Below are 57671 nucleotides of genomic sequence, written 5' to 3'. Positions count from 1 at the left end.
GCAGCAGCGGTGAACGCATTACTGATTTAGTACACATTGGCATCGGCGGCTCGGATTTGGGGCCGCAAATGGTTGCCCTGGCGTTGCAACCGTATCATCAAAACATACGCGTACACTTCGTTTCCAATGCCGACGATGCCGCAATCGCTCAAGTATTGTCCAAATTAGATGCTCGCCGTACCGTATTCAGCATTGCCAGCAAATCGTTCGGCACGCCCGAAACTTTGCTCAACGCCTATACCGCCCGCGATTGGTTTTTGGCACAAGGCATGAATGAGGTCGACATTGCTCGCCATTTCGTCGCCATTTCCACCAATATGCCTGCCGTAGAAAAATTCGGCATCCCGCCGCAAAATACCTTTGCCATGTTCGACTGGGTCGGCGGGCGCTATTCGGTATGGTCGGCTATCGGTTTGCCGGTGATGGTGGCGGTGGGCGCCGATCATTTCCGAGCCTTTCTCAACGGGGCGCATGCGATGGACGAACATTTCTTCAACACCCCTTATCGCCACAATATTCCCGTATTGCTTGCCCTGCTGGGTGTTTGGTACAACAACTTCTACGGCGCCGAAAGCCATGCCGTTATTCCCTACAGCCACCTGTTACGTCGCCTGCCCGCCCATCTGCAACAGCTTGATATGGAAAGCAACGGCAAACACATTACTTACGCAGGCCAACAAACCGAATACCAAACCGGCCCGATTATCTGGGGTGAAGAAGGCGTTAACTGCCAACACGCATTTTTCCAGCTTATCCACCAAGGCACGCGGCTGATTCCGGTAGATTTCATCGTTCCGGTAACCACGCCCTACCGCATCGGTACGCATAACCGTTTCCTTGTTGCCAACGCCTTTGCCCAAGCCGAGGCATTGATGCGCGGCAAAACAGCAGAAGAAGCCTACGCCGAGCTGGATAAATTGCCCGAATCGGAGCGCAGCGAATTAGCGCTGCATAACGAATTCAAAGGCAACCGCCCAAGCAACGCACTGCTAATCGAACAGCTCGACCCGTTTACTTTAGGCATGTTACTGGCTATGTACGAGCATAAAGTTTTCGTACAAGGCGCCATATGGGATATCAACTCGTTTGACCAATGGGGCGTCGAATACGGCAAAGTGCTGGCTAAAACCATCGAACGCGAGCTGGCCGGCGACGGTACTCCCCACCACGACAGCTCCACCGACGGTTTGATTGCCTATTACCGCAGCAAACAAACCAATTAATTTTAGAAAATTACTTACGCGAAAGCAGCCGAATGCCTGTCTGAAAAAATTCAGACAGGCATTTTTCCAATATAGGATGGAACAGGCGTTGTAAAAAACCCTCTTGCCATGCTTTAATCACAATCTGATTTTTCTTCTGCAAAGCCTCCAAGGAACCACCCCCATGCTTGTATCCGTTGCCGAAATGGCCATTGCCGTACGCCGGCGCAATCCGCTGATTCACAACATTACCAATTATGTTGCGGCCCCTTTTCAAGCCAATGCCCTGAGCGCAATAGGCGCCTCGCCGATTATGGCCGACGCCATCGAAGAAGCAGCAGACATGACCCGTCTGGCCGACGCCCTTGCCGTCAACATCGGCACGCTCAACCACAATACAATCGCCGCCATGCACCTTTCCATGCAGGCCGCCTTTGAAAAAGACATTCCCATCGTGTTCGATCCGGTCGGCATCGGCGCCACACCGTTTCGCAAACAAACTGCATTAGAGCTGCTCGAAAAACATCCCGTCAGCATCATCCGAGCCAATGCCGGTGAAATAGCCGTGCTCGCCGGCGCAGCCCACTCAAGCAAAGGCATCGATGCCGGTAACGAAGTAAGCGCCGCACTTCAAAACGCACGCCAAGTCGCCAAACACTACCGATGCACCGTAGCCATGACTGGCGCAACGGATTACATTACCGACGGCACCCAAACATATCTCTGCCACAACGGCCATCCCATGATGGCTGCGCTGGTTGGTACCGGTTGCACCTCTTCATCCGTCGTTGCTGCCTTTGTCGCCACCCATCCCGACAAACCAACCGTTGCCGCGGCGGCGGCTCTTGCCTATTACGGCTTATGCGGACAAACCGCCGCCGCATCCGCCCAAGGCCCCGGCAGCCTCCAACCCGCCATGCTTGATGCGCTATACAACCTGCCTCAAGAAACCATCAAACAAGGTGCTCAACTTTCACTTGCTTAACATAATTTGGAAATACAGCAGCACTCGATCTTGATACCGCGATCAATCACCATAACAAGCTTAGTTCCAAATTTTTTGCATTTGTTGCAAAGCCTATCGCATCTTTTCACGTTATCAGTAAAAAGTATGCCTGTCTGAAACATTCAAACAGGCATTTTCCTTCCGGCTACATTGCGCTTCATCAGAATCTCATAACAAGCAACATGTTAGATTGCTTTATCTTTATTGGAGCGCCCGTCATGAATCCTTCTACTCACACCCGAATTGCCGGTTTCGAATTTGAAAACTGCATCATGAACGCCGCCGGCGTATATGATTATACCGTTGAAGAGCTAAGCGAGATGCAGCACTCCGCCGCCGCCAGTTTCATTACCAAATCGGCCACCCTCGTCCCTCGCACAGGCAATCCCGAACCGCGCTACAGCAACATGCCTTTGGGCAGCATCAATTCCATGGGTTTGCCGAATTTCGGTCTCGCTTACTATTTAGACTACGTTTCCCAAGCCCAACAGGATTACCCCGAAAAAACCTACTTCGTATCCATTACTGGCTTTAATGCAGCAGAAGATTTAGCCTTATTAAAACAAATCCAACAATCCGACTTCAAAGGCATCGTCGAGCTCAATTTATCTTGCCCCAACATGCCCGGCAAACCGCAAACCGGCTATGATTTCCAAGCCGTAGCCGCCATTCTAGATAAAGTTTTTTCCTTATACACGGCACCATTAGGCGTCAAACTTCCCCCTTACTTCGATTTGGTTCATTTCGACCAAATGGCCGATATTCTCAACCGCTTTCCGCTCGCCTACATCAACTCGGTAAACAGTATCGGCAACGGCTTATGCGTCGATCTAAACAGCGAATCTGTATTAATCAAACCGAAAAACGGTTTTGGCGGTATAGGCGGAGCCTGTCTGAAACCAACCGCGCTCGCCAATGTATTTGCATTCCGCCAACGCCTGCGGCATGATATTCAAATCATCGGCACCGGCGGCGTATTAACCGGAGGCGACGTATTCGAACATATCCTATGCGGTGCAGATATGGTGCAAGTCGGCACGCAGCTGCACCAAGAAGGCCCCGGTATTTTCCAGCGGTTGACCCAAGAATTAAAAGCCATCATGACTGTTAAAGGCTATTCCTCGCTAACCGATTTCAAAGGCCGCTTAAAGCCTTTGTAATTCAAATGATAAACCCGAGAAAAATGAAAATGCCTGTCTGAAAGTTTTTCAGACAGGCATTGCTTAAATAAAATCAGTTTACCAAACAACCTTTACCGGTTTTTTTGCGAACGCAGATAATCCAACGTTTTCAGCTCGGCAATCGCGGCAGCCAAAGCAGCCTGCGCCTTAGCCAACGATTCCTCATCATTAGCTTCGGAAATGCGGGCTTCAGCTGTCTTTTTAGCCTGCTCGGCTCGTGCCCGATCCATTTCAACGCTGCGCACGGCTACGTCAGCCAAGATGGTAATCTTGTTAGGCTGAACCTCCAAAACACCACCCGAAACGGCAACCAAGACTTCTTCCGATTGGCCGGGAACCTGCAAGCGCAACGCCCCCGGGCGAACCAAACTCATAACCGGCTCGTGTCGCGGGTAAATACCGAGCTCACCAGTCTGCGTCGGCACCACCACAAAGCTGGCCTCCCCAGAAAAGATGCTGTCTTCGTTACTGACCACTTCAACTTGCATGACACTCATGCCGGCCTCCTTAGCTTAAGGTTTTCGCTTTTTCAACAGCTTCTTCGATACCGCCCACCATATAGAACGCTTGCTCGGGCAAGTGGTCGTATTCACCGTTCAAAATGGCTTTAAAGCCGGAAATGGTATCACGCAGAGAAACATATTTTCCCGGAGAGCCGGTAAATACTTCCGCCACATGGAAAGGCTGCGACAAGAAACGTTGAATCTTACGCGCGCGCATAACCGTCAGCTTGTCTTCATCGGATAATTCATCCATACCCAAAATAGCGATAATATCACGCAACTCTTTGTATTTTTGCAAAGTAGACTGTACACCACGTGCCACATCATAATGGTCTTGACCCAATACCATCGGGTCTAACTGGCGTGAAGTAGAATCCAGCGGATCCACTGCCGGGTAAATACCTAAAGAAGCAATATCACGGCTCAACACCACAGTTGCATCCAAGTGCGCGAAGGTTGTAGCAGGAGACGGGTCGGTCAAGTCATCCGCAGGCACATATACCGCTTGAATTGAAGTAATCGAACCTGTTTGAGTAGACGTAATCCGCTCTTGCAAACGACCCATTTCCTCCGCCAATGTCGGCTGATAACCCACTGCCGAAGGCATACGGCCTAACAATGCGGAAACTTCAGTACCGGCCAATGTATAACGGTAAATATTGTCTACAAAGAACAATACGTCACGGCCTTTTCCGTTTTCATCTTTTTCGTCACGGAAATATTCCGCCATCGACAAACCGGTCAACGCAACGCGCAAACGGTTGCCCGGAGGTTCGTTCATCTGGCCGTATACCATGGCAACTTTATCCAATACGTTGGAATCCTTCATCTCATGGTAAAAGTCGTTACCTTCACGAGTCCGCTCGCCCACACCGGCAAATACAGACAAACCACTGTGCGCTTTGGCGATGTTGTTAATCAACTCCATCATGTTCACAGTTTTGCCCACACCAGCACCACCAAACAAACCTACTTTACCACCTTTGGCAAACGGGCAAAGCAAGTCAATCACTTTAATACCGGTTTCCAAAATATCGGTTGTGCTGGAAAGCTCGTCAAACTTTGGAGCAGATTGGTGAATGGCTCGAGTATGCTCAGAACCAATCGGGCCTGCCTCGTCAACAGGATTGCCCAACACATCCATAATGCGTCCCAATGTCGCTTTACCAACAGGCACAGTAATCGGTGCACCAGTATTAACCACTTCCAGCCCGCGTTTCAAGCCGTCCGAACTACCCATCGCGATAGTACGCACTACACCGTCACCCAACTGCTGTTGTACTTCCAGTGTTAAATCGTTGTCTACTAGTTTCAGCGCATCATACACACGCGGCATTGCATCGCGCGGAAACTCTACGTCTACTACGGCACCAATAATTTGTACGATTTTGCCTTGGCTCATTATCGTATCCTATTTCAACTGGCAGGCCGTCCGCCTCAAACGGCGGCGGCTCCTGCCACAATTTCTGACAATTCTGTGGTAATCGCAGCTTGGCGGGATTTGTTGTATACCAAGCGCAATTCCTTGATTGCATTACCTGCATTGTCGGTTGCGGCTTTCATCGCTACCATACGGGCAGCTTGCTCCGAAGCCATGTTATCGCACAATGACTGGTAAACCACAGACTCTAAATAACGGCGAACCAAATATTCCAACACCGCGACATCACTAGGCTCATAACGGTAATCCCAGTTGTATTTACCATCACCCATTTCCTCGAAAACGCTTTTACCGATAGGCAGCAGCACTTCCATGCGGGGTTCTTGTCGCATCGTATTTACAAAACAGGAATACACTAAATGGATAACATCCAATTCCCTGTTTTCATAACGTTGAAAAATTTCAGTTAACGGACCCAGCATCATTTCCATTTTCGGCGTATCGCCCAAATTGGTAACGCTGGCAATCACATTAAGGCCAATACGCTGACACGCCGCCAGACCTTTATTGCCTAAACAGACCACTTCCACCTCAATGCCTTGCGATTGATACTCTTGCACTTGCACTAAGAATTTTTTCAGGATATTGGCATTCAAGCCACCGCACAGGCCTTTATCAGTAGTAATCAAGATAAACCCTGCACGCTGTACATCGCGATGCTCTTCCAATAGTTTGATACCGTGTTCCGTATTGGTTTGCGCCAAGTGACTCATCACCAAACGCACCTTTTCAGCATAAGGTCTAGCCAAACGCATCCGCTCTTGAGTCTTCCGCATTTTAGAGGTTGACACCATCTGCATCGCTTTAGTGATCTTTTGGGTATTTTGAACACTACGGATTTTGGTGAGAATCTCTTTTCCTACTGCCATTTCAGACTCCTTTCAGTCCCTTATTCTTACACTTAGTAGGTGTAAGATGATTTAAAGGATTTCATGGCTTGTTCTAACGCTTGCTCACTCTCGTCAGACATCGCACCTGAAGCATTAATGGCATCCAACACGCCCGGATTCTGCGTGCGCACATAACTCAAGAATTCCGCCTCGAAAGCCAATGCCTTCGCAACAGGAACATCTTCGTAAGAACCATTATTAATGGCCCATAAAGTCAATGCCATTTCAGCCGTATTGAGGGTACTGAATTGTTTTTGTTTCATCAATTCGGTTACGACTTCACCATGTTGTAGCTGTTTGCGAGTAGCTTCGTCCAAATCAGAAGCAAACTGGGAGAATGCAGCCAATTCACGGTATTGAGCCAATGCCAAACGAATACCGCCGCCCAATTTTTTAATGACTTTGGTCTGTGCCGCACCACCCACACGCGATACGGAAATACCTGCATTAATGGCTGGTCGAATACCCGAGTTAAACAAGTCTGTTTCCAAGAAGATTTGACCGTCTGTAATCGAAATAACGTTAGTTGGAACGAAAGCAGATACGTCACCCGCTTGGGTCTCGATAATCGGTAGGGCTGTTAACGAACCAGTCTTGCCTTTTACTTCACCGTTAGTGAGTTTTTCCACCTCATCCGCATTGATGCGAGATGCGCGCTCTAACAGACGGGAGTGCAGGTAGAATACATCGCCGGGATAAGCCTCACGACCGGGAGGGCGACGCAACAACAGGGAAATCTGACGATAGGCAACGGCTTGTTTTGACAAATCATCATATACGATCAGAGCATCTTCGCCGCGGTCACGGAAAAACTCACCCATAGTACAGCCGGCATAAGGGGCAATATATTGCAATGCCGCCGCTTCAGAAGCGGTTGCGGCAACAATAATGGTATGCTCCATAGCACCGTATTCTTCGAGCTTACGCACAACGTTGGCAATGGAAGATGCTTTTTGACCAATGGCCACATAGATACAAACAACGCCCGTGCCTTTTTGGTTAACAATAGCATCCAAAGCCACCGCTGTTTTACCGGTCTGGCGGTCACCAATAATCAACTCGCGCTGACCGCGACCTACCGGCACCATAGAGTCAATAGATTTCAACCCTGTCTGCATCGGTTGATCTACAGATTGACGAGCAATCACACCAGGGGCGATTTTCTCAATCGGAGCAGTCAAATTGGTATTAATCGGACCTTTTCCATCAATGGGTTGGCCTAAGGCATTAACCACACGGCCAATTAATTCTCGACCAATCGGCACTTCCAAAATACGGCCGGTGCATTGAACTTCATCACCTTCTTTAATGTGCTCGTACTCGCCCAACACCACGGCACCAACGGAGTCACGCTCCAAGTTCATTGCCAAGCCAAAAGTGTTGTTTGGAAATTCCAGCATTTCGCCTTGCATTACATCTGATAAGCCATGCACGCGAACGATACCATCCGTTACGGAAATCACCGTACCTCTGGTACGTACTTCCTGTTTGGTATTCAGGTTTTCGATTTTGGCTTTCAGCAAATCGCTAATTTCAGCAGGATTAAGCTGCATGAAAACTCTCCTAATTTATCATTGCCGCATACAGTTTTTTCAATTTACCCTGTACGGACAGATCCAGTACTTGATCACCTATCTCTATTTTGAGACCGCCGATTAAATCGGGATCAATCTCAAAAGTTGCCTCCAAACGGGTATTGAAATGTTGCTCAAGCTCTTTAACGATATTGGCCTTCTGGCCTTCTCCGGCAAACTCGTAAGCACTGTAAATAACCGCTTTTTGGGCTTCGTTATGTGATAAAGTCAAATCTTGATATTGGGTATAAATCTCAGGCAAAATCTGCAAACGCTTCTCTTCAGCCACTACGTAGACGAAATTACGAAAAGTCGTACTTTTCATGGCATCCGATTCATTCAGCAAACGTATCAATTCGTCTGCCTTTTGAGCGTTGCTGATTTCAACCTCCTCAATCATTGCCGCAACGTTTGGTTGCAGCACAGACCATGCTAGTTCTTTCAGTCCGCCCAACCAAGACTCAATTTCATTTTTTTCGGTCGCCAGATCAAACAATGCTTTTGCATAAGGTCTGGCAATGGTTGCGAACTCGGCCATAACGTTACAGCTCCTGTTTCAGGTTACTCAACAATTGCGCATGCTGGGTTTCATTCACTTCACGACGCAAAATTGATTCGGCACCTTTAACAGCCAAAGCAGCTACTTGATCCCGCAAAGCTTCGCGGGCCCGGTTAGCTTCTTGCTCAACGTCAGCTTTGGCTTGGGCTGCGATACGGGCAGCCTCTGTGGAAGCTTGGTTTTTCGCCTCTTCCACAATTTGTGCTGCACGCTTCTCGGCATTGGCTACCATTTCGGCAACCTGACTTCGCCCTTCGGCCAAGAGTTCTGCAACTTTCTTTTCTGCCTGCTCAAAATCGCTCTTACCGCGCTCAGCCGCAGCCAAGCCTTCTGCAATTTTGTCGGCGCGCTCATCCAATGCTTTTGCGATTGGAGGCCACACAAACTTCATGGTAAACCACACCAAACCGATAAAAACAATGATCTGCGCAAATAAGGTTGCATTAATATTCACTTTACTTAACCTTCGCATTTAGGGTTAATCAAACAAACGAAATCCGTTTGTATCGAAACAGTTTTCTGTTCTGATTAGCCTTGGAACGGGTTAACGAAGGCGAACAGCAATGCGATGGCCACACCAATCAGGAAAGCGGCATCAATCAGACCTGCAATCAAGAATAATTTGGTTTGCAGCGGACCCATCAATTCAGGCTGACGAGCAGAAGATTCGAGATATTTAGAACCTACCATACCAATGCCAACAGCAGCGCCCAAGGCACCAAAAGCCACGATCAAACCACATGCGATAGCAATCAAACCACCCATCTCAAAAACTCCTTAAAAATAAAGAAAAACTAAAAAACTACGTTAAAGAAACAAAACAGATAAATCAAATTAATTCATTTATTTAATTCATTTAATGTGCATCATGCGCTTGGCCGATATAGACAAAAGCCAATGCCATAAAGATAAATGCCTGCAAAGTAATGACCAGAATATGGAAAATCGCCCAAACCAACCCTGCAATAATATGAAACACAAACATTATCGGATCCAAGAAACCGACGCTGCCGGATGCTGCCCAAGCGCCGCCCAACAAGGCAATTAACAGGAATACCAATTCACCGGCATACATGTTACCAAACAACCGCATACCGTGAGATACCGTCTTGGACAAGAACTCAACAATATTTAAAATAAAATTTGCAGGTGCAAGTTTGGGGCCGAATGGTGCGCTAAACATTTCATGCATCCAGCCGCCGAAGCCTTTGATTTTAATATTGTAGAAAATACAAATAACTAAAACACCGATTGCCAATGCCAAGGTTGTATTCAAATCGGCTGTGGGTACAATACGCAATAGTGCATGGTGTTCACCCGTAGTGGCCTGCCATGCGGAAGGCAGTAAATCAACGGGCAACAAATCCATCGCATTCATCATAAAAATCCACACAAACAAGGTTAGCCCAAGCGGGGCAACCAATTTGCGCGATCTTTCGTTGTGGATAATACTCTTACACATATCATCCACAAATTCAATCAATAGCTCTACTGCCGCTTGAAAACGCCCCGGAACACCCGCAGTGGCTTTTCTGGCGCCCAGCCACAGTAAAAGACTGCCCACTACGCCGGTCAATACTGCGAAAAATACCGTATCAATATTAATAAATGAAAAATCAGCAATGTTTTTCAGGCCTTGGCCTTGAGTTACATCCGACAGACTGGTCAAGCTTTGCAAATGGTGCTTGATATAGTCGGCAGCGGTCATTGATTCACTTGCCATAACGTTGAACTTTCCAAAATATCAAAAAAACTACATGGCTAACGGCTAACAGCCCTAATAAGAAAGGGATAAAAACTAATGTTTGATGCCATATTGCAAATACGGACACCATCATAAGTAAAGCCAGCACTATTCTTAATCCTTCTCCGACAAGAAAACCGTAGCCTGCAAATTGCGGATAAGGGTTGAGAAGCCTTAAGATTAGAACCGTAATCGAAGATGGAATAAAGTAACAAAGCCCACCTGCCAACACCGACCATACAACAGGCGGCCTACCTGAAATACCTGATAGTATCGTTGCCAAGAGTAAAACCGCCGACTGCAATAATAAAATTTTACCCATAGGCACTGCAATATTTTAACGAACCAACTAGAATGAGGCTTTCTACTATAATCAAAGAGCGGCGCCAGCGTCAAGAATTTTGTTAATTTTCGTCAATCGGATTAAGATTCCCTGACCCTTCTCAAATCTTCATATTACGTTTATTGCAAAACTGCCTAAGCCTATATTTCATCTTACTTTATTTAAAATTACAATAGATTACATTGAAATCGCAATAAAATCGTACAACCGGCAATAAAAATGCCACCGACGTACCGCTTGTTGGCCTGATACGGAAATTTTTCACTTGATTAAGCCCCCAAAAGCTGACTGGCCGATTTACACCTTCTTCTACCCAATGCCTGTAAAAATTACATTTTCAGACAGGCATTGAAAATATTTTCAACTTAGCGTTTGTTTTTCTCTTCATGTCAGTCAAACCGAATGCCTAATTTTTGCAGCAATGCGTCTAACGTTTCCGGCGTATCGAAGTGAAGGATAATTTTGCCTTTTTTATGGTTTGCACTGCGTACTTCCGCGTTCACGCCCAACGTTTCCGTCAGCAAATCACTCAACCGCTGGGTATCCGGATCATTTTTTTTCAGGGCGACTGTTTTTTTGCCGTGTTGCAATAATTGGCTGCGACGCTCGACTTCACGCACCGACCAGCCATACTTGACTGCTTTCTGAGCCAATTCTAATTGCTCCACAACCGGCAACGTCAGTAACGCGCGCGCATGCCCCATTTCCAAGCGGCGCTGATATAGCATATCTTGCACCGGCACCGGCAGCGCCAATAAACGCATGCTGTTGGAAATGGCGCTGCGGCTTTTGCCTACGGCTTTGGCAATGGTTTCGTGGGTTAGGCTGAATTCTTCGGCCAAGCGCTTGAGCCCGCGTGCTTCCTCAATGGGATTCAGATTTTCGCGCTGCAGGTTTTCAATCAAACCCATCGCCAATGCAGTTTCATCACTAATGCTTTTAATAACAACGGGAATCTCTGTTAAGCCAGCCAGCTGACTGGCCCGCCAACGGCGCTCACCGGCAATCAACTCATATTGGGAAAGGCTGTATTCACGCACGATTACCGGCTGGATAACGCCTTGGGCTTTAATCGATTCCGCCAATTCCTGCAGGGCTTCGTCATCCATTTGTACGCGCGGCTGGTAACGACCTGGCCTAATATCGCCGACGGCAACCGTGGTCAACCGATCACCGTTATTATCTTCAATATTGCCGGCCAATAAAGAATCCAGACCTCTTCCGCCTAAGCCACCTTTAGGTTTTGCCATATTCATATTTCCTTAAATTTTCCGGTTATTTTAGCCGATATCGTGCAATGACGTTAAATCAATTTCAAGCAATATGGTAAAGCCGGCTTAAGAAAGGTTGAGGTTAGGCCGGTCATTATTACAGCGATGATGCAAACCTTTTTCTATATTGCATGTTTCTATACACGCTTAAAATGCCTGTCTGAAAGGTTTCAGACAGGCATTGTCAAACTGAGCCGCTTAATTTATACCCGATGTCGATTGGCCTGAGCCAGTAATTCCAACAACGTTTCGGTTGCTTCCCAACCGATGCAGGCATCTGTAATGCTTTGACCGAAGGTCTCGGGTTTATCTTGACGACCTTCCACCAAATGGCTTTCCACCATAACACCCATGATATTGTTTTCTCCATCACGCAATTGCTGGGCGACATCCTGAGCCACCTCCATCTGCCGCGTGTAGTCTTTACGACTATTCGCATGGCTGAAATCAACCATCAGCTTGGGTGTAACGCCCGCTTTTTCTAAGGCTTCCGCCGCTGCTTTCACGTTTTCGCTGTCATAATTCGGCTCTTTACCTCCGCGCAGAATAACATGGCAGTCGGGATTACCCGCCGTATGCACGATAGCGCTGTGGCCGGTTTTGGTAACGGATAGAAAGTGGTGCGAATGCGAGGCCGCGCCAATCGCGTCAATGGCGATTTTCAAGTTGCCGTCCGTACCGTTTTTAAAGCCTACCGGGCAGGAAAGGCCAGACGCCAACTCTCGGTGAACTTGACTTTCGGTGGTTCGCGCACCGATAGCACCCCATGAAATCAAGTCCGCATAATATTGGGGCGTAATCATATCGAGAAATTCAGTTGATGCCGGCATGCCAAGATTATTCAGCTCCAGCAATAACTTGCGCGCACGGCGCAAACCAAAATTAATGTCGAACGTACCATCAAGATGAGGATCGTTAATCAAGCCTTTCCAACCGACTGTTGTACGCGGCTTCTCAAAATAAACGCGCATCACGATGACCAGCTCTTTTTCATATTTCTTACGCAATACCAACAAACGTTTGGCATATTCAATAGCTGCTTTAGGATCATGGATAGAACACGGGCCGATAATAACCAACAGACGGTTGTCTTTGCCATGTACCAAATCAGCGATTTCTTGGCGTGTCCGCACAACCAGCTCGGATACTTCATCGGTAATCGGCAATTCGTATAAATGGGCGATAGGCGGCAGTAGTTCATCAATGGCATTGATGCGTACATCATCTGTTTTCTGTAAACGGTTCATGTTCATGCTCGTTTTATTTTAGTTGGAAATGCTGCCTAGATTAACGGCTTTAACAGGCTTTGACAAGCCAGAAATGAATTTTATTGTTATTTAATTGCGTATATTCTCAAATATTGAAAGTTAATAGAATTTAATTGCAAATAAATAATACTTGAATAATATAAAATGCCTGTCTGAAACATTTCAGACAGGCATTTTACTGGCTTTATTTGGCCAACTCGGCATCAATCTGCTGATATAAAGCAGGAAAATCAGGCTCGCTGACAAATGTTTTCAAGATTTCCCCGTTTTTATTGATTAACACGGAGGTCGGATAAACGATGGTTTTGAATGCCTTGCCTACTTTTCCGTCGTTATCGTACAGCACTGCAAACGGCAAACCGCGTGATTGGGCATAATTCTTGACACTCTCCAATGAATCAACACCCGGCGGAGCAATAGGCTGGGCAATGCCATACACTTGAAAATCCTTGCCTTCATAATCGTGTGCCATTTTGATTACTTTCGGCATCTCGCTCACACAACCGGGGCAAGTAGGGAACCAAAAATTAATAAAGGTAACCTTCCCTTTCAGGCTGGCATTATCATGTACTTGCCCCTGCAAATCCGGCAAAGCAAAAACAGGCGCTTGTTTGGCTTTCGGTATCAACAAGTAAACAATCAGGCCGCCTATCAATAAAACGACAGCCAACATTAAAATTTTTTTCATCAATCTCTCACAACCAAACCATCCAACGCAGAGCGCAAAGATTCCGACAAACTGACCGCTTTGCCATTTTGTACCCCCATCAAAGTCACCTCGGCCTCAACCGCCACTTTGCCATTGTTTTGAAAAACCATCATCTGCCGAAATTTAATCTGGCGCGGTAAAACTTCGAACAACCGAGTTTCCGTTTCCAACACATCGCCTTCTTGCGCACTGCGCCGGTAACGGATATCCATGCGAGATACTACCATCTGAATATCGCCCAACAAAGCAGACAAGCCTTTCCGTTCAAAAAACACCCAACGCGCTTCTTCCAGAAACTCCAGATACCGAGCATTATTGACGTGGCCGTAACCATCAAGATGGTAGCTGCGAATAACAATACTCATGCTTAACTTAGCGGAATCGGCTGAAACGATTCACGCACCAAAGGCTCGGCCGACAAATCCGTTACAATGGTAGAAAGCTGGATATCAAACCATTCTTGAAAAATATCGGGATGCAAATCCGGCCAAAGGCTTTCGTCTTCACACCAATCCGCCAACTCTGCGGCAAAGATTTTCTCAAAATGCGATTCGATTTCATTCCATACCTGATCCACATCGTCGCACGGGCTGACCAGATAGGAATTCGCATCCGCCTGCAAATCCTCTAAAGTAAATTCTTCTGTGTCGATACCGACCTCTTTCAGCCAATTCCAGAAAGGGTCGAGCGGAATCAGCAAAAACACACTACGGTTTACTTCATACATAATGTTTTCCTTTACATAAAGGCTGCTTCAGGAAGGCAATGATAATGCGAAACCAACAAAACGTCATTATTTTAAACGAATCAAGATAATCGTTATCCGGTTTCCGATTACGGTTTCCCTGCTCCTGCCCATCCCTCTAACGGCCAATAAAAAAACGCTTCTTTAATAAGACTATTAAAGAAGCGCGAAGTTAGAAATACAGCTTAAAATTATCAAAGCAAACACCCCCTGCTTGCCTGATAATAGATTGCGGCACAACCTTTAGCAAAGCTTTCCCCGGTTGAATCCGCCAGCTTGGGCGGCAGCTTTTTCCCCTTGAGCTGCCCGCCGGCTGAATTTTGTTAGGCGAGTCTTTAAAACAGTTTTAAATTGACTTATTACCGTTTCGCTCGCTTGATTGCGTTTACTGCAATGTGTTTGGCCTATGTTCCTTTTGCACCTTCTGATTGATGTGCCTGTTTTCCCGTAATGTATTTGGCCTTTTTGCTTTCCCTTATTTATGCCGTTTGGCACGTTTTCCGTAATGCTCCGTTTTCCACCCCCTTATATTTATATCTTAATATTTCCCGATTTTGATGTTTTCCAATGCGTTTGGGTATTTGCCCTTTTTATCGATTATTTCAGATTTTAACATTTCCCGTAATGTATTTGGCTTTAATTTCCCTGAAATTGAATTTGCTGCTGCGTGGCAGACAAAAACTATTTAGCATTTCTCATGCCAATCTCTTAAATTTATCCATTATTTATATAACTATTTAATTTAAATAAATAAATATTGATATTGGTTTTTATTTATTATTATTTAAAACCACGACTACCTCGCACAACACGGCTATTCCTTGCCATTTTTTGTCATCTAAGCTCCGACCTTTGATAACAGCCGTGACATTTTTTGTCATATTAGGTTAACGACATCCGTGTATATTTATTTCTAAACAAAATTAAAAATGCCTGTCTGAAAAATTCAGACAGGCATTTTGGTTTAACAAATGCTTGGTTCCAATGGAATCCGGTTTAGTCCACCTGAGCCACGGTAACCGGCAAATTACGAATCGCCGACAACATGGTATCCGACTTGGCACGTTGCTGATTGAATTTGGCCATATTGACTTGTTCCATTTTCGGCGTGGGCAGTGCCACAGTAGTCGGATTGACGTGCTGGCCATTGATGCGGGCTTCATAGTGCAGGTGAGGGCCGGTAGAACGCCCGGTCGTTCCGACGTAACCGATAACATCACCCGCTTTAACCGTATTGCCTATCGGCGCATAGGCACTCATATGGCCATACAGGGTTTCCACGCCATTGGCATGAGTTAGCATAATGGTGTTGCCGTAACCGCCTTTCCAGCCTTTCCATGTCACAATACCGTCAGCCGGCGCATGAATTGGCGTACCTTCGGGCGCGGCGTAGTCGATACCGGTATGCATTCTTACCGTATGCAAAACCGGATGCACGCGCAAGCCGTAAGGCGAGGAAATTCGGGTATAGGCTACGGGCTGCACGTTAAACGTACTGGTATGCTTCAAGGATTTGCCTTGTTCATCATAATAACTGCCGCCTTCGTCGCCCTTGTCATAATAATAAGCTTTATAGACTTTGCCGCCTTTAACCACTTCAGCAGCCAGAATATCTCCGGTTGCCATTTCTTGGCCACGGAAATACATGCTGTTATATAGTAGACGGATTTGATCGCCCGGCCTCAATTCGTCGATATTCAGTTTGTCGCTGAAAATATCGCGCAATGATTCGCGCAACTCAATGCCGACACCGGCTTGCGCCAAGGCGCCTTGTGCAGAAGTTCGCACGATAATCGAACGCAACGACGGCATGGTGCGCATGGAAAGCTCCGATGCGGAAGCCTGCCATTGACCGTTCACTTTCTCGATTGCCACCAGATTGCTTTCGCCGTTGTCATCATCGGCAAAGAACTGTATATCCGTCGCATCACCCTTAGAATCCAAACGGATGCTCACCGTCTGCCCGGGGTTAAGTTTTTTCAGATTGTTGTCGATATTGCTTTTGGCCAATACGCTTTTAATGTTTTTCTCGGAAATGCCGGCACGCGCCAACACGTCGGCCAGGCTATCTCCCGCCTGCACGGTTTCCGCCGTCCAATAGCTGCTTTGCAAATCGTTGTTTTTCACAAATACGGAAGGCAATTCTTGCGTAATACGCTCTGCTTTATACAGGCTACTATTCGGTAACGGTTCTGTGATGGCATAGGTTGTCATCACGGCAGACACGGGTAGCATAATGCCCAGCAATGTCCAGCGGATGGGTTGGTTGATTTTTTTAACGGTTTTATTTTCTGTTGTCACGGTTCTGTCCTGAATGTTCGTGGCGCAAGTCAGCACCGCTTACGCCTTCAAGATGACGCTTCGTAATGAATGATAATTTGTGGTATTTTTCGATTCTAAACCGCCGGAAATAATGGCGGCGATTTTGCTGATTGACAGTACGATTTTCTCTTTTTTACTTATCCTGCTATTTTAGCATAAAACAATCTTGCCTTTCTAAAAGAAAGGCGCCAGATAGCGGCAAAAGTTGTGAAAATCACGTAAAATATCGCTTCTATCTCCCAGCTTTCCTGTTTAAAACATGCATCTTACCATCGCTGTTCCTGCCCTCAATTTAGAGCAAACCGAACCCCTTCCTCCTTTGGAAACGCCCGCTCTCAATACCCTGCTACGCTTCGGCTCCCACACCTCCCTTCCAACTTCTGTTGCCAATTTCTTCGCAGCTTATTTATGGCAGGGCAGTCTGCTGGCACACGCAAAAAAAATACTGGGGCTTCAAGAAAAGCAATATGCCGTATTTGCCAGCCCTGTCTGGCAACAAATGGGGATGCACAACGTCAACATGCTTGGTGGTTCGGATTTAGGCATTACCCTGCAAGAAGCGCAGGCATTCTGCGCCGGTTTGAGTGAATTTTATGCCGACTCGGCCTTGAATTTTCATGCCTACCGCCCTGATTTATGGGTGGTAGCTCTGCCTACCCCGGTTGATTGGCAGGTTCCTTGTATATTAGATGTAATGGGCATGCTTGACGGCACGGTTCGAGCGGAAGGGCAAGATGCAGAGTTATGGCTACAGCTGCAAACCGAAATACAGATGTGGTTGCACTCGCACCCGCTGAATGTTGAACGAACTCAGAACAATCAACCCGCCATCAACGGAATATGGCTGTGGCAAAACTTAAACGGCACCTTAACGGATTCGCCGCTTTTAGCCGCCGATAACGAATGGGCAGAAGCATATCAAGGCCCCAAACTGGATTTGCCGTACGATTACGCAGCTTGGCAAAGCATGCTGGCGGAGCAGCCCGATTCAGACAGGCATCTGATTTTTTTAGACGATTTAATCGGACCCAGCCATACCGGAGATTTATGGGCCTACAAACAAACATTAGAAAATTGGGATAACCGATTCTTTGCGCCTATCTGGCAGGCTTTGCAAAAAGGCAGCCTGCAAAGCCTAACCTTAGCCACCGACGGCGCCGATGGCGGCGAACTTATCGTCAAAGCCCGTTCAGGCAGAGCATTTTGGAAACGTAAGCGCCGTTTTCAAGGAAATTGGCGGGCATAACCCGTTATACTAAAGATAAGCCGCGCAAGACTCATCCGAACCGTTTCCATCCGTTTTTCATAGAAAAATCTTCATGAAGCAAACGGTTAGCCTTTATAATGCAAACCATATAGAAAATCGAACCTATTTTTCAGACAGGCATTGGATACGATGCCTGTCTGAAACCTTGTTAAGAAGCCGATATGAAATTTATTGACGAAGCAAAAATCGAAGTAGCGGCAGGTCGCGGCGGCAATGGTGCCGTCAGCTTCCGCCGAGAAAAATTCGTACCGCGCGGCGGCCCCGACGGTGGCGACGGCGGCAAAGGCGGCAGCGTGTATGCCGTAGCCGACGAAAACATCAACACCTTGGTCGAATACCGTTTCGTCAAACGCTATCAGGCGAAAAACGGCGAGAAAGGCCACGGTTCAGACCGTTACGGCGCAGGCGCCGACGACATCGAGCTGCACATGCCCGTCGGCACCCTCATCCGCGATACCGACACCGACGAAATCGTCGCAGACCTGACCCGCCACGGGCAGAAAGTCTGCCTTGCCAAAGGCGGCAAAGGCGGCTTAGGCAACATCCACTTCAAATCTTCCGTCAATCGGGCGCCCAAGCAAGCCACGCCCGGCGAAGAAGGCGAAGCACGCAGCCTGATGCTGGAATTGAAAGTATTGGCCGACGTAGGCCTCTTGGGCATGCCCAATGCCGGAAAATCCACCCTCATCCGCGCCGTGTCCGCCGCCCGCCCCAAAGTGGCCGATTATCCGTTTACCACCCTGCATCCCAATTTGGGCGTTGTGCGCGTTGATGAAAATCACAGCTTCGTTATGGCCGACATTCCAGGTCTGATTGAAGGTGCAGCCGAAGGCGCGGGCTTAGGCCACCGCTTTCTGAAACACTTATCCCGCACCGGCCTGCTGCTGCATGTGGTCGACTTAGCCCCGTTCGACGAAAACGTCAGCCCCTCTTCCGAAGCGCTTTCCCTTATCAACGAATTGCGCAAATACGACGAAACCTTGTACGGCAAACCGCGCTGGCTCGTGTTAAATAAACTCGACATGCTAAGCCCCGAAGAAGCGCAAACCCGCACTGCAGCGTTTCTGCAAGAAATCGGCTGGGATTACCCCGAGCCGGACGACCAGTTCGGTTTCGACATGCAAACGCCGCGCCTGTTCAAAATCAGCGCGCTAACTCATGAAGGCACGCAAGATTTGGTACATCAAATCAACAGCTATCTGAGCGAGAAAAAACGTTTGGCGGCCGAAGAACAGGCGACGGAACTCCCTGAAGCGGAGAAACCATCGCCGAATCAAACCGATACTTCCGTATTCAAAGCCGAATAAGCACAATGCCTGTCTGAAAACTGTTCAGACAGGCATTGGTGCCACAACAAATAGAGTGCAGGCCCGCACAGCAGCCAAACCTACCATTTAGAAACCACCTTTTTACCCGCATTATTAAAAATAGGATAATTGGCAAAGGGTTGTATCGCAAACCAATCAAACCCTTCCAATCGCCAAACCCATTATTAAAACACTTACCTCTTTCAACCTCGAGTAAAAACATGCTAACCGTATACAACACACTGACCCGTCAAAAAGAAACCTTCACTCCCCTCAACCCGCAAAACGTACGCATGTATGTATGCGGCATGACTGTATACGATTACTGCCACTTAGGCCACGCACGCGTCATGGTCGTATTCGACATGATTGCCCGCTGGCTGCGCGCGCAAGGCTATCCGCTCACTTACGTTCGCAACATCACCGATATCGACGACAAAATCATCGCCCGCGCCGCCGAAAACGGCGAAAGCATCCGCGAACTAACCGCCCGATTCATCAACGCCATGCACGAAGACGCCGACGCATTGGGCGTTATCCGTCCCGATGTCGAACCCAAAGCCACAGAGCATGTGCCGCAAATGATTGAAATGATTGAGCGCCTGATTGCCAACGGCAAAGCCTACCCCGCCGAAAACGGCGACGTTTACTATGCCGTGCGCGAATTTGCCGCCTACGGCCAATTATCCGGCAAATCGCTAGACGACCTTCGTGCGGGCGAACGCGTGGAAGTAGACAGCTTCAAACGCGATCCGCTTGATTTCGTCTTATGGAAAGCCGCCAAACCGAACGAAGCCGATTTCTGGGAAAGCCCTTGGGGCAAAGGCCGCCCGGGCTGGCACATCGAATGCTCGGCAATGGGCGAAGAATTATTCGGCGATACCTTCGACATTCATGGCGGCGGCGCCGACTTGCAATTCCCCCATCATGAAAACGAAATCGCCCAAAGCTGCGGCGCCATCGGACACCATTGCGACCACAACCACAACGGAAAAACCATTGAAAGCCATGTTAAATACTGGCTGCACAACGGCTTTATTCGCGTAGACGGCGAAAAGATGTCCAAATCACTGGGCAATTTCTTCACCATACGCGAAGTGCTGAAACAATACGATCCGGAAGTTGTCCGTTTCTTCATTTTGCGCGCCCACTACCGCAGCCCGCTCAACTATTCCGATGCCCATCTGGACGATGCCAAAGGCTCGCTAACCCGCCTCTACACCGCCCTGAAAAACACACCGCCTGCCGATTTTGAGCTCAACGAAAACACCAACGACTACACCCGCCGTTTCTTCGCCGCTATGAACGACGATTTCGGCACCGTAGAAGCCGTGGCGGTATTGTTCGAGCTGGCCAACGAAATCAACAAAAGCCGTGATGCAGAATTGGCCGGATGCCTGAAAGCGCTCGGTGGCATTATCGGTCTGCTACAACGCGATCCGCAAGAATTCCTGCAAGGCGGCGCGGTTGCCGACGGCCTAAGCAACGAAGAAATCGAAAGCCTGATCGAGCAGCGCAAACAAGCCCGCTCCGCTAAAAACTGGGCTGAATCCGACCGCATCCGCGATCTTCTGACCGCCCAAAACATCATTCTGGAAGACGGTGCCGGCGGCACCACATGGCGCAGAGGGTAAGGAAAATGCCTGTCTGAACGAAATCTGAAGCCTCTTGTGCTTTTTCAGACAGGCATTTTGCCCAAACCACCTAAAAAACTTGCCTTGGCACCAATAACTTGCGATAATCGCGCCCTTACGCCGAATGAGCACGCCAGCCGGCATGTTCTTCCAATAGGCGAATCTTGAAGTATAGGTAAATCCCCTATACCCGCTAACCGAAAGGAAATGAAAATGAAACAAGGTATCCACCCTGATTACCACAACGTGACCGTTACTTGTTCTTGCGGTAATAAATTCGAAACCAAATCGTCCATGACAAAAGACAACTTCTCCATCGAAGTTTGCTCACAATGCCATCCTTTTTACACCGGCCAACAAAAAATCGTCGACACTACCGGCCGCGTGGATAAATTCAAACAAAAATACGGCAACATGTTCAAACGTTAATCGAGAACATACCCCAAAAAGGCTGCTTGAAGCAGCCTTTTTTGCATCCGCCAACTTAGCAACATCGCACATTCCTGCTAAACTTCGCCTATCCAAGCAATATTCCCCCACACCCCATGCTGACTTACCTGCCGCCCGACCAACGCCCGCCCGACCCCGCCAACGAAAAGCCCTGGCTTTTACTGTTACTGGTTTTTGCTTGGTTGTGGCCGGGTATATTTTCCCACGGATTATGGAATCCTTCCGAACCCACCGTTAACGCGGCGATTAAAGAAATGCTGGATAACGGGCAGGTATGGATTCCCACCGCACTGGGCGAGCCTCAGTTTAACATCCCACCCATTTACCTCTGGCTGGCCAATGCCTGCCGCCACCTGTTTTCCCCTTGGCTGACCGACGCCTATTCCGCATCGCGCTTCGCCAGTGTCATTTTCACCAGCATCGGTTTGACCGCCTCCGGCATGGCCGGCTTCCACCTGCTCGGCCGCCATCAAGGCCGTAGCGTGGTGCTGATTATGGTTGGCTCGGCAGGCCTAATCAGCTCGGCGCACATGCTTAACGGCATGTCGGTTCAATTTGCTGCGCTCAGTCTTGTTTTATACGGCTTCGCTTTGGCATGCAGCCGCGTCATTATGGCCTCGTTGCTGCTCGGCATAGGATTGGCACTACTCTCCGTGTCGGCCGGCTATTTGATACCGTTCTCATTGTTGCTGACTGCCGTGTCCCTGCTGGCCAGCCCGCATTGGCAGAAAAAGCGTTATTACATCTCGTTGTTCGGTGCCTTAGCCATCGGCCTGCCGTTGATGACAATCTATCCTTCCGCCTTGTTTAAAACCAATCCCGCCCTATTCGAAACATGGCGTCTGTATCATGCTTTCGGCAGCTTCGGCGGCTTCGAAAATTTTCATACCGCATTTAGCGCAGGCTATTATTTGAAGAATCTGCTTTGGTTCGCCTTTCCCGCTTGGCCGCTGGCGATATGGACATTATCGCGCGGCAATCTGGCTAAAGAACCGTGGATGGTGTTGGCATTGGCATGGCTGGTGGAAATCGGCCTGCTTCTGGTTGTCGAGCCGGCCACTTATCAAGACAATCTGCTCTGGATACTGCCGCCGCTTGCCTTACTGGGCGCGGCGAAACTCGACAGCCTGCGGCGAGGCGCCGCTGCCTTTCTCAATTGGTTCGGCATCATGACTTTCGGCTTGGCCGCGCTATTCCTTTGGCTGGGTTTTTTCGCCATGAATTACGGCTGGCCCGCCAAACTGGCCGAGCGTTCCGCCTACTTCAGCCCGTTTTACATACCCGATATCAACGCCCTTCCCATGTTAGTGGCTTTATTATTCAGCCCCGTATGGCTATGGGCGATTACCCGTAAAAACATCCGCGGCCGCCAAGCCGTTACCAACTGGGCGGCAGGTACCACTTTGGTTTGGGCATTGATGATGACTTTGTTTCTCTCTTGGCTCGACAAAGCCAAAAGCTACCGCCCGGTAGTCGAACACATGGAAGCCGCCGCGCCGGCAGATCTGCTCAACGGGCAGGCCTGCATCGGTATTGCCGCACATGAAAAAGCCGCACGCCTCGCGTGGGGCGAATACAGCCGTTTGTCTTTACACGTTAACGACGAGGGCTGCGCATACCGTCTCGTGCTTACCCGAAAAAACGAGCCGCAACCGCAAGGATGGCAGAAAATCTGGCAGGGTAATCGCCCGCGCAGCAAAGATATGGTTTTCGTGCTCATGCGAAAAGATTGATTCTGGCCCCGTTTAGGCCTGTCTGAAACCGATTTTCCTAAAAAATCCGCACGCCAGAAAAAGCCTTACATAATAAACTTATCATTCAGTTTGAGATATTAAAGACAACCGCATGATTCCCATCGCACTCCCTGTAGATTTTTCTTTCCATGCCAACGCCGCCGTTGCCAACCTATCGGCAACATCCGCTCAAGCATTTGCCGAACATCATATTCCCAAAGGGCAGCGCTATAAAATCGTTGCCAACTTAAACGAAGCACGCCAAACGGCGCAGGATGCCGCCTTACGCTATCTCATCATCAGCGACGGCGAACACCACGCCTTGTTTCAGCGCGACTCGGGCGGAGATACGGCCATCGGGCTGCCCGGCTGGAGCGCTTATTTTGCCAAAGCCGGTTATGTGCCTGTCGCTGCGTTCTACAACGGCAACGGCGAAATTTCGGCCGCGGTCAACCAAGCCATGCTGTCGGCTAAAAAAGCCGGCTTAGGCGTTGAAATGGATTCCAACCAAACCTATACCGGCGCCAAGCAAATCAAAGTATTGCGCGGCGTAAAATATCTGCACGGAAACGGCAGCACCATCATGACCAACCCCAGCGTGGCAGAGTCGACAGTGAAATTTGAAACCGGCTCCCAAAATTCCACCATCAACGGTTTGGTCATCAATATGAACGGCCGCCCCATTACCGCCATTCTGGCGCAAGGAACGCAAAACACCACCATCAGCGGCAACACCATCTACGGCGCAGGCGAAAACGACAAAGCCGCCATTTCCGTTACCGGCGTCTCCAACCCGACCACTCAATTGAGCACGTCGAACGTTGCCGTACTCAACAACCGGATTCTGCTGCCCGGAGGCAAAATGGAACGCGGCAGCGGAGGCGCGGCTATTTATGTTGGCGGCTACCCCGTACCTGCCAAAGGAAAAACCCGCTTCCAACGGAAACTTTACGCCGCCGCCGCACACGACATTCCTTCCGGCCAAGATATGGGGCGCTGGAGCCTTTACGCCAAAGGCAACGGCAAAGTTGCCGAAACCAATCCCAATGCCAAAGCCGCCAACATCATCATTCGCGGCAATTACATCAACGGTGGCCGCTATGGCATAGGCTTTAACGAAGTGAGCGGCAACAGCGAAATCAGCGGCAACTACATTACCAACAACACCCGAAATATTTCTCTGCAAAACAACGTATTCAACGTCGGCATCAAAAATAATCTGTTAACCGACGCCCTCTCCGCCGCTGTTTTGCTCGGTTACAACGCCGATAACAACACCGTTTCCGGCAACACCATCACCAGCACCCGCTTTATCGGACAGTCGCTGGTGCTGGCCGTGCAAGGCAGTAACGGCAACACCATCACCCGCAACCGCCTTGACGCGGAAAAACCCGACGGCAAATACGAGCCCGGCAAATGGTTGATTTACGCCGGCTCCGACGCCAGCGGCAACACCATCAGCAACAATATCGTTTCCGGCCCGGCCAAAGGCAGCGCCTTCGGTTTAGAAGCCATTTGGGATAAATCATCGTCGGCCGGAGAGCGTGCGGCTTACGCAGCCAACCTGCCCGTACACTACAACGGCGGCAACGGCAGCACCCGCAAAGTCGTTATCAGCGGCAACGTTATCGCGCCTATTTTCACCGCCGCGCCCGCGTTCTATTTCGGCGCAGACACATCAAAAGGCTGGAACCAAAAAAGCGCCGACGGTCAATACGACTTCCCTACCCGTCACATCATCGGCAACATCATCGGTCTCTTGTTTAAAAACAACATCGTACTCGGCACCCAAGGCAGCAACTTCAGCGAACTCGTGCGTAAGCACGAAAACGGCAGAGCCACCGTCAACGGCGGCCAGAAACTCAACGGCGCCCAAGCCGAAAACGGCGGGATTTTCCGCAACGGCAGCGTTGTTTACAGCATCCGCAGCTACACCTTGGCCAGCAACGAAAACATGCTCAACCTGATGGGCAACCAACCTGCCAATGGCAACGGCGGTGCCGGCAACGATACGCTCAACGGCAACATCAAGGCCAACGTGCTCAACGGCGGCGCCGGCAACGATACACTCAACGGCGGTTACGGCAACGACACCCTGACCGGCGGCAGCGGTGCCGATACCTTTGTGTTCCAAAGCATTCTGAACGAAACGGGCAATGTGGATAACATTACCGACTTCAATGCGGCCGAAGGCGACAAAATCCATATGGATGCCGCGCTAACCGGCTCTGTTCCACCTTCGGTCTGGTTTGTGCACGCCGGTTCGGAAACCCGCGCCAGCCGCGTCATCCAGAAAGGCAACGCCCTTTATTACGATGCCGACGGTGCCGGAACCGCTTTCTCGCCGATACAGTTTGCCACCTTAAGCAACGGTGCCAAACTGAATGCCGGCGATTTCAAATAATCTCCGATTCTGTAAAATGCCTGTCTGAAAATCCGTTTTCAGACAGGCATTGTCTAACCAAAGCCCCAATCTGGGTTAAAATACCGTATTCCGAACCACCCGTTTTGATGAGAACCCGCCATGAACCAGCCAACCCAACCAGAGCGCAATGTAGACGACACCGAAATCGACAAATTCAGCCGCATCGCCCACAAATGGTGGGATACTGCCGGCGAATTCAAACCGCTGCACGATATCAACCCCTTACGCTTAGGTTATATCGACCGCATCGGGCAGCTTGCCGGAAAAACCATTTTGGACGTCGGCTGCGGCGGCGGCATTCTTTCCGAAAGCATGGCCAAAATCGGCGCAGCATCGGTAACCGGCATCGATTTGGCGGAAAAATCGCTCAAAACTGCCGAGCTGCACGCGCTGGAAAGCGGTATCGGCAACGTGCACTACCGCTGCATCAGCGTGGAAGATCTCGCCGTAGAAAACCCGCACGCTTACGATGTGGTTACCTGTATGGAAATGATGGAGCATGTGCCCGACCCCGCCTCAATCATCCGCGCGTGTGCCAAGCTGGCCAAGCCCGGCGGCACGGTCTTTTTTTCCACCATCAACCGCAACCCGAAATCTTATATTCACGCCATTCTCGGCGCCGAATATATTCTGAATTTAGTACCCAAAGGCACCCACGACTGGCAAAAATTCATCACCCCCTCAGAGCTTGCTCGCATGTGCCGCCAAGCCGGATTAGACGTAACCGACACCGCCGGCATGGGTTATAACCCGTTAACCAAAGTCTATTCCCTCAACAATAATACCGCCGTCAATTACATGATTGCCTGCCGCCCGGTATAACCGCGAAAACCAAAATGCCTGTCTGAAAACCTATTTCAGACAGGCATTTATCTTTTTGCTTATTGCAGCAAGAAGCGCATTCAAACGCTTCCTTTTACCTTATTAAAAGCCTTAGAAATCAAAAGCCTTAGAAATCAAACGTAGCAGAGAGGGAAACACTGCGCGGTGCGGCGGCGTTCAGATAACCGTAACCGGGATAACCGCCGGCGGAAGCCCAGTATTTCTTGTTGGTCAGATTATCCACGCGCGCGCGGAAAGTCGCTTCATGGCCTTTGATGTTCATGCGGTAACGGGCGCCGACATCAAAGCGCGTCCAACCGCCGACTTTAAGCGTGTTGGTGTCATCGGCATAACTCGAACCGGTATAAACCATACGAGTATCAAATGCCAAACCTTGCACTTGAGGCAATTCCCACTCCACGCCGATATTGGCTTGAGTTTTAGGCACCCCAATCGTACGCTTGCCTTGTGTATCGGCCGAACCGGTGGATTTTTGCTTGGCATCAAGGAAGGTCAGGCCGCCCAGCAAACGCAGGCCTTTGGAAACTTCGCCGTAAGCAGTCAATTCCAAACCGTTATGCCGGTCTTTGCCCTCTGTTCTAAACACATTATCGCTGCCTGTACCAGCGTTGCGCGGTTTATCCACGCTAAACAAAGCAGCTCCCGCACCAAAGCGCTCACCTTCATATTTCAAACCGGCTTCTTTTTGTTTGGTAACGAAAGGTTCCAGCATCTGCCCGGCATTAGCTGTGCCGACCGGCGCTTTAGAACCCTCGCTCAAACCCTCGATATAGTTACCATAAACCGACAATTGCGGCGTAATCCGGTAAACCGCGGCAACGCTCGGGCTCCAGCGGCTTTGCGAATATTCGGTATTCCGCGTCAGGCTGGCGCTTCTTACTTTCTGCCAACGGGCTCCCAGAGTCAACAGCAAACGTTTATCAAATGCAGACAACGTATCATACAGCGCAACGCTGGTCATACGGGTTTTATCGGTAAGAGCCGGATGGTTCATATTACCCGTGGCATTCGCTCCCGACGACCATGCAGGCAAGGCATAATAAACCGGGGTGTAGATATTTGTATTGAATGAGTTTGAAAGGTCATAAGTGTAGGCATTTTTAGTGTTTTTATGGAAATGGTTGGCTGCCGTGCCCCATTCGTGCTGCACCGCGCCGGTGGCGAACTTACCGCGCAAACCGATTTCACCGGTATGGATTTGGTCGCGACGGGCATTATCCCAACGGTAGAAAGTCGCATCGCCGGCGGCATTGCTAACCGTCACGTTAGCCAAGCGGTTTTTTTCTTTGCCGTCGCGCATGCCGTAAGCGGCATAAGCCGTTAGGTTATCATTGAAATCATATTCGCCGCGCAAAGTGCCGTAGAAATCACGTTCGTTGGAATAAGACCACGGCTGTGCCCAGTTGGCCGAACCGGACGGAGCAGCCGGAACCGCGGTAGTACCGTTAAGAGCAACATTGGTGCGCGTCGCTTTCAGCCTGTTATCCTGCCAACCCACATCGGCAGACACGCGGGCTTTTTCGCCGCGCCAATCCAAACCGACGTTAAACAAGCTGAGCTTGGCACGCTCGTCATGCACCGCGGTATGACCGTTGTGATGGGCGGCGTTCACGCGTACACCGAATTGCTGCTCGGCGCCGAAACGGCGCGCAACATCGGTCGACAGATTGCCGCGCGTACCCGCGCCGTAACCCGCACTGATTCGGGTCAAAGGCTCGTTAGGCGCACGCTTGGGCAACAGATTGACCGTGCCGCCCAGCGCACCACCGCCGGGAGCCATGCCGTTGAGAAACGTCGAAGCACCGCGCTGGATTTCCACCCGCTCGAAAGGCTCGGTGGCAATCGTTTGGCGCGGCAAGATGCCGTAAAGGCCGTTATACATGGTGTCGTCTGAGCCGGTAACAAAGCCGCGGATGAAATACGCTTCTTGAAAGTTGCCGAAACCGCGGGCAACGCGCACGGTCGGGTCATTTTGCAATACGTCGCCTACCGTGCGGGCATGTTTGTCTTGCACCAGTTTGCTGGTGTAGGCCGTGGTGGAAAACGGGGTTTCCAAAGTGGTTTTATTGCCGAGCACGCCCACTCGGGCGCCTTTGGCTACCTGCCCGCCCGGATAAGCCGCCTGCAAACCGCCCTTGGACGCATCGGCACTGGCATTAACGGTTACAGTTTCCACTTCGGTTGGCTCAATGTTTTGTGTTGCGGTTTCCTCTGCGGCAAAACCTTGCGTGTATGCACCCAGAACCGCGATAGCCAACAGGCTGCGGGTAAAGAACGATGTGTTTTTATTCATTATGCTTTCTCTCTGATTGGTTTATATGAAAGGCTGTCTGAATTATGCTGAAACATTTTCAGACAGCCTTAGCTACAAGATTTGAATTATATGTTTTCTTTAATAATTTTTGTTTTTTTATGCAAAATTTACAACATAAAATAGCTTAATTTTCTTTTTTTGTTGTTTAAATGATATAGATTTTTATTTCTATTTACTATTTCACAGGTAATAGTTTATCGACTATGCTCATCTGCCACCCGCACGGCTTCCTGTGCATCGTGCTCGCTCAATACGCCTTGCTTCATCGATAATATTCTTTCAGCATGATTGAAATATTTGTCGTCGTGGCTGATGGCAAAAACGGTATAGCCGCTTTGCTGCAATAGCGGCAACAGGCGCTCGTAGAATATGCGGCGAAACTGCGGATCTTGGTCGGCCACCCATTCGTCGAGAATCAAAATGCTGCGTTGTTCGAGTGCCGCAGCCAACAGGGCAAGACGCTTTCTTTGGCCCTGCGAAAGTTTGCTGTTCAAAATACGGCCGGTTTCGATTTTGGCTTTGTCGCTAAGCTGCAAGTGTTCCAGCCAATCGGCAATCAATCCCTCTGCAACATCTTGTCCCATGCCATCTGTAAGCTGCCCGAACAAATGGAAATCGGTAAATACACTGGCGAAAAGCTGGCGATAGGCGCTGCGGTTGGCATCGGTAATTTCCGTGTCGTCAACATAGATTTTGCCGGACGACGGGCGATAAAGGCCGGCCAGCACCATCGACAAAGTCGACTTGCCGGAGCCGTTGGCGCCGATAAGAAAAACGGTTTCACCGCGTTTGAGGGTCAGATTCAACGGTTCAAGCGCGAAAACCTGCCCGCCCTGCGCAGGATAATGGTAACTCACGTTTTCCAACCGGATTTGCTGCCATGCCTGCGGTATTTGCCCTGCATCGTGAAAATCGGCCCGATGCTCGGGCAAACCGAGTTGCGCCAAAGCCTGCAATGCGACTTGGCTTTGCAAAATCACCGGAAAGGCGCCGATGGCGGAAGTCAGCGGGCCGCGCATAAACAAAACGGTCATACTGACGGTGGCGGCATCGGAAAGGCTCGCCCAATCGTGATAAACGGCAAGGTAAAAAATCACGCCCACCGCAGCAAGCATAATGCTGTTGCCCCAATTGACGGCGGTCAGATGGTAAGCATCGGCCTGAACGTGAAAATCGCGCTTGTTAGCGGCTTCACTAGTGAACTCATCGCGGAAGAAGCGCTCGGCCCGGTAACGGTTGAGCGTCAGCTCTTTATGGCCATCAAGCGCGGTTTCGTAATGGCGGTAGAGCTCGTCTTCCGCATGGCGCATGCGGCGAAAATAGCGGTAATGCAGCTTCACAATCGCATGGCTGACCGCAATCATCAGCACCAGCATCAAAGCGGTTACTGCAAACAACCCAGGCGACAGCCAAATGAGATAAAGGCTGCACGCAGTGGCAAACAAAATCCCCTGAACCAGCTCGGGCAAACGCGCAAACGAAATCGACAACGTGCGGATGTCGTTCGACAACGCGGCCAAAATTTTGGCTTTGCCCGCCTGCTGGATTTGCTCGATGCCCGCGTCCATGATTTGTTTGACCAGGCGCGTTTGCATCGTATAAAGGAAGTTATGCCCGATCTGCGCCAGCTTGATTTGAGCGAAAGTGGCGGCAACAAAGTAAAACAGTACCAACAAGCCGAACTGCCACAAAGCCGCCTCTGCATCTGCGCCGCCGCTATGCAGTAAACGGCTGTTGATGTAAGCCAACACGCCGATGCCCAACGCGCCGGAAAGCAAGGTCAGCGCAAACATCAGCAAAAACGGGCGGCGGTGTTCGCGGTAAATAATTTGGAGGATAGACATGTTTGTCCAAACGTAGCTTAGGTTATAAACACAAACGGCTTTTCAGACAGGCATTACATCTTGCGCACCAAAGTCATGAAATAAGCACCGCCCAACAAAGTTGCCATCAAACCGGCGGGGATTTCATACGGAAACATCAACTGCCGGCCCAGCCAATCGGCCAATACCATAATCGTAGCGCCCACCAGTGCAGCATACAGCAGCTGCTGCCTTGGCAAGCGAGCGCCCAGCATGGCGGCCAGATGCGGTGCAAGCAAACCGACGAAGCTCAGCGGCCCGACCATCAAAGTGGCTGCGGTAGTCATAACCGCGCTGAATAAAATCAGCACCAGCCGCGCCCGTTTCACGTTCACACCCACTGATTGAGCGACAACACTATCCAAGCTCAGCAAAGCCAGCCATGAATGCAGAGGCCATACCGCCACGAGCAACAACACTGCCGCCGTCATAACGCCCCACGACAAAACCGGCGTGGTGTGGTAAGTAGAACCGGAAAGCCAGATTAATAATTGCTGCGTACGGTAGTCGCCCAGCGCCATCCAAGTGCGAATAGCCGCATCGCTCAAGGCCGCCAGCGCCATGCCGGTTAGCAACACTTTCTCAGGTTGCAAGCCGTTTTTGCGGTTGAACCACATCATCAAACCCAAAGTAAACAATGCCGCTGCCCCGCCGCTCAACCAGAATAACGCGCTGCCCGAAGTGACGCCGAATATCATTACCGCCGTCATCGCACCCAGCGCCGTACCCGGGCTGATGCCCAGTAATTCAGGACTGGCCATCGGATTTTGCGCCAGCCGCTGCAACAACACACCCACCGTAGAAAGCATCATGCCGCATCCCGCCGCCAGCAGCAGACGCGGATAGCGAAAGCCCCAGATTTCACGGTCAAACGTCAGATGCCAACCCTGATCGTTATGCCCCGCAGTCAAAGCAAGAAACAAAACCGGCAACAGCAAATAAGGCAAACGCCGCAACCAAGAAGAAACAGCCAAAGCCGCCAACGGCCTGCTTTCGCCCACCTGAACCACCGCTCGAGAAGGCATTCTCGCCATCAGCCACAAAAGCAGCGGCGCACCGATTAACGCGGTCAACGCCCCGGCAGACAAATCGATACCGCGATAATGATTGAGCAACACCAACCCGTTATCGGTCAGCAGCAACATCATGCCGCCAACGGCAAACGACGCCAGCAAACGCGCCGTCAGCGTACGAATGCCGGCCTGCCGCACCGCCGTAGCACCTGCCAGCCCGACAAATCCCATCATTCCGACCATACTGACCACACCGGCGCTCAACAACGCAGCCGCCGCCAGCGCCGTCAACCGAACGGTTTTCACCGGAATACCAAGCGATGCGGCCTGCGTATCGCTCAAGCTCATGATATTCAGCGGTTTAACCAAAACACCAATCACAACCGCCGCCAACACAACCAGCCCCGACAATTGCAGACTATCGTGCCAACTATCCTGCACCAGCGAGCCGCTGCCCCACAATATCAGCCCGCGCGATTCTTCCGAATAAAACAAGGTAATCATGTAATTGATTGAGCCGAGATACAAGCTCATCACCAATCCGGCCAACACCACGGTCAACGGCATCATCTCCCGCCGCGCCGACAGCGCCAGCACGGCGGCCAAGGCCGCAGCCGCACCGATAAAGCCGACCGCCGTCGTACCGTGAATCTGCAAAGCCGGGAAAAACACCGCAACCAACAGCAAAGCCAGCTGGGCGCCACCGCTGACCGCCAACGTACTATCGGAAGCCAAGGGATTGCGCATAACCTGCTGCATCAACATCGTCGCCACAGCCAAACTACCGCCCGCCAGCAACGCCATCGCCATACGCGGCAGCGTATTTTGTTGCACCATCAACGCATCTAACGGCAACGAAGCAGGTGCGGCAAACAGCTGAGCCCAAGGCTGCGTCCATTGCAGATGCACAATCCATCCGCTGCTGAATAGGCAGCCCGCCAGCAACACAAGCAAAACCATTGCAGGCGTTTGAAAAGCCTTTACCATGCGCCCTCCTTTTCAGACAACCGTTTTTCCGCCAACTCGCGGGCAAAATGCCGCATCGACGGCAAAGCGCCGTAATTGGCTACCGGCGGCAGAATACGGCGGTTTTCGGCTTGGGCAAACGGCAGCCGCTGCCATAACGCACTTTTCTCCAAAATCAAAGGCACGTTGGGCGGATAAGGCTTCACGATAACCAGCAAGGTGCCGGGCGGCAGCTTGGCCAAATCCGGCAGCGTAATATTAGCGAAACCCCATTCATTGGAAGTGCCTTGCCAAGCATTGCGCAAACCGAGCTTATCCAGCACCGCCTGATACATCGAGGTGCGCCCGTAAATCCGCAGATGGCGCGCATCGGCAAACTGCACCACGGCCAGCGGCTGCCGGCTTAACGGCGCCAATCGGGCGCGGTATTGCGCCAGCTGCCGCTCGGTTTCGGCAATCAAGTTTTCCGCCTCCGCTTCGGCTTTAACCACTTTGCTGAGCTGGCGGGTGGCAGATACCGTATGGTCGTAGTCGATGCCTTGCGGCGCACCGAAATTGATTTCGTGAACGGGGGCGATGCGCTCAAACTGCGGCTTCAAATGGCTAAACCAAGAAGATTGTACGAACATATCCGGCCTGATTTGGCGCAGCCGCTCCAAATTGGGCTGAAAACGCAAGCCCGCATCCAGCGTTTGCGCCGGCAACGACGGTTCGCCGACCCAATCGCCATAAGCACGTTTATCACCCACGCTTACCGGCGGCCGCTGCATGGCGGCCAGCGTTTCGGCAACCGACCAATCAGTGGTGGCGATACGCGGCGCGGCTTGGGCAACGGACACAGCCAGCAGTAACAACAGCGCCACCGACCGCTTTGCAAAACGCTTCATCGTTCTGCTCCCGCTCATGGCAATGCCACCGGCCGGCCGTTGTGCGGGTGGGCGATAATGCTCATTTGAACACTGTAGATGTCTTTCAGCACTTCTGAAGTCATAATCGCCGCCGGTTTTCCTTGCTTCAACAACCGCCCCTGTTTCAACGCAATCAGTTCATCGCAATATTGCGCGGCCAGATTGATGTCGTGAATCACGATAATCACACCCAGATTCAAGCGGCGCGACAGGCTCTGCACCAGCGCCATCACTTCCAATTGGTGGGCGATGTCCAGTGCGGCCAACGGTTCGTCCAGCAATAAAAAACGGCTTTGCTGCGCCAAGCACATCGCCAGCCAGATGCGCGAACGCTCCCCGCCGGAAAGGGTATCGACAATCTGGTGGGCAAACCGTTCGGTATGGGTCAGCGCAAACGCCTCTTCAATCGCTTTGCGGTCGGCATCACCGCCCCGCCCCAGCAGCCCGCTCCAAGCATAGCGCCCCATCGCCACCAACTCGTGCGCCGTCAGCGCCGTGGCGGCGGGCAGGTGTTGCGGCAGATAGGCGACTTGTTTGGCGTATTCGCGGGCGGAATAATCGGAAACCGGCTCGCTGTTTAAGGTCAGCGTGCCACCCGAAGGTGCCTGCTGGCGGGTAAGCAGTTTGAGCAAGGTGGACTTGCCCGAACCGTTATGCCCGATGAGGCCATACACTTTGTTGGGTTCGAAATGCAAATCAATGCCTTCCAGCAGAGTTCGGCCGGGCACGGAAAAAGAAATATTGTTTAATCGAAACATAAAGCTAGGATATAGAGGGATTTCAAAATCAAAAAAGCGGCATCACGCAACTCAACACAAGCTCCGGCTTCAACGCAGAGGGTTTCAAACAGCCTGGTTGCGCAATCAGTGAGAAAGAATAAGTTATTGAATCGTTTAAAATCGCGACCGGATTATAATTATTATCATTATTAGGCACAAGCATCATGCGATAAGGGTGCGTGTTCTCCGATAAACACCATGCCTGCCTGAAAATGATTTACAGACAGGCATAGCATTTTTACGAAAAGCGCCGTTTATTTAATCATATCGACACTGAACTTATTTTAGTCGAAATAATCAAAAAATCGATTAACTTAGGATAAAAAACATGATTAACAATAAATACGCTTCCTTGCTTACCGCCTTATTGCTGGCTCTGCCGTTAGGCGCCCAAGCGAACACCTCAACATCCGCGGCTCATATTTCCCAGCCAGATTCCAAACAACCCGTCGCCGCCAAAGCCGCCGCCGCACAGACTAAGGCGCAGGAACCGCTGAAAGTTTTGGTTCACGTTAACGAGCAAGACAAGCTCGACGGCGCATTGGGCAATGTCGACAACCTGTTCAAATCGCTGAAGCCCGGCGAAACGGCCGAAGTGGAAATGGTGCTCAACGGCACCGCACCCAACCGCGTCAGCACCGAAAAACCAGAGCTGCAAAGCTTTTCCCAATACCTGAAAGCCGCTTACCATTTCATAACCGGCCTGTTCTCATCCGGCAGCAAGCCTTCTGCCGAACCGGTATTGCAACGCATTGAAAACCTCTCGAAAAACCACAACGTTAAATTTGCGGTTTGCCACAATTCGCTTACCGGTTTGAATATCAAGCCAACCAGCATTCCTCAATTTATCGAAATTGTGCCGGCAGGCGTAACCGAATTGGTACGCAAGGAACAAGAAGGATATGTTTATCTGAAACCCTAATTGACTTGAAAGCAAAAAGCCTGTCTGAAAAACTTCAGACAGGCTTTTTTCAATCCGATACACTCAACATCATTTTTTGCCGCTTTTTTTAACCCTGTCCGCCGGATATTCGCCGCATAAATATTCATAAGTGGTACGAGTAACCGAGCAGGTGCCGATTAAACCGCCCGTACGCACACATTCGCTCCGGGCGCCCTGCACGCGGGCGGCCTTGGCAAAACCGAGCTGGCGGCAGCGCTTATCGGCCATCAGCAGCGGCTTGGCTTCTCCGGCGCGAACATCATGATATTCGGCATGGTCGTAAGACAAATAAACAATGCCTTTCTTCGCATCACCGCCGTTGTATTGCCATTGCACGGGCGATGCCGGGCGGGTGCAGGCAGCAATAAGAAGCATAAACAAGGGCAAGCATTTACGGATTTTCATATTTTCAGACAGGCCTATTCGTTAATAACAAGCCGCCATAACGGCGGCCTTATCTTAGCTTCATCGGTTAATTTCTCTGCCGATACCGCGCCAATTCATCGGTAATCCGCTGTAAAAATGCCAAACGCTCGGCACGGATTTGCCCGCTTTCAACGGCAGATTTTACGGCGCAGCCTGGCTCTTGGCGGTGCGTGCAGTTATGGAAACGGCATTGCCCGCTCAAATGACGCATTTCGGGAAAATAATGTAGCAAATCGGGTATCTCAAGCTGAGCCAAACCGAATTCCTGCAAGCCCGGCGAATCGATTAGTTTGCTTTGCGCATCCAAATCATACAGCCGCGCATGCGTGGTAGTATGTTTGCCGGAATCCAGCGCCGCAGAAATATCGCCGGTGCGGGCAACGTCGCGCCCCAGCAAGGCATTGGTTAAGGTCGATTTCCCCATGCCCGACTGACCGAGGAAAATCGACGTCTGCCCCTGCAACACAGGGCTCAGAACATCCGCGTTTTCCAACGCACAAACCGGATAAACGGCGTAGCCCAGCGTTTCATAAAAGCCCAGTTTCTCGCGCCATAAACCTGTTTCCGGCAAATCGGCTTTATTCAACACAATTACCGGCTCAATGCCGCCCGCTTCGGCCGCCAGCAAAGCACGCTGCAACAGGCCTTCGTTAGGCGACGGAACGGCGGCCAGAACAATCAAAAGGCGGGTAACATTGGCGGCAATCAGCTTGGTTTTCCATGCGTCCTGCCGATAAAGCAGGCTCTGCCGCGGCAGATAATCTTCGATAACCACCTGCTCGGCATTTTGCGGCGTGACGCGCACCCAATCGCCGCAGGCAAAATCCACCCGCTTTTTGCGCGTGGTGGCATCATAAACAGCGCCGTTATCGGTGCGAACAACATAACGGCGGCCGTAACTGGCAATAATCTGGGCGGTTTCAGTCATAAAGATTCAGCATACAAGAAACACAATGCCTGTCTGAAAATTTCAGACAGGCATTGTGTTTTAAGCGGCAAACGGTTGAATGGCTACCGCTTCGCCCGAGGCCGCGCTAAGCGCTTCGTTCAGCACGGCAAAAAATTCGCTGCCGTCGCGCGTGGCCAGCCAAGCGCCGTTTTGATGCGAAAAATGATAACCGCCGCTTTTGGCGGCTATCCACAATTCTTGATTCGGCGTGTGTCGGTTCACGATGATCTGCGTACCATCGTCGGCCTCAATAGTCAGCACATTGCCGCTGAGGCGGCAATCGAAATCCCAACCCGCCTCATCAATCTGATCTTCGATATAAGCAAAAAGCCGGTCGGAATGCTGTAAAAATTCACTTTCGGTCATCATTGTTTTGTGTGTAGCTTGATTTTTGTTTAAGATACCGAATCTTGCCATATATAAGGCCAAAATGCCATGAAAAAACTGCTCTCCGCCGCCGCCCTGCTCGCCTTGCTGAGCGCCTGCGGCTATAAAGGCGATCTCTACCTGCCCAAAGAAAACGACAAAGCCAAATTCGGCCCCGTGCAAAGCGGCTTGCAATTTGAATCGAAAGAACCCACCACCCGAATGGAATAACGATGTCACTCAAATGTGAAAGCCTGACATACCGCGAGCTGGCCGAGCAATTCGGCACACCGCTCTATGTATACAGCCAAACGGCGCTGGATGATGCACTACAAACCTATCGCAACGCGTTTGCCAAACTTGACCCGCTCATCTGCTATGCCTTGAAAGCCAACAGCAACTTAAGCATTCTGCGTCATTTTGCCGCGGCCGGATGCGGCTTCGACATCGTTTCCGGCGGCGAGCTGGCACGCGTGCTGGCTGCCGGAGGCGATGCAGGAAAAACCATTTTTTCCGGCGTCGGCAAAAGCGAAGCCGAAATCCGTTATGCGCTGGAAGCCGGAGTCAAATGCTTCAACATCGAATCTCTGCCCGAGCTTGACCGCATCAACCGAATCGCCGGCACGATGGCGAAAAAAGCCCCGGTTTCGCTACGCATTAATCCCGATGTCAACGCACAAACCCACCCCTATATCTCCACCGGCCTGAAAAGCAATAAATTCGGCATCGCCATGAGCGAAGCCGAAGCCGCTTACCACTACGCCGCATCTTTACCCCATCTCGACATTACAGGCATCGATTGCCACATCGGCTCGCAGCTCGTCAAAATCGACCCGCTGATTGAAGCCTGCGAGCGCCTTTTACTGTTGGTCGACAAGCTGGCAGCTCAAGGCATTGAGCTGCAACATGCCGATTTGGGCGGCGGCGCCGGCATCGTATACCAAAACGAAAGCCCGCCCGATCTTACCGCCTATGCCGAAGCGGTTGCACGACTCTGGGGCGAGCGCAAACTGAAACTCGTGCTTGAGCCCGGCCGCAGCTTGGTCGGCAATGCAGGCGCCTTGTTGACGCGTGTCGAATTCATCAAACACGGTGAAGAAAAAAACTTCGTCATCGTCGACGCCGCCATGAACGACCTGATGCGTCCTGCGCTTTACCAAGCCTACCATCACGTCGAAAATGCCGAAGCCAAAAATATCCCGTCCATCATGGCAGACATCGTAGGCCCCATCTGTGAAACCGGCGATTTTCTCGCCAAAGACCGCGAAATTGCTGCCGAAGAAGGCGATTTGCTGGTTATCCGAAGCGCTGGTGCTTACGCATCCAGCATGGCCAGCAACTACAATACCCGCTGCCGTGCCGCCGAAGTATTGGTCAGCGGCGAGCAAGCCAAACTGGTTCGCCGCCGTGAAACGATAGCCGATTTGCTCTCCGCCGAAACAGATTGTTTATAACGAAACAATGCCTGTCTGAAAAAACGCTACCATTTTTCAGACAGGCATTTATCAATATCTCTTTTCCATAAAAAAAGCCGTCCGGAACCTTCCAGCGGCCTTTTCTTCCTACTTACTTCTTCTCTTTATCCTTTGTGACTTGTTTTTTTAAATCGCTTTTTGCAAAGCGATGTGAATAAAATACAATAAAATCCGCAGAAAAGCAAATTCAAACAGCATAAACAAGTCAAAAAATCAAAAAGATTATATATAACTTAACAAATTATTATTTTGAGTATTTTATGCCCAAAAAATATAAATCGATTAATGATGCGAGAACACGCTTTATTTTCAGACAGGCTTTTAACGCATCATTCAATGTATCTAAAATATACCATGCCTCTGGCGGCACGTTACCAAGTCAAAATCGCTATTGAGTTTGCCTGATAACGATTGCACCATACTTCCTAGAAAACCGACAATACGGGATGCGGAACGTAAGGCGCTTCCAAAGCCGCAATTTCTTCAGGGGTCAGCACCACATCCAATGCCGCAACCGCTTCTTCGACATGCTTAACCGATGTTGTGCCCACAATCGGGGCAGTAACCGCCGGTTTGGATAACAACCAAGCCAGCGCCGCTTGCGCCATCGACACGCCTTTGGCAGCGGCGATTTTCTGCAAATTATCCACCACGATTTTATCGGCGGCTTCCGTGTTCCCCCACACCATAGGCGATACCGCATCAATCTTGCTGCGCTCGGTCTGCTCGCCCCACGGACGAGCCAGACGACCGCCGCCCAATGGCGACCACGGCACAACGGCAACACGGCGATCTTGGCAAAGCGGTAACATCTCGCGCTCTTCTTCGCGGTGAATCAACGAATAATGGTTTTGCATCGAAACAAATTTGGTCCAACCATTTTTTTCTGCGATATTCTGCAACCTTTCAAATTCCCACGCATACATCGAACTCGCCCCGATATAACGCGCCTTACCGCTTTTGACCACATCATGCAGCGCCTCCATGATTTCCTCCATCGGCGTGCTGTGGTCAAGGCGGTGAATTTGATAAACGTCGACATAATCCAGCTGCAAACGTCGCAAACTATGGTCGATTTCAGTCAGAATATTTTTGCGCGACAAACCGCCGCCGTTCGGGCGGTCAGGCCGCATGGGGAAATTAACTTTGGTCGCCACCACGATTTCATCGCGGTTTAAATTGAAGGCCTTAATCAATTTTCCCGTCACCTCTTCACTGGTGCCCATTTGGTAAATGTTGGCAGTATCGAAATAATTGATGCCCAACTCTACCGCCCGTTTAAACGACGGCTTGGCTTGCTCGAAATCGACAGCCCAAGGAAACAAGCCGTTTTCACTGCCGGGTTTGCCGAAACTCATCATACCCAAGCAAATCCTGGATACATCCACGCCTGTATTGCCCAATTTAACATATTGCATTTTGCTTCAACTCCTCAATTGTCATTTAACATTATGTTTTTCATTGAATTTCCTGCTTTCAATGTCACAATAAAATGCAGTATATCGGAGAATATTTATCTTGATTAGACGGTAATGCCTGATTAAACTTATGAATAAAAATCATATATCAAACATACCCGTTTTGCCTAAATGAAACCCTCTATCCAGGCAAACCGCTATCAACAACGAAATGAAAAAAATTTTATGCTTGGCAACTTAAATGATTTACGTGCTTTTCTGACTGTCGTACGCGCAGGCAGCTTTACCAAAGCAGGCGCCCAGATGGGCATATCGCAATCCGCCTTGAGCCACTGCATCCGTGGGCTTGAAGAGCGTTTGAATCTCAAATTGCTCCATCGCACCACGAGAAGCATTTCCACAACCGATGCGGGTGAGCAGCTTTACCAACGCCTGACGCCATTATTTGAGAATATCGACCATGAAATTAACGAGCTGAGCCTATTCCGCAATGCCGTTAGCGGCACTTTACGCATTAACGGCACAGAGCATGTGTTTCATCATGTAATACAAGATAAGCTCACGCAGTTTTTGCATGAATATCCCGAAGTCAATTTAGAAATTTTTGCGGAAAACCGATTTGTCGATATTGTGAGCGAACGATTTGATGCAGGTATTCGCTTGGGCGATGACGTCGCGAAAGACATGATTGCAATACGGATTTCGGAGCGTTTAAAAATGTGCACCGTATCAAGCCCGAGTTATCTGAAAAGTCGCGGCACTCCTGAAACGCCTTATGATTTGACGGCGCATAATTGCATATTGCACCATTTGCCGACCTCCGGCGGCAATATGATTTGGGAATTTACCGACCCTCATCAAAAAGACCGTATCGTACGCATCCAGCCGCAAGGGCAGCTCAAAACCAACAATGGCTATCTGCAAAAGGATTACCTGCTCAGCGGCTTGGGCATCGCATGGGTACCGCAGGATATGTTTCAAACTGAGATTGAAGCGGGAAAACTGGTTCCGCTTTTGCAGCAATGGGCAAAAAGTTATGACGGCTATTACCTCTATTATCCCAGCCGAAGGCAAAATTCCCCTCTTTTTAAGGCATTAATCAGCAAACTCAAAATATAATCGCTCAATCGCCATGCCGTGCCAGCGTGAGAATGGAAAGCTGATCCTGATATAATAAACGACCCAGAAAACAGCAATCAAAAGTAAAATAGCTATTGATTTTTCTAATACAAGCCATTAGTTATGGATAACGATATCCGTTTGGCCGTTTTACTGGAGGGTTTGCAACAACCCTGGTGGATAAAGCCATAACACCTTTTTTCGGCTTATTTCCCGGCCCAAAATCAATCGGTTCGGCAAGACAAAGCAGGCCTGTATCAGATTAGCGGATGTTCGGTGCATTCCCAAATCAAGTCGGCGGCGGTAGAATGCGGCAAAGCGCTTGAGTAAAGTGTTTGATATTTCAGAACTCAATTCATCTCAACATAGCAAAGGAAAATATCATGGCAATCAACATAGGCATGACCGACGAGCAACGCCAAGCCGTTGCTTCCGGTTTGGCAAAATTATTGGCCGATACATACAGCTTGTATATCAAAACCCATAACTACCACTGGAACGTGGTCGGACCTCAATTCAACTCTCTGCACAATATGTTTGAAACACAATACACTGAGCTCTCCACCGCCGTAGACGAAGTGGCCGAACGCATCCGTGCTTTGGGTCAGCTTGCTCCTGGCTCTTACCGCGAGTTCAGCGAATTAACCGACATTACCGACGGCGACAACCGCAAATCGGCTGAAGAGATGCTGGAAGATTTAGTGACCGGGCAGGAAGTGATTGTTCGCACATGCCGCAAGCTTTTCCCCGCTGCCGAAGCCGCCAACGACGAGCCGACTTGCGATTTGCTGACCACCAGAATGCAGCTGCACGAGAAAAACGCTTGGATGCTGCGCTCGATCTTGGGTAAATAAGCATTCCGTTGATGAAAAATACAATAAAGCCTGTCTGAAAAGATTTTCAGACAGGCTTTTTAGTTTCGACGGCTATTTGTTTATGCACGCAATGAAGCGAACACGTCAAAATAGCCGGGGAAGGTTTTATCCGTACATTTCGGATCGTTAATCACAATGGGCACACCGAGCAACGACACCAGCGAAAAACACATCGCCATGCGGTGGTCGTCATAAGTATCAATCACGGCTTCGGGCGTGAGCGTTGCCGGCGGAATGATGTGGATGGCATCGGCCTCTTCGGTAACGGTTGCGCCGACTTTGCGCAATTCTTTGGCCATGGCGGCGATGCGGTCGGTTTCTTTTACCCGCCATGAGCCGATATTCCGCAAACTGCATGGCTCTCCGGCGGCAAGTGCAACAATGGCGAGCGTCATGGCGGCATCGGGAATATGGTTGGCATCAAGATCAAACGGCCGTATTTTTTGATCGGCTGCGCGGCTGACTTCGATGAAATCATCACCCCAGATAACGGTGGCACCGATTTTTTCCAACTCGGCGGCAAACGCCACATCGCCCTGAATGGCATGTTTACCCAAGCCGGTTACTCGTATGGGCACACCCGATATCAACCCGGCAGCCAGAAAATAAGAAGCGCTGGAAGCATCACCTTCCACATGAACAACCGCGGGCGCATGGTAACGGCTGTCGGCGGGAATATGGAAGCTCTGGTAATCGTGGTGCTCTACTTTAACGCCGAAATTGGCCATCAATCTGAGCGTGATGTCGATATACGGCTTGGAAATTAATTCGCCCGCCACTTTGATTTCAAACGCTTCGCCGGTCAGCGGCAAAGCCATCAGAAGGGCGGTCAGGTATTGGCTGGAAACGTTGCTGCGAATCGGAATCAGACGATCCCCCGCTTGCTGCCTTTCGCCGATATGCAGCGGCGGATAGCCTTGATTGCCCAAATAATCGATTTGCGCGCCGGCAATGCGCAAGGCGTCGACCAAGTCGCCAATCGGCCGCTCGTGCATGCGGGGCACGCCATGCAGATGGTAATCACCGCCGAGCACGGCCAAAACCGCGGTTAGCGGCCTAAATGCGGTGCCGGCATTGCCTAAAAACAAATCGGCGCCGCGCTCGGGAAACTGGCCGGAAGCGCCGTGCACCAACCAGTCTTGCCCGTTGCGTTGTAGCTTCACGCCCAAGGTTTCGAGCGCTTCGAGCATGCGGTCGGTATCATCGGACTTCAACAGGGATTTGATGGTGCAGGTATTGTCAGACAAAGCGGCCAGAAGCAGCGTTCGGTTGCTGATGCTTTTGGAACCGGGCAGCGCTACGTTTGAAGGCTTGAGGCGACAGGCGGGAAGGCGGATGGAATCGGTCATTGCGGGGGCTTTGAGAGAAAGAAAGCGTTTATTATGCCAAGAATCGGCGTTTTCTTAAAGCATCGAGGGAATGGCGCTGCATTGTTTACGTTTCATCGGGCTTTAAAAATGCCTGTCTGAAAACGTTCAGACAGGCATTTGCTGCGGGCAATTCGCTTATTGTTTGCCGGCTTCGATTTGGATGTTGAGCTTGACTTGCTTGCTCATGCCTTCTTTCACCAGATAATCCATGCCCCATTTGGTGCGGTCGATGGTGGTGGTGAAATCGCCGCCGCAGGCTTGTGTTTTCAGCACGGGGCTGTCATAGCAGTTGAATTTCTCCGCTTTCAGCTTAACTGGCTGGGTTTTGCCCAGCATCGTCAGGTTGCCATCAACGGAAAGCAGTTTTTTGCCGTTGAAATTAAATTTGGTCGACACAAAACGCATTTCAGGGAATTTTTCAGCGTTAAACAAAGAAGCCGATTTCAGATGATTGGTAAATTCCAAGCTGCCGGTTTGCAAGGTGCTGACCGGAATGGTCAGGTCGACCGAGCCTTGGCGTTTGGCCGGATCGAATTCCAAGGTGCCGTTTAACCCGTAGAAACCGCCGACATTGGTGCTAGTGCCGAAATGGTCGATATTGAAACGGGCGTTGGTATGGAAATGGTCGATTTTATAGCTGGCGGCGCCGGCGCCGGCGGCCATGACGGCAAACAAGGCGGCAATAAGGGCTTTTTTCATATTAGGCTCCTGATGTAGAGAAAATGATAGGAAATTTCATTCTAGCCGAAACCGAAAATCGGGTAAATTGCCCGATAGAAAATACTGATTAATCATCAATAAGCCAATGCCTGTCTGAAAACTTTCAGACAGGCATTGGCAAACCCTATCATATCTAAATCAGGCGGCTATTTCAGAATGGTTACCTTTTTGATAATGACTGGCTCGACCGGTACGTTCTGATGCTGGGCGCGGTCGGTGGTTTGCACTTTGGCAATGCGCTCCACCACATCCATACCGTCGGTTACTTTGCCGAAAACGGCATAGCCGGCATTGCGGATGTCGCTGCCACGCCGATTAAGGAAATCATTATCCGCCAGATTGATGAAAAACTGGCTGGTGGCCGAATTGGGCAGCGCGGTGCGTGCCATGGCGATGGTGCCTTTGCTGTTTTTCAGCCCATTGGCCGCTTCGTTGCTAATGGCTTTTTCCGTTGATTTTTGCGCCAAGTCCGGCGTGAAGCCGCCGCCCTGAATCATAAAACCGTCGATCACACGGTGAAAAACCGTGCCGTTATAAAAGCCTTTGTCGGCATATTTCACGAAGTTCGCCACGGTTTTGGGCGCTTTCTGTTCGTCGAGCGAGAGTTTGATCGTTCCCATGTTTGTGTCGATTTCGGCGCGCGTTTCTGCGTGAACAACCAGCGTAACGAGCCCGATAGCGATAGCTGCAACCAAATGCAGTGCTTTCATTTATTGTCCTTTCGGTCTGAATTTTTATTGTGCCGAAATTATGCTGAAGATGCAGGTTGGCTTGTGTTTTTATAATGTAAAAACAAACAAATGCCTGTCTGAAAAATGTATTCCGCTTTTTCAGACAGGCATTGCCGCAACAAACTTGAATATCGACGCAATCAATGTAATCCGTTTACATATTCCACTTCTTCCTTGCTGCCGATCACCACGGCCACGCGCTGGTGCAGGCCTTCCGGGCTGATATCCAGCATATTCTGCATCGCATTGCTGCTGCTGCCGCCCGCCTGCTCAATAATCAGGCTTAACGGATTGGCTTCATACATCAGACGGAGTTTGCCCGGTTTGGAAGGGTCGCGTTTGTCGGCCGGATAAAGAAACACGCCGCCGCGCATCAGAATACGGTGAATTTCCGCCACCATGCTGGCCACCCAGCGCATATTATAGTTTTTGCCGCGCGCGCCGGTGTCGCCCGCCAGCAGAAGTTTAACGTATTGCTGCACGGGTGCGAACCAATGGCGCTGGTTGGAAGCATTGATGGCATATTCTTTAGTTTGCTCGGGTACGCGCGGGGTTTCCTGCGTCAGAATAAATTCGTTTTGCGCATTCAAGGTAAAAACAAACACACCGTGTTTTACCGTAAACACAAGCTGGGTCTGAGGCCCGTACAGCACATAGCCGCTGGCCACTTGCGCCCGCCCTTTTTGCAGGAAAGATGCAGTTTCCAACGGCCCTTCGGGCTTGGCAAGCACGGAAAAAATCGTACCGACGGAAATATTCACGTCGATATTGGAAGAACCGTCAAGCGGATCGAACAAAACCAAATAACCGCCGTTTTCATGGCAGGAAACGAAAGTATCTTCCTCCTCGCTGGCCAGCCCGGCAACGGCAGGATTGGCTTGCAGCCGCTCAATCAGCAACCGGTTGGCGATAACGTCCAATTTTTTCTGCTCCTCGCCCTGCACGTTGCCCGAGCCGGCCTCGCCCAAAATCCCGGCCAGCGCGCCTTGGCGAACTTTTTCACTGATGTCGACACAAGCCGCAACAGTCGATTCCAAAACGCTGCCGAGCGCAACAGGCAGATTGTGTGCGGTCAGATGCTGCTGAAGAAAAGAGGAAAAAGTTTGCATAATATTCTCGCTATGGCTGTGGTTGGTGTAATCAGATGTAGTTTAATATAAACGCTACCCGAAAACAATTTTCAGACAGGCATTAAAGCAAACAAAGACAGGAATTATTTGTATTCGATTTTAGTATGGCCTATAATCGGGCTCACTTACATAAGATTACAAAGGAATCAAGAAATGAAATTTCGTAGTTATCAACTGGCCGCCCTCGCCGCTTCCTTGATGCTTTCCGGCGCCAGCTTTGCCGACATTACCGTATACAACGGCCAGCACAAAGAAGCCACGCAAGCCATTGCCGATGCGTTTACCAAAGAAACCGGAATTAAAGTCACGCTCAACAGCGGCAAAAGCGAGCAGCTCGCCGGCCAATTGAAAGAAGAAGGTGCAAAAACGCCGGCCGACGTATTCTATTCCGAGCAGATTCCGCCGTTGGTCAGCTTATCCCAAGCCGGCTTATTGGAGCCTCTACCGGCCAGCACCATCAAGCAAACCGCACAATATAAAGGCGTGCCGCAAGCGCCAAACAAAGATTGGATTGCCCTCAGCGGCCGTGCGCGCGTCGTGGTTTATAACAAAAACCAAATCTCCGAAAAAGATCTGGCCAAATCCGTATTGGATTACGCTACGCCCAAATGGAAAAACCGCATCGGTTACGTACCGACTTCGGGCGCCTTCCTAGAGCAAGTGATTGCCATTACCAAACTCAAAGGCGAAGCCGCCGCATTGAAATGGCTGGAAGGATTGAAAGAAAACGGCAAATTGTATGCCAAAAACACCGTAGCGTTGCAAGCAGTGGAAAACGGCGAAGTGCCCGCCGCACTGATTAACAACTACTATTGGTATGCCTATGCCAAAGAAAAAGGCGGAGCCGACAAAATCAATTCCCGCCTGAATTTTATCCGCCATCAAGACCCGGGCGCATTGGTTACCTATTCTGGCGCGGCCGTGCTAAAAGGCTCAAAAAACAAAGCCGAAGCGCAAAAATTTGTTGATTTCATGGCCGGCAAAAAAGGTATGCAGGCACTGGTGCAGGCTCGGGCGGAATATCCGTTGCGCGCCGACGTGAAATCAGGCTTCAATATGATGCCTTACAATCAGCTGCAAGCGCCTGCCGTGCCCACTTCAACCGCGGCCGACCAAGAAAACGCCAACAAACTGTTGGAAAAAGCCGGGCTGAAATAATTAAAACCGCCTGATTTCAGGCATAAGCTATTTTAAAGCAACCGGCTCGTACTGGTTCTATTCAACATACTCGGGCTAACCCCGAGTATGTTGCTTTTCAAGCGCCAAAAGCCTGTCTGAAACCCTGCCCGAGATACATTTCATGCCGTCGCGTCGCCCGCCCCTTGCCCTGACTCTGCTGATTCTCATCATCAGCCTGCCGCTCACGCTGCCTTTTCTATATGTATTGTTGCGTACCGCCGATGTCGGCTGGGCGCGCAGCATGGCGCTTTTATGGCGGCCACGTATGTGGGATTTGCTCAGCAACACCTTGCTGCTGATGCTTTTGGTTACCTTTTTTTCCATCGTTATCGGCACACTATGCGCGTTCTGGCTGGAGCGTTACCGCTTTTGGGGCAAAGCGTTTTTTCAAGTCGCAATGACATTGCCCTTATGCGTGCCCGCCTTTGTAAGCTGTTTCACATGGATTAGCCTGACCTTCCGCGTAGAAGGTTTTTGGGGCACCATTATGATTATGACCCTGAGTTCGTTTCCCTTGGCCTACCTGCCCGTTGCCGCCACACTAAAGCGGCTCGACCGCTCCTTTGAAGAAGTAAGCCTGTCGCTGGGGAAAAGCTCGGCCTATACTTTTTTTCACAGCGTTTTCCCTCAGCTCAAACCCGCCATCGGCAGCAGCATCTTATTGATTGCATTGCACATGCTGGTTGAGTTCGGCGCCGTTTCCATCCTAAACTACCAAACCTTTACCACCGCCATTTTTCAAGAATATGAGATGTCATTCAACAACGCGACCGCCGCACTGCTCTCTGCCGTGCTGCTGGCGGTATGCTTTATCGTTGTATCGGCGGAAATCCTGTTTCGCGGCAAAGCCAAACGCTATCACAGCGGCAAAGGCGTTTTACGGCCTTATCCTGTCAAGCCACTCAAACCAGGCAAACAAATACTGTTGATGATATTTTTCAGCGCACTGTTCATTCTTAGCATAGGCGTGCCGGTCAGCACACTCTTATATTGGCTGGTTATCGGCACATCCGGTCAAAACGCATGGCAATATTCGGCCTTTTTCGATGCTTTTACCCATTCACTCATCATCTCGGCGCTCGGTGCCGCCGTTACCGTACTGGCTGCGCTGCCACTAGTGTGGGCCGCCGTGCGCTACCAAAGCCGGTTAACCGTATGGGTGGATCGCCTGCCCTATCTGCTGCATGCCGTGCCCGGCTTGGTTATCGCGCTCTCGCTGGTCTATTTCAGCATCAATTATGCCCGCCCGCTGTACCAAACCTTTTTCGTCGTCGTTGCGGCTTATTTCATGCTTTACCTGCCGATGGCCCAAACCACGCTGCGTAGCACGCTGGAAATGCTGCCCGAAAACATTGAGAAAGTTGCCCAAACCTTAGGGCGCGGCAATTTCTATATCTTCCGCACCCTGATTGTTCCCGCCATCCTGCCCGGCATTGCCGCCGCTTTCGCACTGGTCTTCCTCAATCTCATGAAAGAATTGACCGCCACGCTGCTGCTTACGCCCGACGACATCAAAACCCTTTCCACCGCCGTTTGGGAATACACCAGCGACGCCCAGTATGCCGCTGCCACGCCCTACGCCATCATGTTGGTATTGTTTTCCGGCATCCCCGTTTTCCTGTTAAAAAAATACGCCTTTAAATAACCATGACCACATCACCCGCCCCTCTGCTCTCCATCAGCCACCTATACAAAAAATTCGGCGATACCGCCGTATTGCAAGACATCTCGCTCACCTTAAACCCGGGCGAAATTCTCTTTTTAATCGGCCCCTCCGGCTGCGGCAAAACCACACTATTGCGCACCATCGCCGGCTTCGAACGCCCCGACAGCGGCGAAATCTTGCTACACAACCAAACCATCGCATCCGCCCAAATCCACATACCCACCCGCTTGCGCCATCTGGGCTACGTCGTACAAGAAGGCATACTCTTTCCACACCTCAACGTCTACCGCAACATCGCCTACGGGCTGGGCAACGGCAAAGGCAAAACCGATGCCGAGCGCACGCGCATTAACGAAGTCATGGCGCTAACCGGCATCACCGAGCTGGCCAAACGCATGCCTCACGAACTTTCCGGCGGGCAACAACAACGCGTCGCCCTCGCCCGCGCCCTCGCCCCTTCCCCCGAGCTGATTCTGTTAGACGAACCGTTTTCCGCGCTAGACGAACACCTGCGCCAACAAATCCGCCACGACATGCTTGCCGCGCTGCGCCAAAGCCGCACCAGCGCCATCTTCGTTACCCACGACCGCGACGAAGCCTTGCGTTACGCCGACCAAATCGCCATGCTCCAACAAGGCCGGATATTACAAACAGGCAATCCGCAAACACTGTATTGGTCGCCTCAGCATCTGGCTACAGCCGAATTTATCGGCGAGAGCATTACCCTGCCGGCCCAAGCCGACGCCTCCGGCAGCAACGTCCGCTGCACGCTCGGCATCATCGCCATCAGCCCCAACCCTGCCGCGGCCAACCAAAACGGCACCCTACTGCTCCGCCCCGAACAATTTATCCCCACCAGCAACACACCAGACCAACCAAACACAATCACCGCAACAGTTGAACAAATCGAATTTCAAGGCAAAACCACCATACTTCACCTCAACGCCAACGGCACCCCATTAATGCTCGAAAGCAACTACCAAACCCAAACCGCCGCAGGGCAAACCCTCAACCTGCAACTACGCGGAACAGGGTTGTTTTATCCGGCAGTACAATAAAGAAATTAATAAAGCCTGTCTGAAAAGCAATGATTCCCTTGATTCAATACAACTCAATCCGTGCCGTTTTCAAAAACACGCAAATTGTATTTTTAAAATATCGGCACTATTATCGAAGCCTAAAACCGCCTATGGAATACCAATCGAATGCCCTGCCAAATAATGGATAATCAGGCTGTCTGAAAGCCTCGAATAGCGTGATTATCCATTCGTAAAGAAAGAGCCTTTATGAAACCCTTTACTTCCCTTCTAACCGCAGCCTTATTATCCGCCGCCAGCCTGAGCGCCTGCGGCGGGTCGGAGAACCGTATGAGCATTCAAGAGCAGACTGAAAAGCGTTTCCAACTCAACCCGCATCCTACAAAAGCCTATCGCATTAAAATTAAAATCAACGATGCCCCCGGGCCTTTGAAGCTAACCGGAGATATTTATATCCGATATATGGCCAGAAACTGTTCTTATGTCATTAATGAACTTGAAGGCGCGTCAGCAGAGCCCACCAAATACGTTAATTATAAAGCTCGTCCAATTGGGCATGATGAATATGAAGTTATTTTCTATTCTGACGCTGTGCAAGATGAAGACTACTTTGGAAAGGGTGTTTGTCATTGGAAACCTGATGGGTTCGGCGGGGCATTCAATGCCACGGGAAAACCTGAAGAAACAAGGTTTAGCATCAGTGATGTGATGGAAGATTTGATAGAGCAAAAAACGCTAACTAAATATTATTGGAAAGGTGCATATCCTTATCTTAAGGATGAGAATGGCTCGAAATATGATGACGATGTAGTGTCTTATGGCTCTGATTCTCCAACTAAATACAGTACAGATAAGCAAAAAGATTTATTTAATATAACTATTACACTCGAGGAAATGAAGTCATGACTACAAGACAACAAAATGCTCGCTTCGTATCAAAATTTATTTACCCAACGGATTGATAATCAGGCTGTCTGAAAGCCTCGAATAGCGTGATTATCCATTCGTAAAGAAAGAGCCTTTATGAAACCCTTTACTTCCCTTCTAACCGCCACCTTATTATCCGCCGCCAGCCTAAGCGCCTGCGGCGGGTCGGAGAACCGTATGAGCATTCAAGAGCAGACTGAAAAGCGTTTCCAACTCAACCCGCACCCTACAAAAGCCTACCGCATTAAAATCAAAATCAACGATGCGCCCGGGCCTTTAAGGTTAACGGGGAATATGGATGTAGGCTACAAAGCTCAAAATTGCTCATATATTATTAACTCTTTAGAAGGGGCTTCAACAGAACCTTATAAGCGTATTCAAACTAAAATTCTTCAAATAGGAGAATTTAAGTATGAGACTATTGTTTATTTAGATGCAATGCAAGATGAAGACTATTTTGGAAAGGGTGTTTGTCATTGGAAGCCCGAAGGTTTCGGCTTCGCACTTAAAGCAACAGGCAAACCAGAAGAAACAGAATTCAATTTTGGGGATTTTTTAAATGAATTACAAGAGAGAAAAACACTAACCAAATATTATTGGAAAGGTGGTTATCCTTATTTTAAGAATGAAGACGGCTCAAGATATAACAACGAAGATGTTGTTTCTTACGGCACTGATTCCCCAACCAAATATAGTACAGATAGGCAAGGGAATTTATTCAGCATAACCGTTGCTATTGAGGAGTTCAAGTCATGATGCAAATTACGAAACAGCAATATGCTGATCTTTCAGACAGTGCTTATAAAGATCATACCGTAGCAAAAGAACCTATTCTTATCGGTAATCATAAATATAAAGTAATCGCTGTCAGTGAACCATCCAAAACGGGCTATCAAGGTACAGTGTATCAAGATGTCGACACCAATGAAATTATCGTTGCTCATCGAGGAACCGAACCACCTCTCAAAGATATACGGGATACCATAACTGATATAAATATGGTTTCCGATAACATGAATAGCCAAGCAGAAGAAGCCATCAAACTCACTAAAATAGCCATAGAAAAAGCGGAAGCACTGCACAGGGACTTGGGCATTCCCACTCCCAAAATCACCCAAACCGGCCATTCCCTTGGTGGCGCACTCGCCCAAATCTGCGCCTACCGCTTCCATCAGGAAGGCATGACCTTCAATGCCTACGGTGTCGCAGGCATGTATCACATCCCCGAAGGCGGCAGCATGGTTACCAATTTCTCAACAGCCGCCGATGTCGTATCCGCCGCCAGCTCTCATTACGGCAAAGTCGTAATTCTCGCTACGCAGCAAGAGCTCAACGGTCTGGCCGAATACGGCTACAACAATAAAAGCAACACAATGCTGACCCGAGCCTTCGGTGCCGCGGCTTCCACTATGGGTGCCGCCCATACCATCGATAACTTCGTCGGCCCCGATTCGATTCTTTCCCGACAGAATTTCCGCCACGCCCGCTCGCTGGCGGAAGACAACAAACATATGATTGAGGATTTTCGCAGCGATGTCGCCAGCATCAGAGAAGGCGTTCATGGCGGTATCGAAGTCAATCGGAAAGCCCGCGACATCATGCGCTTCAGCCCTGCCGAAATGATGCTGAAAGAAATCCGTAAACATTCGCCCTTATCCATGGAAGACAACCAAACCGCACCTACCTTGGGTCTCGCCGATATGCCTGAAAAGGCACAGCAGCTTTGCCGAGAGTGTAAGACGCATTTGGTTGATTTCTATAAAAAAAATGATATCGCTTATAACGAAGCCGATGCGGATAAAACGGCGGCAGCAATCGGTGTTGCCGCTTATCGGGAACGCGTTCCTCATGTGCAATCGCTCCATATCAGGGAAGACGGTCTGCTTTCCGTAGGGCATTTAACACCCCAAGGTGTTTTGAGCTATGCTTCTTTAGATTCCGTCCAAGCTGCTGCAACGCCCATAGAAGAGAGTGTTACTCAGTCGCGGCAGGCAGAGCAGGAATTGGCGCAGAAGGCGCAACAACGTGAAATTGCGCTGGCCGAATACCATTCGCAATCGCGTGGTAGAAGCATCTCTTAGATTGGTGGAAAAGATTAAAAAAAGCCTGTCTGAAAAGTTTTCAGACAGGCTTTTCTATATCAAACACTGTTTTTTCATAAATAAACCAACTAGGAGGTATTCCAAGCAGATTTTGCAGAAGAAGCAATCTTTTCAATATTGCTAGATGCTATAATTAGCTTACCAAACTAAATATATTATGAAAAAATTGCAGGTGTTTTCTGCAAAATTTCCTATTCGCTTGATACTCGGGGTAAACGAATAGATTTTTCTCTTACTAAAGATTTTCTGATTATGGACGAACTTAATTCAAATATTTCAATAGATTTTTTAAACTATCAATATGATATTTTAGGTATCTCTTCTTTTCTCAATGATCCTGACGTTACAGAGATCTGTATTAATCAGCCCGGAGAGGTTTTTCTGGAAACCTCTAAAGGGTGGCAAAAAGTGCCCGTTGATACCTTAACCTTTGATAGGGCCCGCCAATTTTGTACAGCTGTAGTGAATGAAAGTAACACTGGGCAGAGAATTACCGAAACTGATCCTATGGTTTCTTTAACCTTCCCAACTGGTCAGCGTGCCCAATTTGTTATTCCTCCGGCATGCGACTCAGGAAAAGCATCAATTACCATCCGCTTGCCGTCAAAGCATACTAAAAGTTTAACTCAATATAGTGAAGATGGTTTTTTCAGCCATATTATCGATTTGGGCGGAGATTTACCCGAGCACGATAAAGAGCTTCTTGAATTAAAGAAGAGCAAACAGTATGAAATGTTCTTCAAAAAAGCTGTTGAATATAAAAAGAATGTTGTGGTTTCCGGTGCTACCGGTAGCGGTAAAACAACATTCATGAAAGCCTTGGTCAATCATATTCCTTTAGACGAACGCTTAATTAGTATCGAAGATGCCCGGGAGCTTTTTATTCCCCATAAAAATGTTGTGCACTTATTGTATTCAAAAGGCGGGCAGAGTAGCACAAACGTATCAGCTAAAAGCTGTATGGAATCTTGCTTACGGATGAAACCGGATAGAATCATTCTTGCAGAGCTGCGGGGAGATGAATCGTTTTATTTCATCCGAAATTGCGCCTCCGGCCACCCGGGATCCATTACCAGTTGCCACGCAGGTAGCACAGAACAAACATGGGATCAATTGGCGTTAATGATTAAAGCCTCTCCAGAAGGAAGCGGACTCGAATTCGGTGTAATCAAAACTCTATTAAAACAAACCATTGATATAGTAGTACACATCAAAGCCCATGCTGGGCGGCGTTATATTACAGGCATTGATTTCAATCCAGTTAAATAACACAAACTGCCTAATAAGTATCAGCATATTATCGCGAGCCAAATAAAAAGCGGCATCTGGTAAAAAGGAAGAAAACCTTACCGGATGCCGTTTAACACAATAGAATTCAATATTTGCGATTATTTCCGTAAATAATTATCCATTGCGTCTTATTCCATATAGAAGAAAAATTAGTTATAACTATTTCACATCCACCCAACGTCCACCTTTTTTCTCTTCTCCAACATATTTTACTTTTTCAGCAACCGTTGTCCAACCATGTTCAAAGTAAGCACGACAATAATTCGGTTTAGCATTGCGAATGTAAGAGATACGCTTCGTGGTATAAAACCAGTCTTTACGTCGGCCGACTCTGTCAGGCACGCTCTCAACGTAAGTCGCTCGGTTAACCCGATTCAGCTCTTGCGCATCACACCGGCCTGCACCATTAACCAAGGCTTCAACTAAAGCCGGCATATTTTCTTCATCATTAGCCGGGCACATTTTTAGAAAATCACGACGTGCATTCAATGTATCTTTAAAATGTTTATGATGAATACTGAAATAGCGCCGAATAGATGGTTCACATTCAGAAGGTCTGTCGCCGCTAGATAAGCACAAAGTAGCTTCACAAGCTAATTTTTTGTCTCCGGTTAAAAGTTCTTCTTTCGAAACTGCTTCATTCGCTTTATCGGCAATAGAATTAGCCATTAGCTGAGCCGAAAGCAAAGAAAAAACAAATATACCAGTTATAGTGGAAAATCTCATAATAATCCTTCGTGTTTGGGTAATTTTAAGTAATGAAACCTGCTTTCGCTATAATACTGTTGAAACAATTTAGAAGGCAAGTAATAATCATAAATTATTTTATGAACAGCATTCAATTTATAGATCTGGGCTTTTGCTGATATTCCTTCAAATTTTTTCAGCACAACAAGTCTGTCTAAAAAATATTTAGACAGACTTCCATCTTATTCTCGACTAACTCTTAAGATTAAGACCTGCCCATTTCAGGAGAATGATTTTGCGCGATTTGACGATTCTGCTCTTCCTGCGCTACTTGCTGAATACGGTTGATACTCTCTTCAACGGGAGTGGAAATGGCTTTGTCTACATCCATTGAAGCTGTAATTAAACCCGGATTACGTTCACCAATTAAAAATTGTCCGTCTTTAACGTTAAATAGAGGTGTATCGTTCATACCTTTTACATAACCTAAAGCAGCAAGTGCCATCGCTGAATTCTCTAAACCTTCTTTCTCGTATGGTAGGTTATTTCTTTGGTAATAGTTTTCTAAGTGCTCTTTGGCTGCAATATACAAATTTTGTACTTGAGGAGAAAGGGGCTCTAACTTGTTAGAAGCCTCATGATTTTTATGATCATTATTTTTAAGTTTCTCTAAATAATCAGGAGTTAATATTTTTTGTAACTCCTCAAAAAAATGCTCACGATCCACAAAGTCTTTGCCTACCTCACCGTTAACACTACGAGTTGCTTCTCTTACATCCTCCTTATGAGAGTTAGGAACATTATGTTTCCAGTAATCCACAGCAATTTTAGCAGCAACCTCAGGAGATTTAGCTAAATCTGGGTTACCTAAAAGATCCTCTTTTATACGATTTCCAACATCCCTATAATTATCCTTACCTGTTAATTGTATATAGCCACGTCCATGATACTTCCATCCATCTCCTTCTTCGTTATTTCCTATTCTTCCTCCATACATCAATTCTGCTAATTTCTCTGGATGTCCATTTAAAGCTTCTTGACGAGCATCTTCAAAGGCTTCTTTTCCTTTTCTTAAAACAGAAGGGGTTTTTTTCTGTATATTTTCAACTGCATTCTGTGATTTATATATAAAACTCTCATCCAATTTCTCTAATTGATGAGATTCATAACTTAATTGAGCAATAAAATTTGCTGTTTCCTTAGGAGAAAAGCCCTCATTAATAGCTGCACGTACCATTGCCTCTTGGCGTTCATTTAATTCCATTATTAAACGTCCTGTATATCAATAATATTTATTAATTAAATCAAAGCGTCTAGATTTTTTATAACCAGAAAACTGCTTATGCTTAGGTATGGGTTTTTTCCCAATTTCAATGTTATCTATTTTCTCCGAACTATATTCATTGAGGAACCAATTATGATTTTTAGCAGAATAAATAAAATCAAAATTTTTAATAAAGCTATTTTTTATCCCTCCATAAAATATTTGTAAATGAAACCCATTTTTATATGATTTAAGCGCACGTAGCGTAGGTTCTTCTGATGGTCCCCCACATTGTTTACACGGAATTATTCCAGAATTTAAAAAAACCTGATAAGATTTACTTGTTTTTTTTAATATTTGAAAAATCCTGCCTTCTTTAGGGTTTTCTATTGATTCTGTAACTAACAATATATCTACTAATCCATCTCCACTTACATCCTTTTCTGACAAAAACAATATTTTGTGTTCTCTTGGGATATATTGTTGCACAATATCAGCATTTGTATCTGCAAACACAAATGCTGAAGTAATATTTAACAATATAAACATTAGCTTTTTCACTATCCACTCCTTGCTTTATTTCAATAAAAATCAAATATCTATTTACTACTTACGTTCAATAGTTTTATCATTACCGCTTTCCTCAACCTCGAAGTAAACGTTTTATCATTGTAATAACGAATCTTACCAACCTTAGCAGGATATGCCATCCCTTCGTAAATCATAATCTCGTTATTTTGGCTCATCGCCTTTAATTCTTGCGGCAGCATCAAAGCCCTTCGCTCTTCACTCTCCGATACACTGCGCTCTCGGCCTTTGCTTACATTCTGTTTCCTAACCGTCGTATAGCCCAGCATCTCGGAATATTCGTTCGCATCCTGCTGCTCTCTCGGCGTATACAATATCTGCAAGGCATGGTTGGTAATGATGGTGCGCGCATATTCTTTGCCATAAACCGCATCCAGTTGCGCAACCGATTGAATAATCGGAAATAGCCGGATGTTGTAGCCCGCCATATAGCTCACGGCATGGGCAATGATGTCCACCCTGCCGATGCTGGTAAATTCATCCATCAGCAACAGGCATTGGTGCTTCAAAGCAGGATTGTCTTGAGGAAGTTGTTTTGTGTTTTGGTTAATCAGCTGGGAGAAAAACAGGTTTACGATTACTCTTGACTCAGCCAGTTTATTCGGCAAAATACCGATGTAGACGGTCATTTTCTTTTTGCGGACATCGGTCAAGAAAAAATCGTCTGCCGAAGTGGCCGCATCAACCAGAGGATTAAGCCAAGGATTCAACGGCTCTTTGAACGTACCCATAATAGAGCCGAAAGTTTCTTTCTCTTGAGAAACCAGCCCTGAAAAAGCAGTTTTACAGGCAGTGCTGAGATAGCTTTGTTCTGCCAGTTGTGTAAAATACCCTTTTAACTCCATACCATTGCCGGAAGATAGGCGGAATAACTTACCCAACGTACAAGGTGGTTCATTATCTACAAAGTCAGGGTAGCTAGATATTAAATATTCGTTTTCATCAAACAAAAATAAAGAAAAAGCCAAAAACGCATTTCTTGCCTGCGCCACCCAAAACTTGTCTTTACTGTCTCCGTCCGGATACAGCATCGCCGCAATCGACATCAAATCCGATATGCGCTGGTTTTTATCCTTTGAAACATAGGTAAACGGGTTCCAGCGATGGGTACGCCCGTCTTCGGCAAACGGGTTGAACAGGTAAACTTCCT

Annotated in this window: 54 protein-coding genes (1 of these 54 running past the window's edge); 22 read left to right on the top strand and 32 right to left on the bottom strand. The window is 49.1% G+C overall.

Annotated features, from left to right (window positions below; all coding sequences use genetic code 11):
• The 3 genes from pgi to Q4A84_RS09290 form a co-directional block, all read left to right on the top strand.
• Positions 1-1223, top strand: the 3' portion of a protein-coding gene (pgi, locus tag Q4A84_RS09300) for a glucose-6-phosphate isomerase (RefSeq protein ID WP_303088654.1). 412 nt of this gene lie to the left of the window's left edge; the window shows 1223 of its 1635 coding nt (coding positions 413-1635); the start codon falls outside the window, past its left edge; its stop codon occupies positions 1221-1223.
• A 163-nt stretch (positions 1224-1386) separates the two neighbouring features.
• Positions 1387-2187 (top strand): hydroxyethylthiazole kinase, encoded by an 801-nt coding sequence (thiM, locus tag Q4A84_RS09295; protein ID WP_303088653.1) that lies wholly within the window; start codon positions 1387-1389, stop codon positions 2185-2187.
• 239 nt (positions 2188-2426) lie between these two features.
• The gene (locus Q4A84_RS09290) at positions 2427-3368 is read left to right on the top strand and encodes a dihydroorotate oxidase (RefSeq protein WP_303088652.1); all 942 of its coding nucleotides are present in this window, start codon (positions 2427-2429) and stop codon (positions 3366-3368) included.
• Positions 3369-3460: 92 nt separating this feature from the next.
• On the opposite strand, the gene Q4A84_RS09285 is transcribed toward Q4A84_RS09290, so the two are convergent.
• From Q4A84_RS09285 to Q4A84_RS09215, 15 genes are all read right to left on the bottom strand, one after another.
• Positions 3461-3886, bottom strand: a complete 426-nt coding sequence (locus tag Q4A84_RS09285; RefSeq protein WP_303088651.1) for a F0F1 ATP synthase subunit epsilon — start codon at positions 3884-3886, stop codon at positions 3461-3463.
• Positions 3887-3896: 10 nt separating this feature from the next.
• Complete coding sequence (gene atpD, locus Q4A84_RS09280) at positions 3897-5294, bottom strand: F0F1 ATP synthase subunit beta (protein ID WP_303088650.1); 1398 nt, start codon at positions 5292-5294, stop codon at positions 3897-3899.
• A gap of 35 nt (positions 5295-5329) precedes the next feature.
• Complete coding sequence (gene atpG, locus Q4A84_RS09275; protein ID WP_303088649.1) at positions 5330-6202, bottom strand: F0F1 ATP synthase subunit gamma; 873 nt, start codon at positions 6200-6202, stop codon at positions 5330-5332.
• Between the two features lie 32 nt (positions 6203-6234).
• Positions 6235-7776, bottom strand: coding sequence for a F0F1 ATP synthase subunit alpha (atpA, locus tag Q4A84_RS09270; RefSeq protein WP_303088648.1), 1542 nt, complete (start codon positions 7774-7776; stop codon positions 6235-6237).
• A gap of 10 nt (positions 7777-7786) precedes the next feature.
• Complete coding sequence (locus tag Q4A84_RS09265; protein WP_303088647.1) at positions 7787-8335, bottom strand: F0F1 ATP synthase subunit delta; 549 nt, start codon at positions 8333-8335, stop codon at positions 7787-7789.
• A gap of 4 nt (positions 8336-8339) precedes the next feature.
• On the bottom strand, positions 8340-8810 hold the full coding sequence (locus Q4A84_RS09260) for a F0F1 ATP synthase subunit B (RefSeq protein WP_303088646.1): 471 nt from the start codon (positions 8808-8810) through the stop codon (positions 8340-8342).
• 74 nt (positions 8811-8884) lie between these two features.
• Positions 8885-9121, bottom strand: a complete 237-nt coding sequence (gene atpE / locus Q4A84_RS09255) for a F0F1 ATP synthase subunit C (RefSeq protein ID WP_303088645.1) — start codon at positions 9119-9121, stop codon at positions 8885-8887.
• A 91-nt stretch (positions 9122-9212) separates the two neighbouring features.
• Entirely contained in the window at positions 9213-10079 is an 867-nt protein-coding gene (gene atpB, locus Q4A84_RS09250) for a F0F1 ATP synthase subunit A (RefSeq protein WP_303088644.1), read from the bottom strand.
• Positions 10069-10422 carry an ATP synthase subunit I gene (locus tag Q4A84_RS09245; RefSeq protein WP_303088643.1) on the bottom strand — a complete coding sequence of 118 codons (354 nt, stop codon included), beginning with the start codon at positions 10420-10422 and terminating at the stop codon, positions 10069-10071. The genes atpB and Q4A84_RS09245 overlap by 11 nt, the downstream gene beginning before the upstream one ends.
• A gap of 410 nt (positions 10423-10832) precedes the next feature.
• Positions 10833-11693 (bottom strand): ParB/RepB/Spo0J family partition protein, encoded by an 861-nt coding sequence (locus Q4A84_RS09240; protein WP_303088642.1) that lies wholly within the window; start codon positions 11691-11693, stop codon positions 10833-10835.
• A gap of 224 nt (positions 11694-11917) precedes the next feature.
• Entirely contained in the window at positions 11918-12961 is a 1044-nt protein-coding gene (gene aroG / locus Q4A84_RS09235; RefSeq protein ID WP_303088641.1) for a 3-deoxy-7-phosphoheptulonate synthase AroG, read from the bottom strand.
• A gap of 205 nt (positions 12962-13166) precedes the next feature.
• Complete coding sequence (locus Q4A84_RS09230) at positions 13167-13670, bottom strand: peroxiredoxin (protein ID WP_303088640.1); 504 nt, start codon at positions 13668-13670, stop codon at positions 13167-13169.
• Positions 13670-14056, bottom strand: a complete 387-nt coding sequence (locus Q4A84_RS09225) for a thioesterase family protein (protein ID WP_303088639.1) — start codon at positions 14054-14056, stop codon at positions 13670-13672. Before Q4A84_RS09225 ends, Q4A84_RS09230 begins: the two co-directional genes overlap by 1 nt.
• Positions 14057-14058: 2 nt before the next feature.
• A complete protein-coding gene (locus tag Q4A84_RS09220) occupies positions 14059-14418 on the bottom strand; it encodes a VacJ (RefSeq protein ID WP_303088638.1) in 360 nt (119 codons plus the stop codon).
• 1014 nt (positions 14419-15432) lie between these two features.
• Positions 15433-16671, bottom strand: coding sequence for a LysM peptidoglycan-binding domain-containing M23 family metallopeptidase (locus Q4A84_RS09215; RefSeq protein WP_303088657.1), 1239 nt, complete (start codon positions 16669-16671; stop codon positions 15433-15435).
• A gap of 346 nt (positions 16672-17017) precedes the next feature.
• Here Q4A84_RS09215 and Q4A84_RS09210 point away from each other — a divergent pair, with 346 nt between their 5' ends.
• From Q4A84_RS09210 to ubiG, 7 genes are all read left to right on the top strand, one after another.
• Positions 17018-18004, top strand: coding sequence for a hypothetical protein (locus tag Q4A84_RS09210; RefSeq protein WP_303088637.1), 987 nt, complete (start codon positions 17018-17020; stop codon positions 18002-18004).
• Between the two features lie 182 nt (positions 18005-18186).
• Entirely contained in the window at positions 18187-19332 is a 1146-nt protein-coding gene (gene obgE, locus Q4A84_RS09205; protein WP_303088636.1) for a GTPase ObgE, read from the top strand.
• 221 nt (positions 19333-19553) lie between these two features.
• Positions 19554-20966 carry a cysteine--tRNA ligase gene (gene cysS / locus Q4A84_RS09200; protein ID WP_303088635.1) on the top strand — a complete coding sequence of 471 codons (1413 nt, stop codon included), beginning with the start codon at positions 19554-19556 and terminating at the stop codon, positions 20964-20966.
• A 213-nt stretch (positions 20967-21179) separates the two neighbouring features.
• A complete protein-coding gene (rpmE, locus tag Q4A84_RS09195) occupies positions 21180-21395 on the top strand; it encodes a 50S ribosomal protein L31 (RefSeq protein WP_303088634.1) in 216 nt (71 codons plus the stop codon).
• Positions 21396-21511: 116 nt separating this feature from the next.
• Positions 21512-23149 carry a glycosyltransferase family 39 protein gene (locus tag Q4A84_RS09190; protein WP_303088633.1) on the top strand — a complete coding sequence of 546 codons (1638 nt, stop codon included), beginning with the start codon at positions 21512-21514 and terminating at the stop codon, positions 23147-23149.
• 112 nt (positions 23150-23261) lie between these two features.
• The gene (locus Q4A84_RS09185) at positions 23262-25553 is read left to right on the top strand and encodes a NosD domain-containing protein (RefSeq protein WP_303088632.1); all 2292 of its coding nucleotides are present in this window, start codon (positions 23262-23264) and stop codon (positions 25551-25553) included.
• Positions 25554-25673: 120 nt separating this feature from the next.
• Positions 25674-26396 carry a bifunctional 2-polyprenyl-6-hydroxyphenol methylase/3-demethylubiquinol 3-O-methyltransferase UbiG gene (gene ubiG / locus Q4A84_RS09180; RefSeq protein WP_303088631.1) on the top strand — a complete coding sequence of 241 codons (723 nt, stop codon included), beginning with the start codon at positions 25674-25676 and terminating at the stop codon, positions 26394-26396.
• A 127-nt stretch (positions 26397-26523) separates the two neighbouring features.
• On the opposite strand, the gene Q4A84_RS09175 is transcribed toward ubiG, so the two are convergent.
• The 5 genes from Q4A84_RS09175 to Q4A84_RS09155 form a co-directional block, all read right to left on the bottom strand.
• The gene (locus Q4A84_RS09175) at positions 26524-28710 is read right to left on the bottom strand and encodes a TonB-dependent siderophore receptor (protein WP_303088630.1); all 2187 of its coding nucleotides are present in this window, start codon (positions 28708-28710) and stop codon (positions 26524-26526) included.
• A gap of 215 nt (positions 28711-28925) precedes the next feature.
• A complete protein-coding gene (locus tag Q4A84_RS09170; RefSeq protein WP_303088629.1) occupies positions 28926-30575 on the bottom strand; it encodes a multidrug ABC transporter permease/ATP-binding protein in 1650 nt (549 codons plus the stop codon).
• 53 nt (positions 30576-30628) lie between these two features.
• Positions 30629-32593 (bottom strand): Fe(3+)-hydroxamate ABC transporter permease FhuB, encoded by a 1965-nt coding sequence (gene fhuB, locus Q4A84_RS09165; RefSeq protein WP_303088628.1) that lies wholly within the window; start codon positions 32591-32593, stop codon positions 30629-30631.
• A complete protein-coding gene (locus Q4A84_RS09160) occupies positions 32587-33459 on the bottom strand; it encodes an ABC transporter substrate-binding protein (protein WP_303088627.1) in 873 nt (290 codons plus the stop codon). The genes fhuB and Q4A84_RS09160 overlap by 7 nt, the downstream gene beginning before the upstream one ends.
• Positions 33460-33473: 14 nt before the next feature.
• Positions 33474-34208: an ABC transporter ATP-binding protein gene (locus Q4A84_RS09155; RefSeq protein ID WP_303088626.1), complete on the bottom strand. Its 735-nt coding sequence runs from the start codon at positions 34206-34208 to the stop codon at positions 33474-33476.
• A 379-nt stretch (positions 34209-34587) separates the two neighbouring features.
• Between Q4A84_RS09155 and Q4A84_RS09150 the strand changes: the two genes are divergently transcribed.
• Positions 34588-35181: a DsrE family protein gene (locus Q4A84_RS09150; protein ID WP_303088625.1), complete on the top strand. Its 594-nt coding sequence runs from the start codon at positions 34588-34590 to the stop codon at positions 35179-35181.
• A gap of 69 nt (positions 35182-35250) precedes the next feature.
• Here the strand turns inward: Q4A84_RS09150 and yecR are convergent, their stop codons facing one another.
• The 3 genes from yecR to cyaY all read right to left on the bottom strand — a co-directional run bounded on the left by yecR (position 35251) and on the right by cyaY (position 36946).
• The gene (gene yecR / locus Q4A84_RS09145; RefSeq protein ID WP_303088624.1) at positions 35251-35607 is read right to left on the bottom strand and encodes a YecR family lipoprotein; all 357 of its coding nucleotides are present in this window, start codon (positions 35605-35607) and stop codon (positions 35251-35253) included.
• Positions 35608-35674: 67 nt separating this feature from the next.
• On the bottom strand, positions 35675-36556 hold the full coding sequence (gene rsgA / locus Q4A84_RS09140) for a ribosome small subunit-dependent GTPase A (protein ID WP_303088623.1): 882 nt from the start codon (positions 36554-36556) through the stop codon (positions 35675-35677).
• A 60-nt stretch (positions 36557-36616) separates the two neighbouring features.
• Positions 36617-36946 (bottom strand): iron donor protein CyaY, encoded by a 330-nt coding sequence (gene cyaY, locus Q4A84_RS09135; protein WP_303088622.1) that lies wholly within the window; start codon positions 36944-36946, stop codon positions 36617-36619.
• A 66-nt stretch (positions 36947-37012) separates the two neighbouring features.
• Between cyaY and Q4A84_RS09130 the strand changes: the two genes are divergently transcribed.
• Both Q4A84_RS09130 and lysA read left to right on the top strand, forming a co-directional pair.
• Complete coding sequence (locus tag Q4A84_RS09130; protein ID WP_303088621.1) at positions 37013-37174, top strand: lipoprotein; 162 nt, start codon at positions 37013-37015, stop codon at positions 37172-37174.
• A gap of 2 nt (positions 37175-37176) precedes the next feature.
• Positions 37177-38397 carry a diaminopimelate decarboxylase gene (gene lysA, locus Q4A84_RS09125; RefSeq protein WP_303088620.1) on the top strand — a complete coding sequence of 407 codons (1221 nt, stop codon included), beginning with the start codon at positions 37177-37179 and terminating at the stop codon, positions 38395-38397.
• 446 nt (positions 38398-38843) lie between these two features.
• Here the strand turns inward: lysA and Q4A84_RS09120 are convergent, their stop codons facing one another.
• On the bottom strand, positions 38844-39836 hold the full coding sequence (locus tag Q4A84_RS09120) for an aldo/keto reductase (RefSeq protein WP_303088619.1): 993 nt from the start codon (positions 39834-39836) through the stop codon (positions 38844-38846).
• 225 nt (positions 39837-40061) lie between these two features.
• Between Q4A84_RS09120 and Q4A84_RS09115 the strand changes: the two genes are divergently transcribed.
• Complete coding sequence (locus Q4A84_RS09115) at positions 40062-40955, top strand: LysR family transcriptional regulator (protein ID WP_303088618.1); 894 nt, start codon at positions 40062-40064, stop codon at positions 40953-40955.
• 383 nt (positions 40956-41338) lie between these two features.
• The gene (locus Q4A84_RS09110) at positions 41339-41809 is read left to right on the top strand and encodes a Dps family protein (RefSeq protein WP_303088617.1); all 471 of its coding nucleotides are present in this window, start codon (positions 41339-41341) and stop codon (positions 41807-41809) included.
• Positions 41810-41889: 80 nt separating this feature from the next.
• Here Q4A84_RS09110 and aroA read toward each other — a convergent pair whose 3' ends face one another.
• The 4 genes from aroA to Q4A84_RS09090 form a co-directional block, all read right to left on the bottom strand.
• Positions 41890-43179: a 3-phosphoshikimate 1-carboxyvinyltransferase gene (gene aroA, locus Q4A84_RS09105; protein ID WP_303088616.1), complete on the bottom strand. Its 1290-nt coding sequence runs from the start codon at positions 43177-43179 to the stop codon at positions 41890-41892.
• A gap of 156 nt (positions 43180-43335) precedes the next feature.
• Positions 43336-43899, bottom strand: coding sequence for a YceI family protein (locus Q4A84_RS09100; RefSeq protein ID WP_303088615.1), 564 nt, complete (start codon positions 43897-43899; stop codon positions 43336-43338).
• Positions 43900-44066: 167 nt separating this feature from the next.
• Positions 44067-44630 carry a peptidylprolyl isomerase gene (locus Q4A84_RS09095; protein WP_303088614.1) on the bottom strand — a complete coding sequence of 188 codons (564 nt, stop codon included), beginning with the start codon at positions 44628-44630 and terminating at the stop codon, positions 44067-44069.
• A 161-nt stretch (positions 44631-44791) separates the two neighbouring features.
• Positions 44792-45760, bottom strand: a complete 969-nt coding sequence (locus Q4A84_RS09090; RefSeq protein WP_303088613.1) for a class 1 fructose-bisphosphatase — start codon at positions 45758-45760, stop codon at positions 44792-44794.
• 174 nt (positions 45761-45934) lie between these two features.
• On the opposite strand from Q4A84_RS09090, the gene Q4A84_RS09085 reads away from it, so the two are divergent.
• The 7 genes from Q4A84_RS09085 (at position 45935) to virB11 (ending at position 53961) form a co-directional block, all read left to right on the top strand.
• Complete coding sequence (locus Q4A84_RS09085) at positions 45935-46939, top strand: iron ABC transporter substrate-binding protein (protein ID WP_303088612.1); 1005 nt, start codon at positions 45935-45937, stop codon at positions 46937-46939.
• A gap of 142 nt (positions 46940-47081) precedes the next feature.
• On the top strand, positions 47082-48605 hold the full coding sequence (locus tag Q4A84_RS09080) for an iron ABC transporter permease (protein WP_303088611.1): 1524 nt from the start codon (positions 47082-47084) through the stop codon (positions 48603-48605).
• A gap of 2 nt (positions 48606-48607) precedes the next feature.
• A complete protein-coding gene (locus tag Q4A84_RS09075; protein ID WP_303088610.1) occupies positions 48608-49684 on the top strand; it encodes an ABC transporter ATP-binding protein in 1077 nt (358 codons plus the stop codon).
• Positions 49685-49912: 228 nt separating this feature from the next.
• Complete coding sequence (locus Q4A84_RS09070; protein WP_303088609.1) at positions 49913-50569, top strand: hypothetical protein; 657 nt, start codon at positions 49913-49915, stop codon at positions 50567-50569.
• Between the two features lie 117 nt (positions 50570-50686).
• Positions 50687-51346 (top strand): hypothetical protein, encoded by a 660-nt coding sequence (locus Q4A84_RS09065; protein ID WP_303088608.1) that lies wholly within the window; start codon positions 50687-50689, stop codon positions 51344-51346.
• Positions 51343-52671, top strand: coding sequence for a hypothetical protein (locus Q4A84_RS09060; RefSeq protein WP_303088607.1), 1329 nt, complete (start codon positions 51343-51345; stop codon positions 52669-52671). Before Q4A84_RS09065 ends, Q4A84_RS09060 begins: the two co-directional genes overlap by 4 nt.
• Positions 52672-52944: 273 nt before the next feature.
• Complete coding sequence (gene virB11 / locus Q4A84_RS09055) at positions 52945-53961, top strand: P-type DNA transfer ATPase VirB11 (RefSeq protein ID WP_303088606.1); 1017 nt, start codon at positions 52945-52947, stop codon at positions 53959-53961.
• Positions 53962-54141: 180 nt separating this feature from the next.
• On the opposite strand, the gene Q4A84_RS09050 is transcribed toward virB11, so the two are convergent.
• The 4 genes from Q4A84_RS09050 to Q4A84_RS09035 all read right to left on the bottom strand — a co-directional run.
• The gene (locus tag Q4A84_RS09050) at positions 54142-54651 is read right to left on the bottom strand and encodes a TrbM/KikA/MpfK family conjugal transfer protein (RefSeq protein ID WP_303088656.1); all 510 of its coding nucleotides are present in this window, start codon (positions 54649-54651) and stop codon (positions 54142-54144) included.
• Between the two features lie 283 nt (positions 54652-54934).
• Complete coding sequence (locus tag Q4A84_RS09045; protein ID WP_303088605.1) at positions 54935-55933, bottom strand: glycoside hydrolase family 19 protein; 999 nt, start codon at positions 55931-55933, stop codon at positions 54935-54937.
• 18 nt (positions 55934-55951) lie between these two features.
• Positions 55952-56494 carry a hypothetical protein gene (locus tag Q4A84_RS09040; RefSeq protein WP_303088604.1) on the bottom strand — a complete coding sequence of 181 codons (543 nt, stop codon included), beginning with the start codon at positions 56492-56494 and terminating at the stop codon, positions 55952-55954.
• Between the two features lie 38 nt (positions 56495-56532).
• Positions 56533-57671, bottom strand: a 1139-nt coding sequence (locus Q4A84_RS09035; RefSeq protein ID WP_303088603.1) for a type IV secretory system conjugative DNA transfer family protein, incomplete at its 5' end; no start/stop codon positions are given.

The organism is Neisseria sp. (assembly GCF_030527965.1).
Classification (GTDB): Bacteria; Pseudomonadota; Gammaproteobacteria; order Burkholderiales; family Neisseriaceae; genus Neisseria.
Note: the sequence above shows the minus strand (reverse complement) of the source record. Positions and strands in the feature narration are given on the sequence as shown.

Coding starts and splice junctions, on each gene's coding strand:
- thiM (WP_303088653.1), top strand. CDS start 1,387: ATGCTTGTATCCGTTGCCGAAATGGCCATTGCCGTACGCCGGCGCAAT.
- Q4A84_RS09290 (WP_303088652.1), top strand. CDS start 2,427: ATGAATCCTTCTACTCACACCCGAATTGCCGGTTTCGAATTTGAAAAC.
- Q4A84_RS09285 (WP_303088651.1), bottom strand. CDS start 3,886: ATGAGTGTCATGCAAGTTGAAGTGGTCAGTAACGAAGACAGCATCTTT.
- atpD (WP_303088650.1), bottom strand. CDS start 5,294: ATGAGCCAAGGCAAAATCGTACAAATTATTGGTGCCGTAGTAGACGTA.
- atpG (WP_303088649.1), bottom strand. CDS start 6,202: ATGGCAGTAGGAAAAGAGATTCTCACCAAAATCCGTAGTGTTCAAAAT.
- atpA (WP_303088648.1), bottom strand. CDS start 7,776: ATGCAGCTTAATCCTGCTGAAATTAGCGATTTGCTGAAAGCCAAAATC.
- Q4A84_RS09265 (WP_303088647.1), bottom strand. CDS start 8,335: ATGGCCGAGTTCGCAACCATTGCCAGACCTTATGCAAAAGCATTGTTT.
- atpE (WP_303088645.1), bottom strand. CDS start 9,121: ATGGGTGGTTTGATTGCTATCGCATGTGGTTTGATCGTGGCTTTTGGT.
- atpB (WP_303088644.1), bottom strand. CDS start 10,079: ATGGCAAGTGAATCAATGACCGCTGCCGACTATATCAAGCACCATTTG.
- Q4A84_RS09245 (WP_303088643.1), bottom strand. CDS start 10,422: ATGGGTAAAATTTTATTATTGCAGTCGGCGGTTTTACTCTTGGCAACG.
- Q4A84_RS09240 (WP_303088642.1), bottom strand. CDS start 11,693: ATGGCAAAACCTAAAGGTGGCTTAGGCGGAAGAGGTCTGGATTCTTTA.
- aroG (WP_303088641.1), bottom strand. CDS start 12,961: ATGAACCGTTTACAGAAAACAGATGATGTACGCATCAATGCCATTGAT.
- Q4A84_RS09230 (WP_303088640.1), bottom strand. CDS start 13,670: ATGAAAAAAATTTTAATGTTGGCTGTCGTTTTATTGATAGGCGGCCTG.
- Q4A84_RS09225 (WP_303088639.1), bottom strand. CDS start 14,056: ATGAGTATTGTTATTCGCAGCTACCATCTTGATGGTTACGGCCACGTC.
- Q4A84_RS09220 (WP_303088638.1), bottom strand. CDS start 14,418: ATGTATGAAGTAAACCGTAGTGTGTTTTTGCTGATTCCGCTCGACCCT.
- Q4A84_RS09215 (WP_303088657.1), bottom strand. CDS start 16,671: ATGCTACCCGTGTCTGCCGTGATGACAACCTATGCCATCACAGAACCG.
- Q4A84_RS09210 (WP_303088637.1), top strand. CDS start 17,018: ATGCATCTTACCATCGCTGTTCCTGCCCTCAATTTAGAGCAAACCGAA.
- obgE (WP_303088636.1), top strand. CDS start 18,187: ATGAAATTTATTGACGAAGCAAAAATCGAAGTAGCGGCAGGTCGCGGC.
- cysS (WP_303088635.1), top strand. CDS start 19,554: ATGCTAACCGTATACAACACACTGACCCGTCAAAAAGAAACCTTCACT.
- rpmE (WP_303088634.1), top strand. CDS start 21,180: ATGAAACAAGGTATCCACCCTGATTACCACAACGTGACCGTTACTTGT.
- Q4A84_RS09190 (WP_303088633.1), top strand. CDS start 21,512: ATGCTGACTTACCTGCCGCCCGACCAACGCCCGCCCGACCCCGCCAAC.
- Q4A84_RS09185 (WP_303088632.1), top strand. CDS start 23,262: ATGATTCCCATCGCACTCCCTGTAGATTTTTCTTTCCATGCCAACGCC.
- ubiG (WP_303088631.1), top strand. CDS start 25,674: ATGAACCAGCCAACCCAACCAGAGCGCAATGTAGACGACACCGAAATC.
- Q4A84_RS09175 (WP_303088630.1), bottom strand. CDS start 28,710: ATGAATAAAAACACATCGTTCTTTACCCGCAGCCTGTTGGCTATCGCG.
- Q4A84_RS09170 (WP_303088629.1), bottom strand. CDS start 30,575: ATGTCTATCCTCCAAATTATTTACCGCGAACACCGCCGCCCGTTTTTG.
- fhuB (WP_303088628.1), bottom strand. CDS start 32,593: ATGGTAAAGGCTTTTCAAACGCCTGCAATGGTTTTGCTTGTGTTGCTG.
- Q4A84_RS09160 (WP_303088627.1), bottom strand. CDS start 33,459: ATGAAGCGTTTTGCAAAGCGGTCGGTGGCGCTGTTGTTACTGCTGGCT.
- Q4A84_RS09150 (WP_303088625.1), top strand. CDS start 34,588: ATGATTAACAATAAATACGCTTCCTTGCTTACCGCCTTATTGCTGGCT.
- yecR (WP_303088624.1), bottom strand. CDS start 35,607: ATGAAAATCCGTAAATGCTTGCCCTTGTTTATGCTTCTTATTGCTGCC.
- rsgA (WP_303088623.1), bottom strand. CDS start 36,556: ATGACTGAAACCGCCCAGATTATTGCCAGTTACGGCCGCCGTTATGTT.
- cyaY (WP_303088622.1), bottom strand. CDS start 36,946: ATGATGACCGAAAGTGAATTTTTACAGCATTCCGACCGGCTTTTTGCT.
- Q4A84_RS09130 (WP_303088621.1), top strand. CDS start 37,013: ATGAAAAAACTGCTCTCCGCCGCCGCCCTGCTCGCCTTGCTGAGCGCC.
- lysA (WP_303088620.1), top strand. CDS start 37,177: ATGTCACTCAAATGTGAAAGCCTGACATACCGCGAGCTGGCCGAGCAA.
- Q4A84_RS09120 (WP_303088619.1), bottom strand. CDS start 39,836: ATGCAATATGTTAAATTGGGCAATACAGGCGTGGATGTATCCAGGATT.
- Q4A84_RS09115 (WP_303088618.1), top strand. CDS start 40,062: ATGCTTGGCAACTTAAATGATTTACGTGCTTTTCTGACTGTCGTACGC.
- Q4A84_RS09110 (WP_303088617.1), top strand. CDS start 41,339: ATGGCAATCAACATAGGCATGACCGACGAGCAACGCCAAGCCGTTGCT.
- aroA (WP_303088616.1), bottom strand. CDS start 43,179: ATGACCGATTCCATCCGCCTTCCCGCCTGTCGCCTCAAGCCTTCAAAC.
- Q4A84_RS09100 (WP_303088615.1), bottom strand. CDS start 43,899: ATGAAAAAAGCCCTTATTGCCGCCTTGTTTGCCGTCATGGCCGCCGGC.
- Q4A84_RS09095 (WP_303088614.1), bottom strand. CDS start 44,630: ATGAAAGCACTGCATTTGGTTGCAGCTATCGCTATCGGGCTCGTTACG.
- Q4A84_RS09090 (WP_303088613.1), bottom strand. CDS start 45,760: ATGCAAACTTTTTCCTCTTTTCTTCAGCAGCATCTGACCGCACACAAT.
- Q4A84_RS09085 (WP_303088612.1), top strand. CDS start 45,935: ATGAAATTTCGTAGTTATCAACTGGCCGCCCTCGCCGCTTCCTTGATG.
- Q4A84_RS09080 (WP_303088611.1), top strand. CDS start 47,082: ATGCCGTCGCGTCGCCCGCCCCTTGCCCTGACTCTGCTGATTCTCATC.
- Q4A84_RS09075 (WP_303088610.1), top strand. CDS start 48,608: ATGACCACATCACCCGCCCCTCTGCTCTCCATCAGCCACCTATACAAA.
- Q4A84_RS09070 (WP_303088609.1), top strand. CDS start 49,913: ATGAAACCCTTTACTTCCCTTCTAACCGCAGCCTTATTATCCGCCGCC.
- Q4A84_RS09065 (WP_303088608.1), top strand. CDS start 50,687: ATGAAACCCTTTACTTCCCTTCTAACCGCCACCTTATTATCCGCCGCC.
- Q4A84_RS09060 (WP_303088607.1), top strand. CDS start 51,343: ATGATGCAAATTACGAAACAGCAATATGCTGATCTTTCAGACAGTGCT.
- virB11 (WP_303088606.1), top strand. CDS start 52,945: ATGGACGAACTTAATTCAAATATTTCAATAGATTTTTTAAACTATCAA.
- Q4A84_RS09050 (WP_303088656.1), bottom strand. CDS start 54,651: ATGGCTAATTCTATTGCCGATAAAGCGAATGAAGCAGTTTCGAAAGAA.
- Q4A84_RS09045 (WP_303088605.1), bottom strand. CDS start 55,933: ATGGAATTAAATGAACGCCAAGAGGCAATGGTACGTGCAGCTATTAAT.